A 57,671-nucleotide genomic window follows, 5' to 3' on the forward strand; every position below is an offset into this window, starting at 1 on the left:
GATCAATGTTGTTTCTACTTCTTTGGTGATGTCGGGAGATCCTTGGAATTTGGTCTCATTTATCGGAGGAACATTCAAAGAATCTAATATTTCTTCCCAGCTAATTACTTTTTTGTTGGAGACAACATAGAATGCGCGGATCGCATCTGTAAGTTTAGGCCTTCCGTTTTCCAGATTTAATCCGTAATTTAATCCGGAGATGATGGAAGGAAGTTTTACGGATAATTTTTCGTCCTTCTTCACTAACTCCGGAACGTGGCCTAGAATAATATCTCTGGCGTCGCTTCTGGAAAGATGTCGCGCATAATACATCTGCATCTTCAAAGATCTATTCAAGAAGATCTCCGGAGAAATTTCATCGATAAAGAGTGAATCTAATGAGATGAAATTATTAAAGAATTTGTTAAAATTTAAGACCACATTATAAACTAAGGGTCTCCAATGCCTCCAGCCTTGACTTTCTGCAAGTCTTAGGGCCTGTAATGTGGAGATGATCTGGTCTTCTTTTAATGCTTTAAATAATCTTTCGACGGATGGAGCGATCTTGGAATTTCTTCCTAAGAAGCCTACTTCCACTGTTCCAGTGTCTTTTGCAAATTTTGTAATATTCGCATTTCCACCGAAAAGGTTAGCTAGAAATCCTAAACCTGGTCCAGCGTCAGGTTGTTTCTTAACAGGCTTAGGCGCTGTTTTGGAAGAAGAGGAAGATTGAGATGCTTTTGAGGACTTGTCCTCTTCTTCCGGTCTTTTGCCTGATTCTTCTTTCTTCTTTTGTTCGAACTCTTCGTCGACTTTTTTCATCAAGTCGATACGAATGAATATATCATTCGATTTTTGTATGACTTCGTCTATCTTCTGTTGGTGTTCCGGAGAACGTGTCTTTCGATAGAGGTCTGCGAAGACCTTATGGGCGTCTGTGCGAGAAGTAGACAAACTTATTCCCTCTCGTTAAGCGGGTTCTCCACAATTTGCGCGTTTGCAGGTGCTCCGAAATTGAAGAGAGACGCAGGTAAACCGATACCGGTTTGGACTCCGGAAAAACTTACGGAGGTATATTCTCCAGTGGATCTGCTCTTCATTCTGAGAGAACGAGGAGTGTTATCCGGACCTAAAGTAACTACGATCTCTTCGTAAGTCCTAGTTGCGGATTTTAGTCGAAGTGAACCTCCCACTGGAGTCACTTCTTCGTATCCGGAGAGTAGGCCGGCCATTCCACCGGTCATACCTTTTACGTCTTGTTTTCCTACAATTCCTCTGGAAGGGGAATAAAACCAAAGATATCTTCCGTTGGAGGCAATAACCCTTCCGTCGGAAAATTTTACATGTATATGATTTGGTCTTTGATAAGAGAGAGTTCCGGTGAGTTCGTTATTAATCGTAATACTCGCCCGAAAACTAGAAATTTCGGCCATCTTTCCGATGACGCCGCTTAACCTTTCCTTGCCAGGATCGGATAAAATAGAAGTGCCGCAGACCAGTAGAGCTGCGGCACCCAAAAAGGATAATATACCCTTGGATGAAGCCATAATCGTTCCTACTATGGCTTCATTAGACGAAATTATCCAAGTACTTTTTTAAACTCGTCGGTCAGAGCCGGCACGACTTCGAAAAGATCTCCTACAACTCCGTAGGTTGCCACTTTGAAGATCGGAGCGTCTCCGTCCTTGTTAATCGCCACGATATACTTGGAAGAGCCCATTCCGGCCAAGTGCTGGATCGCTCCGGAAATTCCGCATGCGATATAGCAGTTCGGGGAAACGGTTTTACCAGTTTGACCCACTTGATGGCTATGAGAAATCCAACCTGCATCGACCGCTGCACGAGAAGCTCCTAAAGCTGCGCCTAAAACGTCCGCCAAACCTTGGAGAACAGGCCAGTTTTCAGGTCCTTTAATTCCGCGTCCGCCAGATACGATGATGGAAGCTTCTGCCAATTGAACTTTGTTCCCGCCGCTTAGATCGGAAGAAACGATTTTAACTTTCGCGTCTCCTGCGGATGGACTTGCAGCTTCAGCAGCTCCTGCTCCAGCTTTTTGTACTACTTCTTGAGAGTTTGGACGAACAGTGAAAATAGCGATTGGGCTGGTAACTTTGAAATTACCGTATGCTTTTCCGGAGTAGATTGGCTTCTTAGCTACTACTTTTCCGCCGTCTACAGAAAGACCTACTGCGTCCGCTACGATCCCTGCTCCTACTTTTACAGCTACTCTTGGAGAATAATCTTTTCCTTGAGAAGTGTGAGGAACTAGAACTACGGAAGGATTTTTATCCTTAATAACTCCGGCTACTAAATTCGCCCAAGTTTCCGCGTTGAAGTCTCCTGCATTTACAGTAACTATGCTGTCTGCTCCGACTGCTCCCAGGTCTCCTGCGAATTTTTCAACTCCGGATCCAATGAGAAGAGCGGTAACTTTTCCTCCGAGTGCGTCCGCAATTTTGCGGCCGGCGGAAGTGATTTCTCTGGAGATCTTCTTGAGTTCTCCGTCTTTGAGTTCGCCTACGATTAAAACGTTGCTCACGGGTGTTCTCCTTAGATAACCTTAGCTTCTTCGCGAAGAGCTTTTACTAATTGTTCAGCGTAACCTTTCGCATCAGCCGCTTCTAACTTGCGACCAGGAATACGAGGTGGAGGCGGCTCCAGGCCCACTACTTCAATCTTGCTTGCAGGATTTCCTAAATCTGCTGGCGTTTTGGTTTCGATAGGCTTCTTCTTAGCAGCCATCAAACCTTTCAAGTTAGGATAACGAGGTTCGTTTAATCCTTTTTGAGCAGTAATCGCTACAGGCAGGCTGGTTTCCACAACTTGGGTTCCACCTTCTACCTCTTTAGTAGCTTTTACGGAAGTTCCGCTGATCTCTAAACTAACTGCGAAAGAAATATGAGCGATTCCGAGTCCTTCTGCGACTTGGATCACTACTTGGGAACTATCGCTATCGATAGATTGGCGTCCGCCGATGATGATGTCTGCATTTTCAGCTTTCGCGAAATTTGCGATCAGTTCTGCGGTTAAGACGGTGTCGAAAGGAACGTAATTGTCCACTTTGATCTGAACGGCACGGTCCGCTCCCATTGCGTATGCTTGGCGTAAAGACTCTTGAACGCGATCTGGTCCTAGAGAGACTGCAATAACCTCTCCACCATTTTTCTCGCGCAATCTAAGTCCTTCTTCAATTGCGAATTCGTCGTACGGAGAGATAATCCATTTTATTCCGGCTTCATTGATGGACTTGTCCCCGACTTTGATATTCGTTTCGGTGTCAGGCACCTGTTTCACTAAAACGATGATCTTCATGAACTTTCGTTCTCCAAATAAATAGGGCTATAAACACGAAATTTCTGAAAAGCTTGAATGCAAACTACTTTTTTGCACGTATTCGGGAAATCTCGCCTATCGAAACAGAATGAGTGTTCTGCTCCAAAAATAGATCCAAAATAATCCTAAAATGATAACCAACACATTTGCGTCCGATTTAAGGAAGAAGGTTAGGCCCCAAAAAAAAGGTAAAAGGAAAAAGCTGATTAGGAATAAGAACCAGATCCAAGACTTTCCGCTAAAAGGGGTAGCGAACGAAGCCTCGATCTCTGCGCGGATCTCTTCTAAATTTACGGGAAATTTTCCTATATTGCGTATCCCGAGAACCAAAGCGAGAAGGCAAATTAAAGTTAATACGACAGAATACAGCATGTTTATCCTCGTTCAGGGAATTCTAGATAATTGCAGGGATTTAAGAACTGCTTGTTTGTCCTTTTTGGTATGGAACCTGATCTGCACATCGTCTGTTTCCGGGTTTTCCACAGAGAATTCGATGCTCATCTTCTGATCATCTCCAATGCCCGAGGATTCCGGAAAAATTACGGAAGAAGATTGGTTGGCAGTTACACTGAAAGTCGCTTGGGTTAAGGATTCTCCTTCGAATTCCACTCGAAACTTTCCTTTAGGATCTTTTGAAATATAATAATCGTAACCTTTTAATTCTTCATAAGCATTCAGTTGGTTCTTGCGTTCCGACCGTACTGTCTTTAGCATATAAGCAAATTGAGAAGGATCTAAAGAAACGGATCTCTTTGCGGGAGTAGAAGCCTTAGGACTTAGTCCTAATTTATAAACGTGTAAGAAGGTTCCTCTATATAGGAGTATATCCGGATAACGATTCACAGTATCCAAAGGATAATTTCCTTCTAGGTGGATCGTATCTACTTTTTCTATAGTAATAGGACCGCCTTCTAAATTAGCATCCTCGTCGATCAAATATACATTCCAACCTAATTCAATTAGTTGGCTTGCCTTTTCTAAAAAAGGACGGGTCTTGTGGATAAGATAAGTATCTCTTCCACTTAGATAACGAAGTGGGCTCGCAAGATCTTGTTTTTTAGTAAAATAAATCGCCTTCTCATTTGGAAGGGAAACTGAAAGTCTTTCGAATTCTTCCGAATAACCAGATAACATTCTTTCAAAGAATATTAATCTATCTCTATTATAAAGATGATATATATAGCCTGCGATGACCAAAGCAATCAGAGCGGATTTAATTGCCTGTTTTCTAATTGGTAAAGAATAAAGTCCAATGACTCCCATGATACATGCAAAAGGAATAGGAAATAATACCCAACGCCTGGAAGCCCAGAAATGATCCGGATAAATACTCGGATCGTAAAAATAAACAAAAGAGAGGAGAGAGCCTAATGACAAAAATACAAGAGAACCAGAAGATTTTTTCCGGAAGACTAATAGATCGTATCCTCCAATTCCGAGTAACACTAGGGACAAAGGAACATATAATAAAAAGAATAAGAATCCGTTCTTTCTAAAATATGCAAAATCATTAATGACTTCCGAATTACTCAGTGACGGGCGGATGGAATATCCAAATGTAATTAGCAAAAATAAAGAAAGAGCAAATAAGATCCTTAGGGTTTTCCTATTTCTTAAGATCAGATTCCTGGCTGTTTCGACTAATGCTTTCCCTATTTTCAAGTTGGCAAAAAACAAAAGGGTAAATAGAACTAAAGAAGAAGTAACGCAGAGTAAGGTAAGTTTAAGCAACTGATTACTTTTCCAAAGATCAACCATGTACGATTTTGAATTGATATATCCATACAGAACGCCTAAGATCGAGACTGTCGAATATCCAAACAAAAAATTAAATCCTTTCCAAAGGGACTTCTTTCGTAAGAATAATAAATAACCTACGAAGATCACGATTGCCGGAAAATAAATTAAACTGTCGATCCTATTGAAGCTACTTAATCCTAAGATGCCTCCTGCAAAGAACATCCACCCATTATTTTTCCGGAAAAAATAAAGAGCTAAATACGAGGAAAATAAGATCAGCATTTGCCCTAATGGTTCTGATAGGGTCGCCCTAACGTTCCAGAGTTGGGCAGGATTGAATGCGCAGAAAAGGACTGCGACCAACGCTCCCCAGGACCCTATCCATTTTTTCACGATCAGAAAGATGATGACTAAGGACAATACTCCGAAGATCGAATTTACTCGGAACATTGCATCCAATCCGAATAGATCCGCAGATAGGGCTAAATAAGTGGGAAAGAGTGGATAGAAGCGGGGAGAAAGAGAACCGATAGGAACCGACGGATCCTGGGGAGAATGATCGGAATGGATTGCAGGATAACCATAAATAATGTTATCCCCTAAAACCTGGGTCAGGTCCTGGTAGCGAAAATCATCAAAGTTCAGCCCGCCTGTTTTTTGGATCTTACTTCCAAAAACCACATACACTCCGTGGTCCCTATCTCCCTTGATATACTCGATTGGAAAAAGAGAATACATTGCTCCTGCACTCAAAAGTAACAAAGCCAGAATGATGTTAGTGACTAAACTTTTTGAACTGTCCCAACCTGAAAGTGGGTTCAATCTAATATCAATTTTGCGAAAGAATATATATCCAGCGAATGATCCGGAGATTAAAAGTTGGATTAAGACAACAGAAAGGATTTTGTAAGATTCAAAAGAAACTAAAAGAAGAGCAATGGACCCCACTACTAAAATGGAGAGGGTAAAAGCGACTAAGTTTCTGGATAATGGTTGTGGAAGTCCTTTTTTATGAAGAATGACCGATATAAAATAAGTATTTAGGATGATGCCTAAAAAAAATAAGAAATTTACCAAGGAAACCACTGCCTAATACGAAATAATATCTTATCCTCGATTTGTAAAGCTTGTATTTAAAGATCGAGATTTAGGTCTTCTTAAATATAGTTAAGCTCAGTAACTCGGTTGCAATTTACAGTGGGTCCAAAATACTTAAGTTGAAACTGAATAGGGCATTAGAATGAAGGGAATCCAAGAAAAAAAAATAGATCTATATAATCCAACGGATGATCATCTTTCCTTAAGGGAGAATGTAAACGCTTTTGCAAAAGAGAATTTGGATCTGCAAGCAAAGGATCATGATGACGAGGAATCCTTTAATAAGGATCTATTCCGTCGATTAGGAGCAGAATTAGGAATATTCGGAGTCACTGTTCCTCAAGAAGATGGGGGAATGGGATTAGACCCTGTTGCAAGTGTGATTATCCACGAAGAATTCTCCGCTTACGATCCTGGATTTACTCTATCATATTTAGCTCATGAAGTACTTTTCGTAAACAATTTCTATCATAGCGGTAATCCTTCCCAAAGAGCTAAATACATGCCTAAGGTTCTCTCCGGCGAATGGATCGGCGGAATGGGAATGACAGAACCAGGAGCAGGAACAGACGTTCTTGGAATGGCAACCGTCGCTACTCGCAAGGGCGATAAATTCGTGTTAAACGGTAGAAAGCAATTTATCACAAATGGGATCGTAGGTCAGGTCTTCTTAGTATATGCAAAAACTAGCAAAGACTCTCGTAGAACCACTTCGTTTATCGTAGAGAGTTCTTATCCCGGATTTAGTTTCGGCAAAAAAGAAGAGAAGATGGGAATGAGATCCTCTCCTACTACCCAGCTGATCTTCGAGAACATGGAAGTTCCTGCGGAAAATTTAATCGGTGCCGAAGATGGGGCCCTAACTCATATGATGAGAAATCTGGAGATTGAAAGAGTAACTCTCGCTGCTCAATCTTTAGGGATAGCTAAACGTTGTATAGATGTGATGTGCGAATATTCTATCCTGCATAGAGAAGCTTTTGATAAGAAGCTGATAGAATTCGGACAGATCCAAAGATTGCTCGCCGAGTCTTATGCGGATTATCAAGCTGCACGCGCATTGGTATATGACGTTGCTTCTAAGATCCATCCTGAAAATCGCAACTCGCTCGGAGCCGCTTCTGCAAAACTTGTATCTACTCAAATGGCGGAAAGAGTTTCTAGGAACGCAATCCAAGTGTTGGGTGGTTATGGATATTGTAGAGAATATCCTGTAGAAAGATTACATAGAGATGCGATCTTACTTTCTATCGGTGGCGGAACAAACGAAGCAATGCAAAAGAATATAGCTGCTGATTTGAAGAAGCTATACGCTACCTCAGGAATGTAGCCGAATATTTTCAGATTCTGTCCGGTCTTCATCTTCTTGAAAGAAGACCGGCTTTGTATCCTTACTCCAGTAAAGTTCTTCCCGTATAAGGGCCGTTTAATAAGTTCTGTATGCAAGGGTATTAGTACCCAGGGGATGCAGGATTTCATGAGAAAAAAAGGGCCTAGTATGGTCGTTTTACACAAAAATAAAAAGAATCTATTCTTAACGGCATTATTCATTTGCTCGGTTTTCTACCTTATAGATTGTTCCACCGGCCAAGGCCAAGGAGATCATTCCGTTTTTGGAAGAAAGGCTTCCTTAACTAGAGAAGGATTACAACTTTCAGCAATCGATACTCCTCCAGCAGATCGTCATCTTCATGCAGAACATTATCCTTCTTCTAACGAAAGGAGATTGGACCTGTTTAAATCCAGGGTAGTGGGTTTAGGCGGTGGATATATGGGAGTTGGAACAGATCAGAATCTAACTTTGATCGCTTGGGCAAGAAGCGAATTCGCTTATCTTTTCGATTTTGATCCGGTAACGGTTTCTATCAATCGTTTACATCTTCATTTTATAGAAATTTCCCCTACTTATCCGGAATACGAAAAACTTTGGGATCCTAAGAATAAGAACGATGTTCTTTCTATTATAGAAAAGAGATTTTCGAATGATCCGGAATATCAAGTAATTCTAAAGTCGTATCAAATCGCGCTCAGAAAAGGAGCAGTTCCTCAACGTTTAGGAGATTTGCATAAGATCTCTAAAGTATATCCTGAGTTTACTTCCTTTCATAATGATACAAAGGATTATGATTATTTAAGAAATCTGGTATTAGATGGAAAAATAATCGCGATCGACGGGAATTTATTGGGCGATAAGACCATAAATTCTATTTCTGAAAAGGCCAAAGAGTTGGAGATCCCGATCCGTATTTTATATACTTCTAATGCGGAAGAATATTTTAGATATCCGGAAGGAATGAGAAAGAATTTTCTGAATTTATACGGAGATTCTAAAAGTATCGTGATCCGTACGGTCACAAAAGGTGCTAAGGTATACGGATTTCCTGATGGAGAAATGTTTCCTGTAGCGTTCCCTTTCCATTATAATATCCAATCTTTGGATAACCTGAAGACTTGGCTGACAAAAGAAAATGTTCTATATACAACGATACTTCTTCGGAATCGTAAGCCGATTGAAAAAGGATTCTCTTTAATCGAAGCATTACCTCCGGAACCTAAAAAATGATCCGAAGCTGTATCTTTTGTTTAGGGATTGCGTTTTTTGCAGTTCCTTGTTCTTCTCAGAACGTTAAATCTGGATCTCCCACTGACGCAGTTAGAATTGTAGCAGTGGGAGATATCATGTCTCACCAAACTCAGATTGATACAGCTTATGATAAAGAATGTGATTGTTGGAAATTCGACGAGGTATTCCAAGAAGTATCTTCCATGATCTCTGAAGCAGATCTTGCAGTTGGAAATTTGGAAACTACTCTTCCTGGAGATCCAAAACATTATACCGGTTATCCTCAGTTCGGAGCCCCGGACTCTCTTGCTAAAGCGATCAAGGACATCGGCTTCGATGTACTTTCCACTGCTAATAACCATTCCTGTGATAAGGGCAAGTTGGGAGTTGTAAGGACTCTATCTGTATTAGATCAATTAGGTCTAAAACATTTAGGGACTTACAAGGATAAAGAAGAATATGAGAAAAATAGAATATTATTCGTTTCTGTGGGAAATCTGAATCTTGCATTTTTGGATTATACTTATGGAACCAATGGTTTGGAAATCCCTGCTGGAACAGTAATAAACCTGATAGATAAAGACCAGATCGCTTCCGATATAGCTCTGGCAAAAAAATCCAAACCGGATGCAATTATCGTAATGTATCATTACGGAACAGAATATCTGCACCAGCCGGATCCTTTCCAAGTGGAAATGGTAGACCATGCATTTTCTTCCGGAGCGGATATTGTGCTCGGAGGACATCCTCACACTCTCCAGAAGTTCGGCAAAAAAACGATAAAGGATAAATTCGGGATCTCAAAAGAGAGATTTTATATTTATTCTTTGGGTAATTTTATCTCCGGGCAGGATAGACGTTATGTGGATGGCGGGCTTATTCTAAAATTCTCCTTATCTAAGGAAAATGATAAATTAAATATTTTTGATATAGCTTACGAACCGGTTTGGGTTTATATAGACAGGTCAGGATCGAGGGCCCAGTTCAGATTATTGCCTGTTAAAAAATATTTAAACAATGATCAAGATAGAAAACTTCCTGAAACTTCTTACCAAAGAATGAAACAATTCTACAAAGACACTGTAGATCTACTCGGTCCTTAATTAGGATCGCTGGCCGACGGCTGAACTTAGGTCGGCGGGAAATCCCGGCGCCTTCTTCTTATCTTTTCTCTATTGCTTTATATAAAAAAGGTTTACTCATGAAGTATTTTCCTGTCTAAGATCTGAGGAAAGAAATGAATCTATTATTTACCGAATATACATTAGGAAAAAATAAGCTAAAAAACAGAGCGGTTATGGCTCCCATGACCCGATCCAGAGCGATCGGAAATATTCCGAACGATTTGATGGCGGAATATTATTCCCAAAGAGCAAGTGCCGGTCTATTGATTACGGAAGGCGTTTCTCTTTCTCCTAATGGCTTAGGATATGCAAGGATCCCTGGAATTTTTTCGGAAGAGCAAGTTCAAGGCTGGAAGAAGGTAACGGAAGAAGTGCATGCTAAACAAGGAAGAATATTCATGCAGCTCATGCATTCCGGAAGAGTAGGGAATTATCTTAATCTACCGAAAGGTGCGGAAGTGATAGGACCTTCTGCGATTGGACTGAAAGGAACTATATGGACTGATGCAGAAGGTATGCAGTCTTATTCTTCTCCGAGAGAAATGAATTCAAAAGACATCCAAGTTGCGATCCGTGAATATGTGAATGCTGCGGAGAATGCGATCAAAGCGGGATTCGATGGAGTAGAGCTTCATGGTGCCAACGGATATTTGATAGAACAATTTTTGCATCCAAGTGCAAACCATCGAAACGATGAATACGGCGGAGATTGGAAGAAAAGAAATAGATTCGCTGTGGAAGTTGCTACTGCAGTTGTGGACGCGATAGGTGCAGACAAAGTAGGGATCAGACTTTCTCCTTACGGCGTATTCAACGATTTAGAAATTCATAATGAAATAGAAGAACAATACAAGGATCTGGCTACGTCCTTAGGAAAACTAGGACTAGTTTACATCCATATCGTGGATCATTCTTCTATGGGAGCTCCAAAACCGACTGCTTCTGTGGTTGCTTTGATCAGAGAATCATATAAATCCCAAAATCCGAATGGAGCTTATATTCTTTCAGGGGGATATGATCCGGAACGTGCGGATTCCGATCTGAAAGAAAAGAATGCGGATTTGATCGCATTCGGACGTAACTTTCTTTCTAATCCGGATTTAGTCGACAGATTGGAGAAGGGGATCCCTCTTGCAGAGCCGGACGCTTCTACTTTCTATACTCCTGGTGAAAAAGGATATACTGATTATCCTGTGGCAACACTTTCTAAGGTTTAAAGAAATCTAAAACCCCGCCGTTTGTTAGAGCGGCGGGAACAGAAGAATGTTAACAGGCGTCTCCTGCACCTCTTAATAATAATTGCAAGGTACCGTTCTTCAATTCATACAAAGATTTAATGGAAGAGTCGTAGCCTATATCAGTAAATAATAATATAGGGACCGGATCTTCTTCTCTATAGATGACTCCGATCAAATGATAGGAACCACCGTAAAATCCCACTTCTTCCGTTAACTTTTCGGACTTTTCGTAAGAGATCAAAACCCTATCCGTTCCGAATTTGCGTCCAAGTAGATAGAGATATCTTCTTTCAGCGCCTTTTTTATGATACACGATCCTTCCGGACAGAAAGGTTTCCTTTTTACTATTTTTGAAAGAATATACTTCTTCCATAGTGGAATGAAGCCATTCCGTTTCAGGATATCCTCTTGCTTTCCAAGTGGTTTCCGCTAAGTTTTTAAAAAGAGTATAATCTGTATCCGTTTTGGATAACTCTTGAAGTGGAATGGATTGTAGTCCTAGATCAGGAGAATATACCAGCCAATCTTTTTTGGCTTTCACATCTCCTGCCGGTTTAACTTTTAAAGCTGGAAGCGATTGGCATCCATATGTAGTAGGCGAGGCCGCGGAAAAAGAGGGACCCTTGTCTCCTTCTAATAATGAAAAAGAAGGAAGAGAAGTATTCACACCACTTCTGAATTTATAATCGAATTCGTATTCGTCTTTTGCTTCTTGCCAACCTTTTTGACTGAAAAATGCAAGAGGAACAAAGGTTGGAAGATCTTTTGGATCATATCCGGACCAAACGAATCCAATCAATTTGTATTCGTCCAACGTGTCCGGAGGTGTGAGTCCTAAATATTTTCTGGAAACAAAACCTGTTCTACCATCTTCCGTTTTGATCTTGCTCCAATCGATTGGGCCTTTTGTTTCGTCAGGAAGGATTTTAACTTTGTTTCCCCTGTTTAATGTGAAGAGGATCTTTCCATTCTCAGGAGTTTCTCTAACGTTTAACACTCCGGATGTGATTAGAACATAATGATATGGATCTGAGGTCTGAGCGACCAAAGAAAGATACAATGGGGGTAGAAGTAAGAGTAATAAAATCCGGAATTTAAACGCCATTGCAGCCACAGCATCGTTTTAAGATCCGGGCTCGCAAGAGCTTTTTAATCTTGGATCAGTCTTTCTATCGTTTTCTCGGATAGCTGTTTCATCTGAATATCTTTGCCGGAAAGGTTCTCTATTGATTTCCGGAAATTTTCAGGGTTCTTAAGCATTCCGACGGAGAGCACATTCTCGGATTCCACTTCGTATTTGCGGATAGAATCCATCAGTTGGTCCTTTTTCACTTGGACCTGCTCTTTCAATTGGTTTAGATCCTGATTTGGATTTTCTACCAATTCTCTGAACAAAGGAGTTTCGCCGAAAAGAATATTGATTAGATCATCTTTAGGCGTGCTCTTAGCTTCGCTCAGTACTCCGAGTTTCATTTGTTCTTTAGAAAGTTGTTCTTGGAGATTTCCCAAGGTTTCTTGAACTTTCAAGTATCTAGTAGTTAAGCTACTAGAAAACTCGGTTTTGTCGGCTGCGTTTTGGGCTTCCGAGGGCACTCCCGTTTTTCCTGGAACGGAAGATCTCTTGTCGCGGAGAAGTTTCTCTGCTGATGAGACTAGATTCGTAAGTTGAACGTCCATGTTCTTTACCCTCCTTTCGGTGTAATCCTGGCGACCTCTGGAAAATCGGTAGATAAATCCGATTCTTCATTTTCCGAAGAGTTTATGTCGCATCTAAGCGGTTACTCCCTAGGCATATCTGTACTAAGTATCGGTCAAACTTTAGAGAACCAATGAATTTTTTTCAAAAAATTCAGTTTTTTCGGAAAAAAATCCGAATAGGTTATATTGGGTTATTTTACCCTTTTTCCGTTCTGTATCTCTTCGGTAGGATATAAAACCACTTCGTCTCCTTCTTGTAGACCTTCCGTTAAAAGGGAAGACTTTCCGCTTCTTGCTTCGATCTTCACGTTAGTCTTCTGCGCCTTACCTTTTACCACTTTGAAGACCGCCCAGTTTTCTCCTTCCCTGAACAGCGCGGCTGTTGGGAGGATTAGCACGTTATCTTTGCTAAAGGATACTATTTTGGCCTGGACCCGGAAAGAATCTCCCATCTGAGAAGGGGGAGCTATATCTATGATTGTCCTGACCCTTTGTTCTTCCACTCCTAAGGAGGAAATTTTAGTGAAGGCCGCAGGTTCTATCAGTTTGACTTTTCCTTGGAAAGGTTCTCCTCCCCATCCTTCAATCAAAACAGGATCTCCCGGATGAATATGGGTACTATCTTGGGTAAGCACGTCGCATACGATCTCAAGGGAAGAAGTATTACCGATGTCTAGGATAGGCGCCCCCATGGAGATAGGGCCTTCACTTTCTCTTTGTATGGACAGAATACTTCCTGAAATCGGGGACTTTACTTTTCTATCATAATCCCAGCGTACGATTGCAACGGTCTCTCCCTTATCTACTTTTTCTCCCACGTGTTTTTCTAATCTTTGCAGTACTCCATTTACAGGAGAGAAAAGGGTAAATTTTTCTTTTACTCTTGTTGTACCTTCTTCTTCCACGATTTGTCTGTAAGTTCCTTTCTCTACCTTTCCTATGTCCACTTGTAGCGGTTTGGGTCGTAAGATCCACCAGCCTAAAAGTAGTAGCAAAATTCCGGCAATAGAGAGGCGGGCGATCTTATTGGAATATAAGTTTAACAGAATTTCCTTAAGTTGCATTTTTTATTCTCTTACCTTTAATATGGAGATCAGATCCAATGATCTTATTTTGATGTATAGTATCCAGAAACTAAATACAGAGGTAGTCAGTACAGTAAAGACTGAAATTACGTACGTTTTTGGAGAAACGTATAAAGGGATCTTAAATCCTTCTGTTTCCACCGTGTTTAAGATCCCATATCCGGAAAAATAACCGAGCAAACATCCGAGAGGCAAGGACGCTAGAATTACAATAGTCAATTCTCCGGATAATATTATAAAAACTTCCGTTTTGGTAAAACCTAAGATCCTCAAACTACCCAATTCGAAGGCTCTTTCGGAAAGTGAGATCAAAGCGGTATTATAGACCACTCCTACGGAAATAATACATGCAAAAATCATTATGATCAATGAAGTCGTTAATGTGCTTCGCGACATTAGTTCATAAAATATTTTTAAGGTCCTTGCTCGCGTAGATACTCCCGAGATCTTCGGATAGGATTTTAATTCATTCAATAAGGCTTCTTCTTTGGAGGAGTCCGTCCAAAGTGCGGCAATATTTACCTGATCTCCTTCTCTTAATAATCTGTTTAAGGATTGGATCTCCTTGTAGGCTCCTTGTCCTAAGATTTCATTGATGATCCCGGTTACTTCTACTTCCGTTTTGATCCTTTGTCCTTCCAATACTTCCAGTTGTATTTTATCTCCTTTACGGATCCCGAACTTTTCCGCCAAACCGGAATTTAAGAGAATGCCATCCTCCGGAACCGGGACATTTTGCCCTTGTTCGTTAATCAATCTTCTAAGGGAGGAATTTTCGGGCATCCCTGTTAGAACGATCTCTTTACTTGAATTTCCATAACGGATACGGATCGGTACGGATCTATATCCTTCTGCCAATAGGACCCCTTCCTTATTCGTTAATTCCAAAATGGAATCTGACGAGATTGAATTTTGGAAATTTAATGTAACTGTGTCCCTTTGCAAATCTTCGAATTGTATTTTTAGGATCGAGTTCATCGTGTCTCTAGAGAACAAGCCGAGGACCATGATCATTACGGAAGAAGAAACTCCTAATACGAATAATAAGGTCCTTCCAGGTCTTCTGATCAGGTTTCGTATGGCGATCCTATAAATTACCGGAAGATCCTTCCAATATTCTTCTAGGAAACTTTTGGAGAAGTTTTCCGGAGAAGGAGGTCTCATCGCTTGGGCAGGCTGAAGAGAAGTTGCCTTACGGATCGACAACAAAGATCCGGCCATCCCTGAAACTATGCCGATCAATACTGCTTGGATCGCTAATCTAGGGTCGAATAGGAATTTTAGATTCGGAAATTTATAATAATCTCCGTATAGCCCTACCATTTTTGTTCCCAAGTAATATCCGAATATAATTCCCAAAAGAGAACCTATGATGCATATAAATAATATTATCTTTAAATAATGGAAGGCGATACTTCTATCTCCGTATCCGAGCGCCTTTAAAGTGGCGATCTGTTCTCTTTGTTTGGATATCATTCTGGAAGAGACTATATGAAGAAGGAAGGCTGCTACTCCCAAAAATACCATTGGAATGGAATATGCAGTCGTTTTTAATTGTTTGAATTCGTCTCGAAGAAAGGAGTGAGATGGAAGTTTGTCCCTATCGTAAGAGCCTAAGCCTCCGAATGAGGTCAATTTTAGATCCACTTCTTTGAGGACTGAGTTTTTTTCGGCATTAGGAGCAAAGTCGAATACGATATCGTTTACCGCCCCGTTCATGTCGAAGATCTCTTCTACACTTTCCTTTTTCATCCATAGGATCCCATAATGTTTGTCATCCGGTAGAAATCCGCCTGGGCGAAAAACGTACACGTATTCCGGGGAAAGTGCGATCCCTGAGACGGTCAGTATTTTTTTCTTTCCTTCTAAAACTGCAGTGAGTTTGGAACCGGGTTCCAATCGATTTGCCAAGGAGAATGCTTCACTGATCACAGTTTCGTCTTTTTCTCGAGGCAATCTTCCTTGTAATAATGCCAAACGGTTTAAACCTTCCGTTAAGGTGACTATTCTTCCTCCACTCGGAATTGATTCGGATTCAAAATCCAAAACTATATCTTCAATGATACTTCCTTCCGCATATGAAACTCCCGGTACTTTAGAAATATCTAAAATTATAGATTTGGGTGCTTTGTGGAGAGAAACGAATCCTTGGGAAAGCGAATATTCCGCGTAAAAATTATTTCTGGAAACCAGGAGGGAATCGTAGGCACTTAAGGAAGTTAGATACACCGCGATCCCGGATGCAATCACTAATGTGATAGTCAAAGCCTGGGACTTCCATGCTAATAATTCCCGAAGGGCTTTTTTGTCTAGGACCTTTACCAATGAAGACTCTCAGTAGAGGTTTTATGTAGATTCGGTTTATCCGATACTATCGATCCGTCCCTCATTTCTACGACTCTATCTGCGATGGAAGAGATGCTAACATTATGTGTGATTATGATTGTCGTCGTGCCTAACTCTTTGTTGATCTTAGAGATCGCATCCAATACGATCTTTCCTGTTTTGAAATCCAGGGCACCTGTAGGTTCGTCGCAGAGAAGTATTTCGGGTCGTTTGACTATGGCTCTTGCAATTGCGACCCTTTGTTGTTCCCCTCCGGAAAGTTGAGAAGGAAAATGATCTTTTCTATCCGTTAGGCCAACCAATTCCAACGCTTCAGAAGGAGACATTGGATTATCCGAGATATCCGTAACAAGTTTTACATTCTCTTCTGCAGTCAGGCTCGGGATCAAATTATAAAATTGGAATACGAATCCAACGTATTTTCTTCTGAACTCGGTAAGATCCTCATTTTGACCCACTTGTAAAGGCTTATTATTGAAAAGTATTTCTCCGGAACTAGGAGAATCCAATCCTCCTAATATGTTTAGGAGGGTGGATTTTCCGCTGCCGCTTGGGCCTAATAGAACTGAAAATTCGGACCTGAAAAATCGGACATTGATATCATTTAAAGCTGGAACCTTCACTTGGCCCATATCGTAAATTTTGCCTAGTTTTACGGTTTCAAAGACCGGATCTTTCGAATCGTTTTTTCCGGATTTTTTCATAAAGGGATCATTTATACCTAATGGTCTAAGTAAAATAAAATTTTCAGGGACAAGGTTGATCTATGTTAATATTTTTTAAAGTTTATATCTACGAGTAAAGTAGGATTGTCAGTCCTTTTTTCAGAAAGTAATTTATCCTTTTTTTAGAGATTTGAGACTATTCGATCCAAAAAAAATTAGATCAGAACTTGAAAACTTTGCAAAAACAAACTCGACCTTTCCACAGGAAGCGTTGACTAAACGCTACTATATCTTTAACATGCAATAAATTATTCACCGTCGAAAATCATTTCGGCGAACGAATAGGTTTCACGGAGTTTAGGAATGAAAAAGAAAAATGTATTTAGAGTGATCGCGATCGTTGCGTTTTATCTCAGTTTGTTGCCGGTAGGTTTATTTGCGGAAGAGGATGATCATTATATTCAACCGGACGATTATTTCGTTTCCAGGGAAGAATATAATGATCAAACTTATATCAACGTATATCTCGCCAAAGAAATGACTCCTGCTTCTGCCACCAAAACAAAAGGGGAAGGGGAATTTATGCAAGTCACGGACGGTAAAAAATATTGGACCAAAAACTTTTACATTACCCGAATCGCCACCGACAAAGACCTGAAGTTGGGAGTTAAAGTGATCATATTCGACAGAAGTAACGAAGACGGATACAGAGCCCCCGAATCAAAGGAAGAAGCTAGAACGGAGAATTGGTTCATGGCAAAGATCACGGATACTTCTGATTTGTTCAAAGGGATCGTAACCGTTTCCGGAGGATATAAGATCCTGAAGAACAACTTAAGAGTGATTATACCAAAAGCGACTGTTACGCCTAAAGGTGGAAAATAATATTCAAAAAACTGAATTTTCTTTTTATAAGAAAAGTTCCGAAAGCCTCCGGTTATAGGAGGCTTTTTTATTTCAGTTCAGACTTTTAACCTTTTGTAAATTACGTATAGTCCGGATAAAAAGAGTATCGGTGTGATCCAACTCGCGAGCCAGATTGGGATCACTTCGTTTTCTCCCAATGATTTGAAAGAAGGATCCATGACCATATAAAGAAGAGCTACTCCGATACTAACGCCAAGAGAAGAAACGATCGCCATTCTTTTAGTAAAAAATCCACTGGCACATCCTACCAAGGTCAATACCACGATCAGTAATGGTTCTGCAAATAACGTATGTTTTGCAATGTCGACGTCCCCGTAAGATAAACCTTTACGGATCCGGTTTTCTTTTTCTTCAGAAAGTTCGAAGAAGTTCATCTCTTCCACGGAACCTTTTAACTTTTTAAAATATTCGGGCTTTTCCGGAAGTTTGTATTCCTTCTCCGCAAATTTTTGCACGGAGACTACCTGTAGATCGTCGTCGAACTTGGTCTCTTCTACACCTTTTAAGATCCAAACTTCTTTTTGGTAATTGAACTTTGCTCTTTGAGCTACCAAAAGATAATCAGGAGTTTGTTCCTGTGTCAGGCAGATGTAATTGAATCCACCTTTGATCTCTTCTTCTTTGGTGTCGTAATAGTAGATATAATAAAAACCTTCTTGCCCCTTGAAATGTTTTTGGTAGACCACACCGACTAAAGTGTTTTGGTCTCCTTCTTTTAACATTTTATGTTCTTCATTTGCTCTTGCGTTTAACGGAGCTACAACTGTTTGTTTTAAGAAGAATGCTGCGAACCAAAGAACACAACTGAATGCTACGATCGGAGCTACAATTCTTCTGAAAGAGATCCCGGCGGCCATCATTGCCACCAATTCTTTGTTCGCAGAAAACTGTCCCACAGTGAAAGATACGGAAAATAGTATGGCGATGTTCAAGATATACTGGATGAGCATCTGAGGGAGGCGGAATAGAATGAAAAGCCAGCCGTGGATCTTTCCGCCTTTGGAGGAAGCCATGTCTCCTTTGATATCGCTGTAAGAAGACATGAGTGCCAGAAATCCTAAAGTGATTAAAGCCCCGATAAATATTTTTATGAATTCGGAGAATACGTACTTATCCAAGATCCTAGGAGGGAAAAATTCCTCCTTAATTCTATGGATCCATTCTTTGGGACGGATTTCTGGAAGACTGAATTGCATTCCGAATCCATCATCAAAAGGCCGAGCGATTCCTACGAACCATTTATTTGAGTTGACGATCTTGGCTCCCGAGGGAAGATTCCTCGGTTACAGGAGGAGATCATGAAAAAAAGCGCCATTACGCTCGCAATACTCGCCACTCTTATTTTTACCGTTTCGGTTTCTGCCGAAAAAAGCACGGAAGATCATATCAAGGCACTTTCCAGCGGATCCGATCAGGAAAAAATCGAAGCTTCCCTTTATTTGGGAGATAAAAAGGAAAAATCCGCGATTCCGGAATTGATCAACCTTCTGAACCGTTCCAATGATCCTAAAGTTGCCGTTCCTGCTGGGATTGCTTTGGGTCAAATCGGAGAAGCCGGTGATTCTACTATCGCTCTAAAAAACAAAGTGATCAGCTCTGATAACGGAGATATCGTTTACACTGCTCTTGTTTCGATCCTGAATATCGTGATCAAAAATGAGAAAGCGGAAGACGCTGCAAAAGAAGCTGTTGAATTTGCCGATAAAAACCGCAGATCAGATGAGTTTGTTTCCGATTTCTTAAACGTTCTCACTAAAAAGTTAAAGGGTTAATCCTTTTTCGGTGTTGAGTCCGGAGGAACTGAGTCGTTATTCTCGGAATATTCTTCTAAACGAAGTTAAGCGTAGCGGTCAGGAAAAACTCAAAAAATCCGTAGTAACGGTAATAGGAGCCGGGGGTCTTGGATCTCCGGCTTTGTTGTATTTAGGTGCAGCCGGAGTAGGAAATATCCGCATCATAGACTCCGATATAGTCGAAACCACCAATCTACAAAGACAAATCATATTCAAACATTCTGATATAGGAAGGTCCAAGTCGGAAGCTTCTTCAGAAAATCTTAGATCCCTAAATCCTTATATAAGTGTGGAAAGTATACAGGCTAGACTAAATAAGGAGAACGCCAAAGATCTACTAAGCGGATCCGATTTGGTCTTGGAAGGTTCCGATAATTTCGATACTAAGTTTCTTACGAATGATATTTGTGTAGGAGAGAAAATCCCTTTTGTCTCTGCGGGAGTTCTTCGGTTTGAAGGAATGGTGATGGGAGTTCGCCCTGGAAAGGACGCATGTTTTAGATGTGTCTATGAAAATCCTCCACCTTTGGAACATGTGCCTTCATGTGCGGATGCAGGAGTGATAGGCAGTATGGCAGGGATGATAGGAACCATCCAGGCCACAGAAAGTATTCAATTTTTATTAAATGATTTCGAAAGAGATGCAGGTTTGTTCGGTAGAATTTTACAAGTAGATTCCAAATCCATGGAATTCAGAACAATCTCTACAGTCAGACGTAAAGATTGCATCGTATGCGGCTCGCTTCACTGAGTTTCGTTCTAGATAAAACATTTCAGGGAAATTAAACGATTTTATTTGTTAAAGTCGTACGAGTAAGTTGCACCAATTTGTATTGTGGTTGCTTTTGTTTCTTTGAGTGCTCCTGGGCCTACAAGAGATTCGAAGAGTAATTTTCCTAGTACGTAATTTTGTGGGTCTGCTCCTGAACCCTCATTGCCTACGTTCAATGCGGTTGAGGAAATTGTATAAGTCCAGCTCAGACTATTTAAACCCATCCAAAAGCTGACTCCGTATTTCCAAGGATATAAAAATTTCAGATCGATGATCGCTCCCTTTGCGACCCATTTATTGTATACGTCTATGTCTTCCGCTTGGGTCTGAGCACTTGCAGGTGCGTAAGCATTCAGTTGTCGATCGTATGTTCCGTATCCTTTCATTTGAAGAATATGTAATCCTGTGCGAATCTCAAATTTTTCGAATTTTATATCGTATTGTACCCCATAGGAGAAACCTTTTAAACCTTCTGCAACAGAAGTGGGATCGGTTCCGAAATATTGATCAGTAAATAATGGAGCAACTCCCGCTCCGAACGCTAAAGAATTTGAATTCTCCGTCTTTGTCCAGAACTGATGGTATCCGATCACAGGACGGATATCGTATTTAGGATGTGGATATACAGAGTAGGAAAAGTTTCCATAAACATGTTTCATGGAAACATCATAGTTGCCATGGATTAATTTCGGGAATGTTCCGCTGGTCGGACCATCTATTCCGATAATATTTTGGGTCGCAGTAGATGCTACGGAACTTGCACCTAGTTCTCCCACGAATCTATTCCAAGAATATCTAACTTCGAAAGATTTGGCTTTGCCGCTTTTCGGTTTTGGTTCTATTGGGTATTCAAATTTACCACTATCTTGGCCTAAGCTACTTCCGATCGCGATCACATTATCATAAAAATTAGCACCTTGGAAATTGACGGTTCCTGATCCAGTTCCTAAGAAAATATCAATACGGTTTCGTTTTGCTTCTTCGATCTGTTTTTTTCTTTTTTCTGCCTTCTCGTCTAGGACGGCTTGTTTTTTGGAATCTTCTTCTTGTTGTTTTGTGATTTCTTCCGGCGTAGGTGTAGGAGGTCCAACGGGAGTTTTGTCTTTAGGTTCCGGAGTTTTTGCTTCTTTAAACGCAACTCGTTTGACATCTTGTTTTGAAATTTCTTTTGTGGAGCCGTCAGGTAGTTTGATTACAATCTTGAATGCTGTTTGGGAAATGATCTCTGCGGTAATCACTCTTCCATCTTTCATATAGATGACCTGATCGTTTGGATGGATGGAAGTCAGGGATAAGACCATACATCCGAAGAAGATTGCCGCTTTAATTTTATTTTTAAGTCTTCTCATTTCCTATCCAGGTCCCATTCAGTTTTGAATTCTAGGAAAGAATCCTTAGGAGGAAAACAAGATTCAAGCAATAAATTGACATGTCTTAGAACTAAGGAGACTTATCTTATAACAAATACTACACTAATAAGAAATATTTCGGTCCATAATTTTCCCGCAGATAGAAATAAAGGAGTAAGGAACCTTGCTATTTTTTGAGAAAGAAAAAAGTCTTTTTATTCCGTTTTAGATGAAGCTACGGATGGATTTTATTAGCTCGGATTCGTTTTCCAGAATGGTTTCTAATCTGAGATAAAACCAATTAGAAGAATTCTTATCAGTTCCGATAAGAGAAGAGATCTTCACTCCGTCTTTTTCTGTGCATACGATATAGTTTTTGTCAGGAGCTTTTTCAGAGATTTGAATTAGATCTTCTTTTGTATAAGAATAATGATCTGGATAGGATTTTGTTTTTAGCTCGGATGGGTTTTGGTCTTTTAAAGAAGAATAAAACGAACCCGGATTTCCTAAGCCTGCAAAGGCAAATACAGATTTTCCGGTTAATTCTTTTACAGAAATTTCGGATGATCCGAAGGAAAGTGGAACTAACTTCTGAGGGAAAAATCTAAATCTTAAAGTTTGAGAAGGTCTATATTTTTTGATCCATTTAGAAAGTGAATCTTCATATTCTTCTGAAAACTTGGAAGCAACCAAGAAATTTGCCCTGGATACTGAAGCATAAGATTCTCTTAATAAACCCATAGGAAGTACGAATTCTTTTTTAGAAAGTTTGGTACAATCCAATAAAACTAGGTCCAAATCTCTGTTTAAGGCATGGTGTTGGAATCCATCATCCAATAATGCAAATACCTTTTGATCATTCGCTAATTTGTTCTCAGATCTGAATTGTAGATAAGAATCGTATCGATTGCTTCCCACATACACTTCCGCAAAAGGAAGATTCTTTTTTAAAAGAAGAGGTTCGTCTCCAATTTCTGCGGGAGAAGAATTTTCACTGACTTTTCTGGTTCCTGCTCCGGAAGAACCATAACCTCTGCTTAAAATTACGATTGGGATATTCGGGAAATTAGAATGGAGTAATTTTGCTAGATGTAATGTGAAAGGTGTTTTGCCAGTTCCTCCTACACTGAAATTTCCTATGCTGATTGTAACGGATGAAGGAAGAGTTCTTTTTTTCTTAAAACTTCTGTCTAAAAAAAATAAGATCTTATAGATCTGACTGAGTATAAATAAGATCGGAAAAAATAGGATCTTTCCAAAAGAAATCATCTTCTTTTCTTAAACCGGAGATTCTGCGAATTGCATCTCGTATAATTTCTTATACTTTCCATCTAAGCGGATCAATTCCGAATGAGATCCTGATTCTACCACTTTTCCGCCTTCCATCGTAAAGATAGTATCGGCGATCTGAACTGTAGAAAGTCTGTGAGCGATGATGATAACAGTTCTGTTTTTATATAAGGATTCGAGCGCTTGTTGGACCACTCTTTCAGATTCGGTGTCCAATGCAGAAGTAGCCTCATCCAAGATCAGGATTTCAGGATTATTCAATAATGCTCTTGCGATGGAGATCCTTTGTCTTTGGCCTCCGGATAACATTACTCCTCTTTCACCCACTACTGTGTCGAAACCGTCTTCGAAAGATAAAATAAAGTCGGTTGCAAATGCGAGTTCTGAAACTTCTCTCATTCTTTCTTCTGTAACGTTTTCAGTTCCGTAGCAGATATTCTCTCTAATACTTCCGTTGAATAGGAATACTTGTTGGTTTACGATGGAGATCTTTTTTCTTAAAGATGCCAGATCCAAATTTCTGAGATCAGTTCCATCCCAAGTAATAGAACCTTCGCTAGGATCAATCAGTCTTGGAACAAGATCTACTAGCGTGGATTTTCCGGCACCGGAAGAACCGACTAACGCAACTGTGGAGCCTTTTTGTATGGAAAGATTCAGATCTGATAACGCGGAATTTTTCGCTCCTGGATAAGTATATCCTACTGAATCAAATTTTAATTCTTTAGAAAGTCTCTTTGGATAAATAGGGTTCGGAGGATTTTTTACATCCGTTTCGCTATCCAACATTTCGAAAACTCTGGTCCCTGCAGCCACTGCGCTTTGGATGGAGTTGGATAACATTCCCATCTGTTTGAAAGGCCTAGTTAAAAATACCAAAGTTAGGAAGAAGATCATAAAATGACCTAAGGTTAATTTTTGGAGTTCGATCAAGTAAGCGCCGAAAGCCAAAAATATCACCGCAACTATAGAGCTGGAAAGTTCCACCAAAGAAGGACCTATTTGATGATAGAAATGTCCTTTGAATGTTTTGTCGGAAAGATCGTTATTGATCTCCCAAAATCTTCCAGCTTCCGTTTTTTCCATGGAGAATGCGCGGATGACTCTGATACCAGAGATGACTTCTTGTAAATGACCGTTTAATGAAGATAATCTTTCTTGTTGGTTGCGAGTCGCTTTTCTAATCCTATCCGCGAAAGAAGTTACTGGGCCCATGATCAAAGGCACTACAACTAAAACTGCGATGAACATTTCCCAACTTAAGAAAAGAAGAATCAGCAAATGTGTGATGATATAGAAAAAATCTACGATAGCATCTTTCAGATCTGAGCTAATTATTTTTGCTAGAACTTCTACATCGTTAACGATGCGACTCATGAAGATCCCTGTCTTCTCTTGTACGAAATGATTGAGCGGAAGTTCTTGTGCCTTAGAATAAAGTTCTAATCGCAAATCTCGGACTGCTAGGTAACCACCCGAGTTGATACAGTACACTGCGCCCGTTAAAAATAAGAGTTTTGCTAGATAGATGGGAAAAATGAATAAACAAAAAAGTAAAATAAGTTGGTCTTTAGGAAGAGTGGTTAGATAAAAGTTAGTCTTGATTTTTATATCTGCGACTAGGGCTTCTATCTTTTGGATTGCTTCTAATTCTTTTCCTTCTTCCCGTTCTTTTATTGCGATACTTTCTTTTTTGGTGAGTGAAATTTGAAAGTCTGCTTTTCCGCCTTTTCCGATCGCGTTGAAAATCGGGATAACGCTAGTGAGAGAGGCTCCATTGAGTATGGATACAAAAAAGGATAGTACGATCCCGGTGATTAATCTGTATTTATACTTGAAGGAATACCCCAAGAGGCGTCTATAGACGTTCATAGGTCCGGAATGTTTTATCCTAGATTTCTAGACTCGGTCACTTCCCGATTTCAGGTCGGACCGAAACCGACTCTTACCTTTTCTCTGGCTTTCCTTCTTTTGTCCCTTCTTTTTTATGATTGTGGAAAAGTAGAGAGAAGTCCCGAAAAACTGGTATTTTCACTCCCTTCTGATCCAATCTCTTTAGATCCGATCCGATCGACTGACTTATCTTCCAGAATTGTTCTAAAATATATCTACCCAAGACTTTTTGAAATGAATGAAGAAGGTACAATTCTTCCTTCCTTAGTTAGATCATATAAGTTAGCAGCAAGACCTTCTTCCAAGATCAGAAGATTGATCTTGGAACTTCACTCTGATACTAAATCGAACGTAAACGCTCAAACAGTCTTGGGATCTTTGGAAAGATTGAGAAAAACTCCGGGGCCAAGAAGAAGTACATATTCTTTTTTAAAAGGTGGAAAGGTTCTCACAGGTTCAAGTTTGGAAATTTATTTCGAAGGTGGCCTTAGGGAAACTTTGGAAAAACTTTCATTGCCTCAAGCTTGGATCTATTGCGGGCCTCCTGAATCGGTATGCGGTGATTTTAAATTAGTAGAGTGGAAGAGAAATAATCATCTTAGATTGGTTGCAAATCATCCCAACGATTTGGGTTCAGAGATATTGTTCAGAGTTCTTCCGCAAGCAAGCACTGGATTGTATTTATATTTCAAAGACGAATTGGATCTGATGAAATTGCCTGTCTTTCTTCTCAAAAATTCATTGGTAAAAGAAGATCATATCTCTGTTCGAAAAGGAGGAGGCGTTCAATATATAGCGATCAATGCTAAGGATTTCTGCTTCGATAAGAACTTTAGAAAAGCATTAAATTATTCAGTAGATAAACGCACAATCATTCGGGTTTTATTAGAAGGAAAAGGAGAAGTATCAGTAGGTCCATTTCCAAAGTCCATTTCGGACACCTGGACTTCTTCCGAAGAAGTTTATCCTTACGATCTTGCAAAGGCAAAAGAATTACTTTCTAATTCTGTTTGTTATCCTAAAATTTTAGAAAGAGAATTAGAATTTAGGATGAGGGGAGACGAAGAGAATCAGGCAAACGGTGCTGCAATCGTTCAAAACCTGAAAGAATTAGGATTGAAGATTAGAATTCTCCCAATGGAAAAAGCTGCATTATATAAAGAGAATGGAGAAGGAAAGGGAGATCTAACATTGCTATTTTGGTATGCGGATCTTCCTGGGCCTTTTGCATTTTTGGATCCATTATTTGCAGGAGATAGATTTGGGAATGGAGGAAATCGGGCCTTCTACTCGAATCCAAAAATGGAAAAAATTTTTCAAGAAATTAGATCCACAGATAAAACGGATATAAATCCTCAGATTAAAGAAGCGTTTTCACTTTTATCTGAAGATGCTCCTTGGATCTTTTTGTGGTCCCCATATGAGTTGTATCTAGTAGGGGACCGATTACCAAAAGATCCTAATCGTCGTTCGGATCTTCCTTAGTTTCAGGAAGTTCTAATTCTACCGCGTCTTCTCCGGACAAAGCTTCTTCCGAGCCGTTAGTAGAAGTAGTTCCCTCTGTTTGGGTGACTGTAGGAGTAGTAGCACCTCCGCCAGGTTGATCTCCCACGTAATAGTACTGACCGTAAAGAGGATGTTTGCATTCTGCTTCGTTTGATAAGAGTCCGCCGGTCTCAGCGCAGATGTCCACTTTCACATAATCTCCGTTAAATGGAGTGATGAGACTATCGCCGAAGCCTAATGTTCTGGCGACATGAGAAACATATCGAAACCAAATGGAACCGCTTGTCCCAGAACCGGAACCAGGGAAAGGAGCGCCCAAATCATTTCCTACCCAGACAGCAGTGACTAAATTCGGATTCACACCTGCGAACCAAACGTCTCTCACACCTTTTCTGGAGCCCCAGCGTTTTTGTGCTTCTTTAGGAGATTGAACAGTTCCTGTCTTTCCGCCTAGTGGGAATTTTTCTCCTTCTTTCAATGCAATTTTGAGTGTACCTTCTTCCGATACGACTGCTTCTAATAAGTTTAATGTCATCGCGCAGGCGACAGGATCTAAAATTTGCTCTGCCTCTTTAGGATCAGGAAGAGTGTTCATATAAAGTTCGGAACCTTCAAAGTCGGTGATCCTAAGTATTTCCACAGGTTTTACTTTTTTACCGTTATTTGCGATTGTTGCATATACTGTTGCCAATTCTTTAGGAGATAATTCCCCCGAACCAAGCGCCAATGTAAGATTGTGTTGGAACCTTCTACTCAACTCGGAACTGTCCAAATCCAAAATTTTTCCGAGAGTATGGATGAAATCGCCTACACCAATCTCGTCCATGAACTTGACTGCGATTGTGTTTACGGATTGAGCGAATGCAGTTCGAGTCTGCATTGCGCCTCTATGGCCTTTATACCAGTTTTTAGGAGCATAACCTCTGATCTTAATCGGTTCATCCACAACGATAGAAGTCGGGGTGGCGATCCTTTTTTCGAATGCCATCAGATAGACAAGTCCTTTGATCACGGAACCAGGCTGTCTAACTGCGGAAACCGCTCGGTTTAGTCTGAATATATTAGAAATTTTGTAACTACCGACCATTGCCTCCACGTATCCATTTGTAGGATTAATGGAGATCAAGCTTCCGTTCATATTCTCGATGATCTTATTTTGTTTGGAAGCCTCTTCCGTCTTGCCCGCTTTTAAGTAGTTGGCCTTATCTTCGGAAAGTTTCTTGCGAACAGCTTCTATTCCTTCTCTGAGAGAACGTTCTGCTGCTTCTTGTTTATCATAATCTAATGTGGTATATACATTCATACCACGGCTTTCCAGATCTATCTCTGAAAAATTTTCGATTACGAATTGGCGTATCCCGAAATTAAAGTCAGAAGCCAGATTGATCGTAAAATCTTTATCGAATCCGTATTTTCCTATTTCGGAAGTGATGACTACTTTATCTTCTTCTTCCTTCGTTTCTTCTACTACATAGAAGGATCTGAATTTGCGGATATTCGCATCTACCTTCTTCTCAAAATCTCTTTCAATAGATTTGGGATTCGGATGTAGATTTTGGTTTTTAGCCATAACTGTCATCACCATCTTCTGTCTTTTGAGAGCTATCTTCGGATTTCTGACTGCATTATAGTTAGAAGGAGCCGGAATTGTTCCTACAAGCAAAGCCGCTTCTGCAGGAGTTAATTCGTATGCAGGTTTATTAAAATAATAACGAGAAGCTTCTTCTACTCCTGTGTTCCCTTCCCCTAAGAAAATACGATTTAGATACATTGCTAAGATCGTATTCTTATCGAACTTGCTCTCTAGATAGAATGTACAATAAAATTCGGTGAGTTTGTTAAATACGTTTCGAGCTCCCAGATCTAAAGTAAGTTTTGCCAACTGCTGGGTGAGAGTAGAGCCACCTTGCTTTTGGAAAGTAGTTACGTTGATAATAATTGCTCTAAGTAGAGCGGTAAAATTTACACCATTGTGTTCGTAAAAGTCCCTGTCCTCGGAACTGAGCAGAGCCCATATTATATTTCCATGATTTGCTAAATTGTCGGTCCGAATAGGCCTGAATTTTCTGCGGGAAAATTCCCCGATCAATTTTCCATTTTTGTCCAGGATGCGGATCGGTTTGATCTCATTTGGATCGTATGCATCTGAAACTTCTCTCTGGAAAGTTTCCAAATTGCGGGCAACTTCTTCCTGTTTGGTGAGCCATACAACATAAGATCCGCCGATCAGAAATGAAAGGATTACAATCCCGGAAATGACCGAGTATTTGAGGATGGATCTCCAGTTTGTTTTAGAATATTGGAGGAGTGCAGCTAAAATTCCAAGGATACGATCTTTGATGTTCATAAGGTCCGTCGGTAGGTTTTCCGCCATAAGTTAGGGAAAGAAAAGGACTTTTTTTACGGATTTTTGTCCGGATCTTGTTCTCTTATGTCGGCATGAAACATATCCGAAAGGTCAGGAGAACGGACAAATAAAGAACGATTCTGGTAGACAGTTCTGAAATTCTATGTCCAATAAAGTTTTGCTTTGGGTAACCGAAGAACTTAGGGATCATGGAAGACCTACCATACAAAAAAGAAATCTCTCTTCGCCATCATTCTCCCTTTCCTGCAAAGACTGAGATCTGGCCGAAGGTCAGACTATTATTCGGAAGGGAAGGAATTCCTACAGATCTATCTCATCTATATTTGAACGAACATGGAGAATCCTGGGCCAATTTGGGCTATTGGGAGAATACAAAGGAATATGGAACGGCATGTGCGAATTTAGCGGAACATTTGGGAACATTAGCCGGCTTGGATCAAAATTCCAAACTATTGGATCTGGGATTTGGATGCGGAGACCAATTTAGGATTTGGGAAAATACCTTCGGAGTAAATGTTTCGAATATATACGGGATCAATATCTCCAAGATACAGATCGAATTCGCGAAAAGACGTTATGAGGGTAAGGGCACTTCTCCAAATTTAATTTTAGGAAGTGTAGAGGGGTTGGCAAAATTCGAGGACAAGACCTTTGATGTAGTGCTCGCCTTAGACAGTTTGTATTTTATACCGAACCGAAGTAGATTGGTCGGTGAAGTTTATAGAATTTTAAAGCCGGGAGGAGTATTCGTATCTGCAGAGATACTATTCTCCGATCGGAAAATTTCATTTTGGGAAACTTTTAAAAGGAATTTGATCTCTAAAATGGCAAAAATGTCTTCCGATCTTAAAAAGGTGGAAGGTATCGTTTCCGAATATTCTGCCTTAGGATTTAACTTCGAAGTTTTAGAAAGAATAGATCCTTTTGTATTCCCAGGGTTTTCCCAATTTATATTAGAAAAAATTAAATCAGAAAAGAAGATCCCTAAAAGACTCGCAGGAAGATACGAAATGTTAGGAGAATATTTCGGCTCCGAAACGATCAAAAAACATTTCGAATATTGGATCTATAAGGTCAGAAAACCTGAGTAGTTTTAAGATCTAAGCGAACCTTCTACCCATCTTTTAACATCCAAAGAAGTGGAAACTCCCGCTTCTAAAAGCGGCATTCCATATCTAGCATAAGATCCGCAGAGCCATATTTTTTTACCAGGAAGCTCCTGTAATTCTTTCAGTTCCTCTAAGATCTTTCTGGAAGCAATGTCTATTACGGGTCTTTCGAATTTAGATCGACTGATAAAATCTTTTTCATTCGGTTCTATAAGTGGGTTCCAGGTTTGGAATACAGACTTACCTTTCATTGAAGGAAGGACTTTGTTCAATAAGATCGTAGCAGTTGCGGTGGAGCTATCTTGGGAAAGAGAAAAGCACATAGGCGCCCAATGTCGTTTTTGTTTGGGCATAAACTTTTCGTCGGAATGAACTACTACTTCCGAAGCTTCATATTTGAGTTTGGAAAGTAATGCTTTCTCTTTCGAATATTCTTCCGGAAGAATGGAGATAGCCTGGTTGGCAGGAGCTGCGACAACTACTCTGTCGAAAAGTTCTTCCCCGTTATCAAAGATCAGCTTTACTTTATCTTTTTCTAAAACGATTTTTTTAGGATCAGTGCTCAAACGAACGGAAGAAGCCCTTTTAGAAAGTTTTTCGGTAACATCTCTGGTGCCTTTTTCCGGGGTTAAAAATCTTAAGAATTTCAGACCACTGGAATGATAGCCGATAACCACTTCCGCGGGATAATTTTTAGCGCTTTCGGAAGTACAGGTATTGATTGTGGAAAACATAGGGATCAAATACAGATCTTCAAATTCTACAGAATAACCGAATCTGCTTAAAAATTGAGAGATAGTAAGTTGTTCTCCCTCTAAAGAAGAAAGTTCTCTTTCTGATTCTTCGTAAAAGCGAATCGCATCCGAAAAAATGCGCCTAGAGGTTTTATTGGAAAAGCAGACCCAATAAGGGATTGGAACAAAATTGCCTCCAATACCCAAAGTAGAAAAACCGAAATAAGTAGTGCCGTCTCCGTAATTTAAGGAAAACGAATAATCTACAGGTCTTACTTCGATCCCCGCTTCTTTGTATAGATCCAGAAGACAGGGATAATAATTACGTTTGAATGCTCTGAAGGGAACATCCACACGGATTGAATGTCCGTTGGAGAACAGATCGGTACCGTGAGCATCCATACCGACCAAAGGATGTTTTTCTATAAGAGAGACTTCATGTTCTTTGCCTAAGTACCAAGATGCGCTTAAGCCGGCGATTCCACTACCGATGACCGCTATTTTCATTCCGGATTAGAATCCTTTTTTAAAACAAAAATACAAGGTAAAACCTGAATTTAAGGAAGGAATGCTACAAAAAAGGAATCGAACGAATTTAATCTACGATCTGTAACACAACTCTTCTATTCTTTTGACGGTCGGAAGCGTTGTCGTTGGAAGAAATTGGTTGGCTGTCCCCAAAACCTTGTGTACGAACTCTCGCATTGTCAATTCCATGTCTGGAAATCAAATAATCTGCCACTGCTTTCGCTCTATTTTCGGAAAGTTCCAGGTTGCGCTCTCTTTTTCCTACGTTGTCCGTGTGACCTTCGACTGAGATTTTGAGTTTAGGATTCGATTTTAGAAAGTTCGCCAAACGATCCAACTCCGGTTCTGAATCCTTGGAGATCTCAAATCTATTAGTCTCAAAGAATAAATTGTTCAGAAGAATTTGCCGACCCACCGCCAAAGCAGGAAGTCGAAATTCCACATCTAATTTTGCGTCTTCTTGTTTAGATTCGGTAAGATCTATATTTCTAGAAACGGAAAGATGGCCAGGTTTCTCCGCATAAAAACCGTATTTTTCTCCATAAGGAAGAACTAAACTAAATGAACCGGTTTTGGAATCGCTTTTAGCGCTTCCTCTTTTTTCCAAACGTGTTAAGGATTCGTAATGTATTTCCGCACTCAAAGGATTTCCTTCTTCATCCAAAACTTTACCATTGATCACTACAACCGGGTTCGGGCGAAAATCGCGTGGAAGATACGCCATATAGAGTTGACCTTCTTTACTTACATAAGCCCAGTCGCTATTTACGGGAATAGAGAAGAAGTTTACACCTTTCAAATTAGCCGAGACCTCGACCGGTTTAGTCCAATTATCCCAACCTTCTCCGATTCTTTTGGTCACATATACGGAAAGGCCTTTATGACCGTCGCTGCAGAAATAAAGAGTCCTATCATCTCCTGCTAAAAACGGAGCTGTCTCTTCCGAAGAAGTGTTTACTACCTCACCTAAATTTTTACCGATCGCAAACGAACCATCCGATTTTTGTATGCTAACATACAGATCCAATTTACCGTAAGAATCAGGCTGTTGGACCGAATAGATCAGGATCCTTCCGGAAGAAGAAAGAGTAGAGCCTCCGAAAACGGAAGTATTATTTTTTAGATATATATTCGCAAAATCAGGGAAGTTAATCGCCTTGGGATAAGACCAACTTCCTTTTTCTTTATAACTTTTATATAATGGAACAGTCGCCTTATTTTGGAGTTGATTGAGTTTGCGAAGGTATTCGTAAGCAAGTTGTTCTTCCTTTAAGCGGAATTCCATTTCGTCTCTTGTGTTTCTTCTCAATTCTTCTTTTTTTTCTTGGAACTCAACTTGGATCTTATGAGTAGCCTCGTCATCGCCGAAAGAGCCGAAGACAAATAATTCGTTGTTACTAGGAAGAACTGCGATCACTGCAGAGTTTAGATCATTATTTAAAGGAGCGGACATCTCTTTCCCGTCTCTCCAAAAACCTTTATCGTCCTTCTCCGCAAACCAAATCCTTTGAGTGCCTGATTTACCTTTGCTAGAATACACAGTCCAGAAGATAGATTGCCCATCAGGAGTCACTGTTGGATTAAAAGCGAAGTAACCTCTGTTTACATAATTCGGAATTCTTTTCAAAGTCCAATCTGCAAGGCCTTTGGATTCGGAAAAAGGATAGGGCTCATAACGTATTGGGTCGCAATTTTCTCCTCTCATCTGGCAGAGAATACGAATGGTTTGGTTATGAAGTCTGGAAAGTTCAGGACTCAGATCGTTGGAAAGCACCTGGATGAACTCGTTGCCGGTGCCTAACATTCTACCGAATTGAAGAAGTTTACCTTCGACAATCCTTTCCTCCGCAAGAAGATCGGAAGAGAATAAAAGAAAGATAGAAGTAAGTAAAATAGAAAGAAGGCGGTTCATATTATATCTTTCGGAGAATAATATCCTACCCGGAAGAGGGGAAAAGAAAAAATTAAAATAAGGAAGAGATCAGGCGATCTTTGTGTCCTGAGACTTACTGTAATAGCGACCCGAATACTTAAAACTAAGCCGGATATAACTGAAATTTCAGGCGATGCTGAGATTCGCGGTCACTCCGGCTTGTAAACTTAATTGCAGCTGCAGGCGGAGCCTTTACCTCCGATAGATTGAGCATAATTATCAGCATCGGAAGAATAATCAAATTCTTTCAGAATACAAACATTAGAACCTCGAGCCGATTTCATTTGATCCAAGGTGCGGGAATCTGCTTCAATTTTACCGTCAGCGCAGAAGACACTATACTTAGTATTCGCTAGAACATTTGAAGAAGAAAGAGCTAAACCCAAAACCAAAACGCTTCCGCAGATCGCTATCCATAACTTGAACATAAAGAAACTCCAAAAACTTAGAAGGGGAGAATACCTTCTTCTGAAACCCTTTCAATAAATTTTTGATTAGAATAAGAGATAAATCGGCTCTGTAGGAGTTCCAATATCGTATTTACGCGCCGTGTTGGATCTCCTACAACAAATTCAATACTCAGTATGTAAAAGTATAAGCCCAGTAGATGAGAAGTAACTGCAGAGGAAGTCTCAAAAGTAATGCCCAAGTAGGAGGATCTTTTCTAGTCCTCGACTGAAAATGATACACATTGGCAGGAAATACTGCAATCAATAGAAGTACCACTCCCCAAGCCGCTAGCACCTTAGTTTGAGGAAAGAAAAGCCCGAGCCCCAAAGCGATCTCCGCGATACCGCTAAGTTGGACTAAAAGTTTATGATAAGGAATCCAAGGAGGCATGATCCTCATATAAAATTTAGGGATCACAAAATGAAGAATGCCGGCGATCGTATAGATGGTCGCCATGATCCAGAGACTGATCGATTTAGCGTCTAGGTTTTCCATGGAAAACCATACTAAGACAACTATGGTGACAAGGTCTGCCTTTTTTCTCTGTTTTTATTCCGAAACCTTCTCTGCCTGGAATGAGAAGACTTGTTAGCAATTTTTAGGAAGGTGAGATACTTTTCTCTAGTGACGAAGGGACGATTTCTCTCTCGATGATCCGTACGAGGGCCGGGAAATTTCAGCATAGGCCTTGCTCCTTGCCGTTAAATTTGCCAGTGATTATAGTAAAGGGAAAGAAAGTACAAGCGAAAAAAAGAATCTTCAAAAAAAATCCGAAACACCTTTACGCGTATCCGATCATGAAATGACTAATCTGTTAGTGCGGTTCCTGATGGAAAGGTCAAGGGATTGGAAGACCTAATTCTCTTTTGATCAGTTCGTAGACTTGGGCATGAGTAGAATGGTGGATCTTTTTGTTCTGGCAATTTTCTATTAAAAAGGCCTTCACTTTGGCTTTATCGTTAGGGTAACGGCCTGCAACATAGTTGACCTCATGTTCTTCTCCGCAATTGAATAGATCGTGATCTGAAGGCATATAATGTTCCTCGCAGTTTATTTAAAACGTCATGACTTTTGACCATTAAAATCGGGAGGTCAATTAGATTTTAAATCGAATCCGGTTGACTTTTGTTTATTTTTCAAAAAGGCATAACGTTATTGCGTGAGTAAAAAAATTAGAATTACGATCCTTATCGAGTGTATCTCATATTAATCCACCTGGCGGAAAACTTTAATTGCATTCGATCCGGTTCCTGCAGTGACATAGACGTAATTATAATATCCGTCGGAGATGGAAGTAGAGGAAATAAATCTGATATATAATGGGGACACAGTGCCTAAACCGTTTGTTCCTTGTTGGGTCCATCCTGCACTTGTCATTGTTCCCGATGTGCTAGGCACGTTTACACTATTTACTCTAAATATTTTGACACCGTTTGTAGGATCATCAAACCCTACATACAATACTCCTGATCCATTGTTCTGAAGAATACTGATCGCATTCGCGGTGCCCAATTCGGTTTCGGTTCCCGTTATGATCCGCACCCAGTCTCCCGGATCACATGTCGTTGCTCCGCCTGAGGTGGTCGGATCGCATTTCCAAAGTTCTCCTCTCAGATTTGTCTGGCAATCTTGTAGAGTATCCGTATTGGTACAAGTAGAGCCTGCCGCAACATTTCGAGCCATATAAAGATAACCATTGTATTCCAAAAGTTTAGTGATACCTTTTTTGCCGGGATTTACTTTCTCTAAGCCGGATGGTTGAGGAGGTAAAACTAAAGTTGTTCCGGAGAATGAAGTAGGCGTCGACAAAACGGAAGATGTAAATCCTGAAAAATCAGATGAATAACGGATTCCTCCATTATTTGCCACGTAAAGATTTCCATTGTATTTTATAATAGAGTCGATACCGACTACTTTCGATGTGTTCTTCAGGTTATCCGTCGAACCGCCTTTTCCCAAATTGCTTACCGATCTTATTCCCATATCGGTTCCGGTTCCTACTGAAACGATTCCGCCTGGTGCCGTTACGGTATGGTGTGTTAAGATAGGGGCCTGGGTTCCATGGGCGGATGAAAGTCCTAAATAGACATGATTATCCACTGCATAAACCGTCTGAATAGACTTAGTATTAGCTCCGCCTGTGGCACTGTATCCGAATTCAGTCCATGGGAGAATGATATCATTACTTTGAGTAAAATATCCTCTCGTTACCCCGTCCTTCAATACCCCTGAAAGAAGTATCTCGTAATTTACAGAACTGATCGTTAAGGTCGCGGAAGAAAATCCAACTACACCTCTTTCTCCATTCGGCCCCATGTTAGTACCACAGGTAGTGCCGGTTCCGTAACCGAAACTGTCCGTGCCTGAGCAGGTTCCGGAGGAGAAGGAAAATTTCGTTAGGACGGAATTTGAACCATTCGGATCGAATCGGAAGGCTGCATTATTTAAATCGTTCGTGCCGAGATATACCCGTCCTCCGAAGTTGAAGGCAAAGGAGAATACCGAGCCGTCGGTAAACGGATCTGAAAAAAAAGTTCCATCAGAGAAATTTAATATACTCGTTCCCATTCCGATGAACGAGGCCCGATCTGAAGGAGAAGCTTGGACTTGCCTTTCAATTGCTGTTAAGAGAGTATTCGCATCGAGAATACTTCCCCAACTGGTATCACTGAATCCGTCCGCGTCCACATTATTTGCCACCATCACCGAATATGCGGACCCGGTTTGAGCAGAACTATGAGTGATCGTTACCTCGTTTTGCAGACTTCCGCCTAATGTTGCCGAATTAATTGAACCTAAACTTGGAGAAAATTTGTACCGTTTTGCACACTCGGTGCTCGTAGTACATCCAGCCGTTCCTGTTGCGTCATTTCCGGCTACAGGGCTCCTGCTAAATGTTATCTTTATGGAATACAAGGAGATTGACTTTGCGCTGACAACTTTCAATCTTTCGTTCCCTTTAAACGTTAAGGAATTCGGGCTTCCCATCGAATTCGGGAAAGGTGATGCAATATCCGTCACGTTCGAGGAAACACCGACGACATAGTCAATATTGCAAAGACTAGTGGATAGATTAACTTGAATTGTGCTGCTGTTAATGACGGTGGTTGAACTTTTTACCGGGTCTGTGCAAGCGTCAGTTGTCGCCTCTTGTAGGGTAATATTGGAAAGAAGATTTGCTGCATTTGCCGACCCATCCATCAACATTGATTCCGAAAAGGAGATAGTAACTGAGTTCGGTGTGACGTTAACCACACTCAAAAGATAAGGACTGATCGTATCGGTAAAGAAAGATCCGGAGATCGTATTTACTGCCGGAATATTTATGCTTATATTCGGGGGCCCTGCAAGATCTGCAATCGTTCCTAATACTGAAATAGAATCTCCTGAAGCAACCGAACTTCCGGAACCGTTAAAGTATAAAGTCAATATTTTTCCGCTCGAATCCCAGGCTGAAGAGGACAAGCCTCCCCAAGAATGTGAGGAAGATAGAGAGAAGATACTGGAAATCGTTCCGGTGGTCGCAGAAGTCTTATTCGTGTCTTCAGAAAATGTTAAGACGAGAGTATCATCCGAATCCACTCCGAAAGCTGACGCAGAATTATCGGAGGCGACAGCAGTTAAAAGAACCGGAGGAGCTTTATCAATCGTAACGGAACTTAAATCCGCATACGAAGCGACTTCAACACTCGAAACGTTTCCTAAAAGTCGACCTGAGGCGAAATCATAAGCGACAGTTCTTAATTGTGTGCCGGTGACGGAAGAATCGTCAGTGAAAATTGTGATCACCGAATCGTTAGAAATACCTGGATCATCATTCGGAGAAGAAATACTGCCTGTGCCGCCGCTTGCAGAGTCCATTCTTACCGCTTGCGTTCCGCCGAAAGTCCAACGAGTCGCGTCGGTATCTGAGACGGAAGAATCATTCATGTTTTCGGAAAAAGTAATCTTAATCTGATCAATATTTCCGTTCTTGTTTGTGTCGAACAAGGTTACACTTACTATCGAAGGACCCGAGGTTACCGTGATCGGTCTTTGAACAGTGTTGCCCGAGTTATTTGCGGAATCGAAAATGGAGGTTGTTCCAGCAACTTTATCCGATGTATCGTCTCCTGAAATAAAGGCCACATTTCCTAGATAGATCGCATTGAATCCTGAATCCGATGCACATGCATCCGAGCCAATGGAAGCAAGATTTGTCACTCCTGACGCATTTCCGTTCGTATAAGTTAGGTCGGTAAGCGCTAAATCACCTGAGCCTGCGCATGCAGGCGAGTTTATATCACCATACGTCGCTTCGGAGAAGGTCACTGTTAAGTTTGTGCTACCTGCATTGGCCGAGGCTAATACGATTTTCGGTTTCGCTCTGTCGCTCTCGATCAAGGATCCGGAGAAGATACGTGCCACTGTTTTAGAGCCGTCCATAGAGGTTAATCCAGTAGTAACACTAGTTGTTAAGTCGGGTTTTGCACCGGTGTCAAATCCTGCCGATTCCGCAAATTTAAGATAGATAACCGAATCATTCGTGCTGTCCGGTTCCGGAGCTTCCACCCCGTGAGCTAAGACAGCATTAGAATATCCTGATATACTCCAAATGGATTGGGCATTTCCGGAGGAATTCAGAACATAACCTGGAAAACTCGAATCTAATACCGCTTCCGAGAATGTAAGTTTGTAATGATCTATTTTTCCGTTTGAATCCGCATCCATAGTCTCCGCAGAAATAATGCCTATTTCATCGTCAATAATTGAAAATAAGAAAGAGGTATTAGTTCCTAACGTAGCGTTGAGCGGATTCTGCAGACTTAAGGAGACAGTTTCATTTCCCTCGTAAGTCGTATCTTGGATTACCGCAATGGTAATCGTCTTAGAGATTTCTCCCGGATCAAATGTAACCGTTAACGGGGATCCAATGGATGTATAATCAGTTCCGGAGGTGGCTGTTCCGCCGGAATCTACGACTTCAACTTGTACGGATTGACCGGAAGCCGCAGATAGAGTAAGAGTAACGGTCCTATTGGTGTTGCTCTCGTCAGTAGAGTTGCCGGTAGTTCCTGAAAATTCTACCTGGGGTACATCATCGTTATCAAGGATCGTAACGGTCACACTTGTTGTGCTTCCTAATACGACTCCGCTTGGGTTCGACAGAGTGATACTGAAGTTTTCGGAAGGCTCATTCAAAGAATCATCATTTATGCTAAAACTTATATTAGCTGATGTGGATGGATTTGTGATCGTTACTGTTCCGGAGGCGAGTGTAAAATCGGTTCCGGACCCTGATGTAGTGCCGGCAGTCACTACATAATCAACCGTAATGGATCCGGGAACGGCACTGGACAAACCTACCGTTACGGATCCGGTCCCATCCGTCTCGTTTACCGAAATGCTGCTTTGGGTAAAACTGACTGTCGCGGACGAGGTATCGATTTGAATATTTTTATTGGACCCTAAAGAGCCGCTTGCTCCCGGATTAGCTAACGTAAGCGTCGCAGTATTTCCGACTAGGTCGGAAATATTTCCGGATGTTAAACTATTCGTACTTACATAGTCTAGGTCCCCTGATGAATCGCCGGAAGAGACGGTATACTCGAATGTTAAAGTGTTACTACCGCTTCCGGAAATGTAGGATGCGTTTCTATCTACCGTTCCTGTTTCCAATAAAAGAACAGGGATACCTGAAACGGATACAGGTTCGTCGAAAACCGCTTGGATAGAAATCACAGCTCCTATGCCGTAACTTCCGTTATTGCTACTTGATGTTATATTTGTTATTGAGGGAGAGGTAGTATCTATAGAAATACTTTTGGAATTACTTACCGAGCCTGATGTCCCTGGCGAAGGTAATGCGAGGTTTGCCGCATTACCTGCTGCGTCAACAATCGATCCTCCCGTACCTAAATGCAGAGAATTTACGGCAGAATAATCAAGTGCGGAAGTATTATCCGGTGAAGACACCGAAAAGTCGAAGAGTGCTGTTGTGCCCGATTGTAATGATGAGAAATTTGCCGACTTTCCTATATTTAGATCTATATATGGGATACCGGAAATAACGACCGACTCGGAAAAAGTAATGCTGATTTGGAGATTTGCTCCGGGACCGTATGTGTTATTTACGTTTGGACTTGTTGCTGAGGAAACTGTTGGCGGTGTCGAATCTATTCTTAAATCTTTATTTGCAGATAAAGAACCTGCCGCTCCGGGATTTGGAAGAGTGATGTCTAAGTTCTGACCTGTAGTCGATTGTATGAAAGATGTCCCGAGTTGGAGTGCATTTTGGTTAAGGAAATCTAACTCTGCAACATCTTCGCTGCTCCCTCCGACTATGTATCGGAACGTTAGGACCTTTGTCCCAGAGCCGCTTAGGAAAACCCCTTGAGATCCATTGTTTAACGAGAGGTAAGGACTTCCCCCACTGACAACCACAACCTCTTTAAATGTTACCGTAATATCGATAATTTTTCCTGTATTATAAGCTCCATTTGCTTTTGCAGAATTTACGTTTAAGCCTGTTGAGTTTGCTACCGTTGAATTTCCTTGTCCGGGGAAAAAAAGAAAGGAACCTGAACCTCCTTCCCCGCCTGTCGAAGTAAAGAAATAAGTAAATCCCGGCCAAGACACACAATTATTTAATAAAGAGAGGATCAGGATGAAACCTAATCTAAAGGAGATTTTTTTTAAGTTCATGCTTTATTATTAGGGATCAATAATCTTTTTTATCTATTAACACTGACGGATTTTAACCCGTTTGTAATACATTCGGATTAGAAATCGGCCAAACTAAACCGGAACTTAGATTATTGATAAATATTTGCTCTTGTGTTTCAGGAGCCTGGCTCTTTGGGGATAAGAGTTATATTAAAATTTTATTATATATGGATTTTTCGTGTCAGAAATCCATATATAGAAAGTATTGCAAGAGATTTGAAAAAGTTCTCCTATTTTACTTCGCTTCGTTTAGTTATGTTGCTTGATCTTGTTCTAAACGGATCGCTTGATTCTCCCCCTTCTAACTCCTCGCCATCTGCACTTTCAACTTAATCGCCTTCTTAGATTTCGGAGCCTTTTTCTTAGAAAGAGAAAGTTTCGAGTAAGTCATCTCCAAAGAATCGGTAACATCTTCCCAAGTACAGGAAGCTGCGATCTTTCTGGCAGCGAGCCCCAGTCGAGCTGCTAACTTTTTATTTTCAGCTAGAAGGCAGGATTGCTCTATAAATTCTTCTTCTTTTTCGAAACCGCAGAGTAGAGCTGATTTGCCGTGTTTGAGATGTTGGTTTGCGGCAGCGTAGTTGTAAGCTACGATTGGAAGTCCGGATGCCATTGCTTCTACGATCACGTTTCCGAAAGTTTCAGTGAGGCTTGGGAATAGGAATAGATCTCCCGTGGCATAATGTTCTGCCAGTTCCTTTCCTTTTCTCATTCCTCTGAATATAAAATCAGGATTTTCCTTTTGCAGTTTTTCTTTAGAAGGCCCGTCTCCCACTAAGATCAATTTTGCATTTGAAACTCTGGTTTGGAGTCTGCGGAATGTTCTTACTAATAGATCTAGATTTTTTTCCGGAGCTAATCTGCCCACGTATAGAACTCCAAGTTCGGAGGGTTTTAATCCCCATTCTATTTTTAATTTGGAATTTCTACGAGCTGGATGGAATAGATCCGAATCGATCCCTCTGGAAACAACTTGAACGTTAGTATATCCTTGCTCGGTCAGCTGTTCTCTGATCTGAGCGGTAGGGACCAAAGTCATCTGGGTCCTGTTATGAAGCCCTTTCAGGTAATTATGGACCAGTTTTCCTGCGAATCCGAACTTATAATATTTTGCGTATGCGTGGAAATTTGTCCTAAAATCGCTGATGATTGGAATTCCAACATGTCTGGCAGCTCTGACTGCCGACCAGCCGAGTGGGCCTTCGGTGACGACGTGTACAATATCAGGTTTTTCTAATTCGATTAATCTGCGTAATAGATACTTTTCCGGAAACCCGAATCTTAGGTCTTCGTATAATGGGATCTTTGCCCCTCTTACTAGAACTTCTCTGTAGTTGTTGCTCGCTGTTGCATAATCATTATGCCCTTGTTTTGGACGGACAAGAATGATCTCGTGACCTCTTTGTAAAAGATCGCCCAACATTCTATGAAGCGTCTTGGCGACTCCATTTATTTCAGGAGGAAATGTCTCGGTCACCACTAAAATTCGAAAGGGACCGGCTTTAGGATATGAACTGATATATGTCGATGGAAGCATCGACTTTCGATCATCTTAAATTCTTGTATCTACTCCATGAAGAGAGAATTACTTTTTCGTTACAGATATCGGGCCGGAGTACAGGCTATTGTTCTATTCCGGTAGCGAATGCTTTTCGTAAAAGCCTTCCGCAATATACGGATTCTGCATAAGCAAAGCCGGATGTGGAATATCTGGCGATTATTCCATAAGTAGTGACTGTCGGGTCTATCCAAGGATAAAATCCGAATTTCCCGGGACTGCTAAATGCAGAGTCATTTCCGGAAGAATCTTCTACCCAATGTCCGTATGAGTAATGTACATCTTCAAAAACAAAGGGAGAATATTTTGCTTGGGTAGGATGCGCAGAAGGTAATGTAGGCACAAGATCGGCGCCTAAGTAAGTTCGGATCGCTAAGTTAGAATTTAATATTCTTCTTAAGAACTGAGCATAAACGGAAGCAGAAGTCCTAACTCCTCCTGCAGGTTGGGGAACAGCATAGTCTATTCCAGGATTGGATCCCCCGAATAATGTGTTTCCGATCTCTGTTGCAAGTTGAGTGCGTGTGTAATTTGTAAGTGCGGGAGTTAAACCGCTTGGATTCAAAGCAGCATACGCTTGGAAATGAGCACCGTTATAATAAAAATAATTTAGATCACCCGAATTATAATAGTTATTCTTGTTTGTTCCATCTCTTCCTGGACCGTTCGTGAAACATGTACTTACTGTAAGAGCCAAGTTACATTTATTATCGTCCAGATTATCATAACCGGATCTCATTCTAAGATACGATTGTTCTATAGTTGTTGGAGGAGTTCCTAACTTCTCTAAAACATAAGCTCCCCAGATCCATTTAGAAGCGGAAGCAATCAAAAGAACCGTAGATCCACTCACAGAACCGTTTACGGAAGAATATCCATACGCTCCGTTTACATCTCCGATCTCCCAATAGAAAGCGCCTAGTTTAGTACAAGTAGAATTCTTGGTTGCAGTAGCTTCTACCGCATCTAACTGGGTTTGTTTGGTAGAATCCACGACAGTAAATTGTGCAGGAACCTGTATATTCGATAATGCTAATGTAGATAGTAGAGAAGAAAGTGGATCTTCGCTGGGAGGAGGGGGGCAGGCAAATAAAAGGGAAACGGGAAGAAGGTATAAATACTTTCGCATAAAACTCTCTGTTAATTCGACGCTGCTATTCTATAATAACAGCGGAGTTTAAGTGATTTTTCGCTTCGATCAATTTATTTTTTCTTTTTTGGTTTAGTTATAGCAGGAGGATTGCGCAGCTCATTCAATTTGTCGGTCAGCCATTTTTCGGATTCTACTTCCTTTCCGTCGGGGAATTTGATCTTATAAGGAGTTCCTGTGATAGAGGACTTACTTGCTAATCCCTTGATAAAATCTTCCGTGCTGCTTATCTTACTTTTGGCTGCATCATACTTTTTAAGTAAGTGAGCCTTTGCCTCATCCAGTTTATGTTCCGAACCGTTCCGTATAAAAACACAACCCTTGCAAGAATCTAAGGAAGAAACCAGTATTTTGATCTCGTCTTCCGGTTCTGATCCGAAAACAAAAGTGGAACTCAAAATTAAAAAAGAGAATAGAAGAATAGATGAGATTTTTTTCATAGATAGTCCGTAGGATTAAATTGGGTCCGCTTACATATGGCAACTAAGTATTCGAAATTCTATAATTTTATTAGGTTCCTTTTTTTCGTGACCGTAAAGGTCCACTTTGAGTATTATTCTTAAAAGGAAGACTTGGGTGAAAAAATTCGTTTTATTTTGTATATTCTTGTTTGGACTTACATCTCTTTATTCCCAAGAACAGACTAGTGCCGTTTCGGAAACGAAAGATAGATCTCGTTGGGATCTGGTATGGAGAAGTGCAGTTCTTCCAGGTTGGGGACTTCTACATGCAAAAGAATACAGAAAGGCAAGATTCACTATGGTGGTCACTTCTATCTTAGTTCTTTCTGAATTAAAAGGACACAAAGAAGAATTAGAAAGAAAGGAAGAATTTGAGAATTCCAAAAATCTGTTTCTTGTGTATTCTAATTTTTATCCTCAACCTGATCCTGGAATGATTACCTTTTTAGCAAATTATCAACATAGCAAACAAGATGATCTAGACGGAGTCCGAAGCAGGAATGATCTGAGATTAGCTCTTTTAGGAGCAAAATACATTTTCCAATTAGCTTACACCTATTGGAGAGGGATCGCGTGGGAAGGGGAAAATTCTGCCGGATTCGATTTGAATATTCGAACTTATTCTCAATCAGATGCAAGAGATCAAGCTAGAGATTCATTCGGCTTGGATTTAAAATACGGTTTTCATTTTTAGGAATTTCTATTTAGTATCAGGAGAAAATCTTTGCCATTGTTTTCCTTCTTTCCATACTTGAAATTCTCCGGGTAAAAATTGGGTCCAAATTTCATTTTGGGTCAAAGGACTGGTGGCTAAGACAGTAACTATATCTTTCGGATTGGTATGTTTACTAAAGTCGATGCTTAGATCTGCATCTATAAGTTTGGCTTCTCCAAACGGAGCATGTCTTGTGATATAAACTAGTTTTGTGGAACAATATGCGTATAAATATTTGGAATCCGAAATTAGAATATTCGAAACTCCCTTTTTTCCGAGCTTCGATAATAATTTGCGGATCTCTTGCGAGAGTTGTCCTTCGTTTTTAGGTCTTGTCTTAAACTTCTTCTTTAATTCAGAAAGTACCCAGCAAAAAGCGTACTCGCTATCGGTAGTCCCAACGGGCGCGAAATCTTTTAATGGTTCCTTCTTCACTCCTTTCAATTGTCCGTTATGAGCGAATGTCCAATAATAACCCCAGAGTTCCCGAACAAAAGGATGTGTATTCTTTAGGTCCACCTTACCGCGATTTGCTTTTCGGATATGAGAAATAACTAAATTACTTTTGATCGGAAATGTACGGACAAGTTCCGCCAACTGTGAATCTGCACTTGCCTGAGGATCTTGAAAGACCCTACAACCTTTGCCTTCATAAAATGCGATCCCCCATCCATCTTTATGCGGCCCGGTTTTTCCGCCTCTTTGGACAAGGCCAGTGAAACTAAAGCAAATATCTGTAGGAACATTGGCACTCATTCCCAAAAGTTCACACATTCCGAACCTCCTCCGTTATATTGGATTAATTGTCGCTAACGCGAATTCGATTTGTCCAGGACTTTTTCCTAAAAAGAAATGGCGGAACTCTTGCAGAATTCAAGCCAGAACCTCAATTTGATCGGGTGATTCTTCATATCGACACAGAAACCGGCTGGAGAGGAGGGGAAAGGCAACTTTTTCTTCTGGCAGAAGGTTTAAAAAAACACAAAATCCCTCAGCTCATACTTTGTAAACCGGGCTCCGCTTTAGAGACCCGCGCTAATGAGGTTGGACTTCCAACAGTTACTCTTCCTTTAAAAGGTGAATGGGACTTCGGTTCCGTAAAGGCTCTCCAAGAACTCATCGTTTCCAAAGGGATCAAACTCATTCATGCTCATACTGCAAAAGCACATTCTATTGCTTGGATGGCGAAAGCAAAACATCCTCAAGTGAAACTTGTAGTTTCTAGAAGAGTGGATTTTAGACTTAGAAAGAATTGGTTCAGCAAACGTAAATACGTTTCCGACAGAGTAGATCTTTACTTAAGCGTCTCTAATCGTATCCGTGAAATTCTAATTATGGATGGAATAGATCCTGCCAAAGTTGTGACCGTGTACAGTGGGATCGATCTAGGTGTTTCCAAAAAAGCGAGCGACACTTCTTATCTAAGAAAAGAATTCAATTTTTCTAAGGATGAACTGATCATAGGGAATATTGCCGCATTAGTCGATCATAAGGACCAAAAAACATTACTCAATGCTTTGTCCAAAGTAGAGACAGACAAAAAGTATAAGGTCCTTATCGTGGGAGAAGGCGAACTCCGGAAGGAACTGGAACGTATCGCATCCGAAAAAAAACTTTTAGATAAGGTGATCTTCACGGGATTCAGAACGGATATCTCCGAACTTCTTTCCTTATTCGATATTTTCACATTAACATCCAAAGAAGAAGGACTCGGGACTTCCGTTTTAGACGCGATGGCCTCCGGTTTGCCGATCGTAGCTACGAATGGTGGAGGTATCGCAGAAATGCTTACCGAAGGCAAGGGAGCATTCATTTCTCAAGTGGGAGATGCTGTCTCTCTTGCTTCTTCTTATAAAACTCTATTAGAAGATCCTAAAGTTCGAAAATCTATGGGAGCTTTTAATAAAGAATCCGTAAAAAGATTTTCCGTTAAAAATACCATCAAGAAGACCGAACTGGCATATTATAGTTTGTTGGGTGAAGAGATCTATTCCAGCTCGAAAGGGAAATCCGGGGAAGCAGCATGAAAAAATTACTCATTGTAGATGGTCACGCATTCGCATTCAGAGCGTATTATGCTTTTGCAGCTTCCAATTTGAAAAATTCCAAAACAGGGCAGCCAAGCGGTGCGGTGTTCGGATTTTTCAGAATGTTATTCAAATTATTCGAAGATTACGCTCCCACTCACGTTGCAATGACATTCGATCCTGGCGGCCCATTGGAAAGAGGGGCTACATTTGCAGAATATAAAGCGAATCGTAAACCTATGCCGGAAGATCTTCGCCCTCAGTTGAATGAGATCATGGAGACCTTAAAGGTTCTAGGTTTTAGGATACTTAAGATAGATAAACACGAGGCAGATGATATTATAGGTACTCTTGCCGAAAATTATAAATCTTCCGCAAAAGAGATACTGATCTTCTCCGGAGACAAGGACTTATATCAATTATTAGAAAAAAAGAATATTAAAATGCTTCGGGGGAAAAAGGGAGTCACTGAATTTGTGGAAATCGACTCTTCCTGGGTAAAAGAAGAACTAGGTGTCGATGTAAAACAGATCCCTGACTATATGGGGATCGTTGGAGATACTTCTGATAATATTCCTGGAGTTAAGGGAATCGGGGAGAAGGGAGCTACTAAACTGATCCAAGAATATAAAAACCTGGAAGGGATTTATAAAAATATAGAAAAGATCAAAAACCCCGGATTGAAGAACAAACTTATAGAGCATAAAGATAACGCATTCATGTCCAGGGCATTGGCTACTATCAAAAGAGATCTGGATCTGGGAATTAAGGATGACGATCTAAAACTTCCTGATTATGCGTCGGATGAAGGGATAAAATATCTCAAAAACCAAGGATACAATGTTTTATCTCGCGACCTAGCTAAATCTGTAGGAAAAGAACCGCCAAAAGACGAGCCGGAAGAAGGACCGGCAGGTTCTGCAAAAGCTTCTACGGCAAAAAAAGGGATTTATAAACGAGTAGAAAGCATTGAGGAATTAACCAAACTCGCAAGAGCATGGAAAAAATCTCCTATCCTTTCCGTGGACACGGAGACGACTTCTCAATACGCTTTTGATGCGGAACTTTTGGGAATCTCTTTGTGTAACCAGGAAGGGACAGGTTTTTATATTCCAGTTTCTCATACGCAAGAAGGCTTATTCACCAATAAGGACCAACTTCTTCCTTTGGATCAAGTCCGTGAAATATTAGGACCTATATTAGAAGATCCAAGTATACCTAAAGTAGGCCAGAACATTAAATATGATCTGATCGTTCTGCAAAATCACGGATTCGAATTAGTGAATATCGTTTTTGATACGATGATCGTGGCCTATATTCTGGCCCCGGAAAGCCGCAGATTTAATATGGACGATCTTGCAGAAGATCTTCTGAATTATAAAACGATCACTTATGCGGAGCTCGTAGGAACAGGTAAGAACAAAAAGAATCTTTGGGAAGTGGACCTGGATAAGGTGGCAGAATACGCTGCAGAAGATGCGGATATCACTTTAAGATTATATAATGTTCTTCGTAAGTCTCTTAAACAATCCGGCTTGGAGAGCGTATTTAAAGAAATAGATCTACCTTTGATCCCTGTTTTGACCCAAATGGAGAAGGCTGGGATTGCTGTAGACGCAAAATATTTTGCGGAACTCTCAAAAGACTTCCAAAGGGAAGTAAAAGATCTGGAAAAAGGGATCTATCGAGCAGCAGGAAAAGAATTCAATATTGCTTCTACCAAAGAGCTGCAAAAAATATTGTTCGATGAGTTGCAGCTTAGAGTAGTCAAGAAGACACAGACCGGTTATTCTACAGACCATGAAGTTTTGGAAGAATTGCTGGGAGAACATCCAATCATCGAAAAACTTTTGGATTATAGAAAATATACAAAGTTGATTTCCACTTATGTGGATACTCTTCCTAGTATGGCTTCTCCTAAAGACGGAAGAATTCACACCAGCTATAACATGACGATTGCCGCAACGGGAAGACTTTCGTCGACGGATCCAAACTTACAAAATATTCCGATCCGAGAAAAAGAAGGGAGATTGATCCGAAAAGGTTTTATTTCCGGTCATAAGGATTTTGAGGTCTTAAGTTTGGACTATTCCCAGATAGAACTCCGGATCATGGCGCATATTTCCAAAGATCCTGCCATGATGGATGCCTACAAAAAAGGGATCGATATCCATAAAAGGACAGCGGCCGCCATCTATGGAGTTTCGGAAGATAAGGTGACTCCTGAGATGAGGGACAAGGCAAAGGTAGTTAACTTTTCCGTAATATATGGGGTCACTCCTTACGGTCTTAGCCGTAATCTCAGGATCTCCAGAGAAGAGGCCAAAAGTTTTATAGATCGATATCTGACTCAGTATCCGGGTGTCCAAAAGTATATGGACGATACGATCGCCTTCTGCGAAGAGAAGGGTTATGTAGAGACCATGAAAGGTAGGAGGAGACCTGTTCCGGATATTACATCCACACATCGCCAGGCAAAAGAAGGGGCCAAAAGGGTAGCAATCAACACTCCTATCCAAGGTACCTGTGCAGACATGATCAAGATCGCGATGATCCAGATCCAAGACGAGATCGAAAAAAGAAAATGGAAGTCCAAACTTCTACTCCAAGTACATGACGAATTAGTATTCGAAGTGTATAGATCGGAGAAGGAAGAGTTCTTGAAAGTTTGTAAGAGACTGATGGAGAACGCGCTTCCCCTGGATGTTCCGATCAAGGTAGAAGGAAAATTCGGACAAAACTGGGATGAGGCTCATTAATTTTTAGTTGAGTCTTAAGGGAAACTGCCCTTAAAATTCGGCCGCTTAGGGAGAACTTAATGGAAAGCTCTTATTCCAGAAAAAAGTTCCTGAAACTTTTGGCGTTATCCGCTGCGGGTATAGGTCTTTCGGAGAATTTGACTTCTCCGTTATTCTCTCAAACGTCCGGAGCCTCTAAAATGTTAAAACGTAAGATCCCAAAGACTGGAGAAGAAATTCCTGCAATCGGTTTAGGTACTTGGCAAACTTTAGATGTGGACCCGGATCCTTCTTCTTTAGCTCCTTTAAAAGAAGTTTTGTCGGAGTTCCTACATATCGGCGGAGGTGTAGTTGATTCTTCTCCTATGTATGGTCGTTCCGAGGAGATTTTCGGGACTTTATCCAAAAACTTTTCAGACGCGGAAAGAAAAAAATTTTTCTTAGCCACCAAAGTTTGGATCCGAGGAGAAGCGGCCGGAAAATCACAGATCGAATCTTCTTTCAAAAAAATGAATGCGGATAAGATTGATCTATTCCAAATCCATAATTTACTAGATACACAAACTCATCTCAAAACATTGAAAGGCTTACGAGAAAAAGGTAGGATCCAATACATTGGCCTAACTCATTTTACTACTTCCGCTTTCGCAGAGATGGAACGTATCTCCGAAAAAGAAAAGCCGGACTTCTTGCAGATACCTTATTCTATCCAAACAAGAGAAGCAGAAAATAGAATTTTACCTTTTGCCCAAGAACACGGGATCGCAGTACTGATCAATCGTCCCTTCGAAGAGGGTGGGCTTTTTAGAAATACAAAAGGTAAAATATTGCCTGAATATTTTAAAGAATGGGATTGCTTTTCCTTTGCTCAGGCATTCTTAAAATATATTCTTTCTCATCCGGCAGTGACATGTGCAATCCCTGCAACTTCTAAGTTATCTCATCTCAAAGATAATATGGGTGCCGGGCTTGGTAGATTTCCGGAAGGCAAAGAAAGAAAAGTTTTTCTATCCAACCTTCTGGATGCGATGGACTGAAATTTCCTGCGCTATATCGATTTTGCACTTCCCATTCCGAAAGTAGGAGGTACAATATTGCCTCTTTGGGAGGAATCTATGTCGGAGCCGCTTTGGAGAACACACCCTTTGGCCTGGAAGGCATCGGGAGCTTTCTTTGAATGGAAAAAAAGGAAACTATTCTATCGGACAGGCGGAGAAGGAGAAGCGCTTCTTCTCTTACATGGATTTCCCACTTCTTCCTGGGATTGGAAAGATGTATGGGAAACTCTTACTCATCAGTACAAAGTTTTGACCTTAGATTATTTAGGCTTTGGCTTTTCCGAAAAACCTAAAGACGGACATTATTCTATTTTTGAATATGCGGATCAGGCCGAGTATTTCCTACAAGAACAAGGAATCAAAAAAGTGCATATTCTCGCCCACGATCTGGGAGATACAGTCGCACAAGAATTGGTCGCAAGATTTAGGGAGAAGTTATCCGGCCAAAGGATCGGTGGTCCGGACTTAGAGTCAGTATTCTTCCTAAATGGTGGGATCTTTCCGGAGACTCATAGACCAAGAGCAGTCCAGAAATTATTAAACGGACCTTTGGGATTTTTATTCTCTCGTTTGGTGAACAAAACCTCCTTTCAAAAAAGTTTTTCAGAAGTATTCGGACCGAATACTAAGCCGAACCGAGAGGAGTTAGATGGCTTTTGGGAATGTGTAAACAATGGAGGAGGAAAAGCGATCTATCATAAATTGATAAGATACATGAGAGAAAGAAAAATTTTCAGAGATAGATGGGTGGGAGCCGTACTCGATTGCCCGATCCCGTACGCGTTGGCAGATGGTTTGGAAGATCCTGTGAGCGGAAGACATGTGGTGGATCGATTGAGAGAGATGAGACCTGATGCGAAAGTGTACGAACTTCCAGGAATAGGACATTACCCTCAGACAGAAGCTGCTAACCAGGTTTTGAAAGCGTATTCAAACTTCAGATCTATACTTTGATATTTCTCAGTTAGTTTGGTGACCGGATTTATTTCCTTGAAAAAAGGAAGAAACCTGCCAGACTGTAAAGAAAGCGAAAGAATAGATGGGTAAGGTTGCATACAATAATCCGCGTTTTTTCGATTTTGTATACGATGACTTTTTATGTGCAGCCGTAGACTCTCATGTCGCACAATCCGGAGTTCTATTCCACTCTTTGACTAAGGAAAGTGTTTGGGAACTTTTTGAGATCACGGGAGTTCTCGCAGAACTCAAAAAAAGAGGATATGATTCTTTCCAACTAGATCTTTCCGGAAGCGACGATACTTACCAAAAACTCATTCTCACTTTTCAGAACGAAATTTTAGTACATCTACGTTTGAGTATCCAAGAATATCGGATACGCCTTAACGATTACTTTTTCAAAGAAAAATATCTGGTTGTGAATTGGCTCCAGACACGTCATCCGAAACAGGAAGGAAGAGATTCGACACGTTTGTATCCTGGCCAAGATGTGCCAGGACTTGGAATTTTTCCTGAGATGTCTGACTTAATCGGATTTTTGATCATATCACTTCGCTTAAATGGAGCAGTGATCCGTCCGGAATATTTTCACGATGCAGTACTCTTCTCCCGTAAATTCCACTTTTTAGAAGCGGACTCTAAGGCGCTTTATCAGGCTTTGAGGACAACCTTCCCGAAACATTCTATCCGAGCCATCTCAACGTTATTACAACATGGAAAAATCGTAGATGCAAAACGAGGAGTGATCGAATGGAAACCTATAGAGATGATTTTCTTTTTGGAAAAATCTTTGAACTTCTTCGTATTCAATCGTAAGTTTGAGAAGAAGGTTTCCAAGATACTCTCCACATATAAACTTTCTCTGGTAGAAGGTGCAGAGGCAGAGTTGGGGCTAAATACTTAGCACTATTTTGAACGAGTGTTACGCGATTATTTTTCGAAAGAAAACTGTTTTGTTCTCCCGTCTTATCCATTTATAATATAGGTTTGGCCATTATTCTTAATATCCGGAGGGTCCTCGGATGGAGAAAAGAAAACAGGTGAGGGTAGTCCCCTTCCCTAAACAACCAGTTCAACTCCAATTGATGGGAAACGGTTTTTTAGATATTCTCATCGCCCAGGATGTTAGCGAAGGAGGGATTGCGGTTCGTGTTCCTCATAAATTTGATGGATGCGATATTCATTCTAGCGTGGAAATTGTGGTTTCTCTCCCCGGATACAAACCATTTAAAGCATTAGGCAAGATCAAACACTTGAGCGCCTCCAAGGAAGCACAGGGCCTTTTCGGGCTCCAATTCACCCAAATCGACGTAAAAGGTAAGGGATTTCTCCTCGATTATGTCAAAAAACTGACCTCTCTCCGCAGAATGGCAGGATAATCGGCCAGGCCAGTCATCGGAATTTCTTTCCAGCGTAATCCGACTGTAACCATTTAGGGTGATAGATAGAAGCATCCTAACAAGGAAAAGAAGGACGACAATGGGATCAGGAACAGTCCAAAAAAAGCAAAAAGTAGAACGTAAGCTTGAAGTAAGGATCGCAGAGAACCAACTCGAGATCGAAAGAACTCTAGCTCTTCGTTATGACGTGTTCAATCTAGAGTTGGGAGAAGGTCTACCCCAATCCGCAGCTACTCGTAAAGACAGAGACGAATACGATTTATTTTGCGACCATCTTATCGTAGTGGATAAGAACAGAGATGATATGATCGTCGGAACTTATCGTATCCTACGAAGAAGTGTCGCAAAGGCAAATCTAGGATTTTATTCCGACAATGAATTCGATATTACTAAAATTTACGAATTAGAAAGAGAACCTGCAGAGATCGGACGCAGTTGCGTTCATCCTGAATACAGAGACGGATCAGTAATTTCTCTTCTTTGGGGCGGGCTTGCCCAATACATGAAGAAGAACAATATCGGATATCTTTTCGGTTGTGGTTCCGTTCATAGCACTGATGCTCAATCTGCAAACGACGTTTACGCGTTTTTGAAAGATAAACAAGCTCTTGCTGGAGAAGCTTTCGATGTAAAACCTCTTCCAGGATTCGAGATGGAAGGTTTCGATCAAAACTATTCTCCTGAAGATATAAAAGAAGTTTCTAAAAGGATCCCTGCATTGATTAAGGGGTATATTAGAGCCGGATCAACGATCTGCGGAATTCCAGCATTGGACGCAGTTTTCAAGACTACCGACTTCTTCATTATATTCGATATCAAGGACATCGAAGCAAGATACAGCAAACATTACTTAGAGTAGAATTAAAGACTCTGAGTTTTTGTAAGGGCGGGTCTCAACGAGGCCCGTTTTTGTTTTTAGCCCTTTCCCGCACCTAAATATGGGCCGATACACCTTGACCATTTGGGCTTCCCCTTTTTTTCTATACTAAATTCATTCTAAATAAGCGAAAACCCAGTTTGGGTGCCTCATGAATCAAATCGATTTCCAACATCCCTCTTTTAAGGATCAGATCCGGTTTTATATACTGGTATTTCTGTCCTTTACGTTCATGAGTGTCGGGTATTATTTAGGGATTTCTTCCTATATTTTAGGCTGGTTCGCATTTTGTATCTCCGCGTTTTCTGTGGCCGGCAACGACGCTGTTCAAACCGTAGGGACCTTTATTGAAAGTAAAAAGTCAGTGCATTGGTTTCCAAAACTTGCGGCCTTAGGTGGACTTCTTGCTTTGGTGTTCGGATACGCTTGGTGGTCAGGAAGCGGAGAAGTTCATTTTCACAGGCTGGATAATTTTACACCTCCTGCAGAATATAATTTTCTACAATTGATTGCGCCTATCGTTCTAGTAGTAATCACTCGGATGAAATCTCCGATCTCTACTACTTTTTTGATCTTAGGATTATTCGGCGGACAGAATATAGAGAAGATGCTGACCAAATCCTTTTTAGGATACATGATCGCATTTATCACTGCATTGGTTGTCTGGGGAATTCTAGTAAAAATTGATCCGAAAGAATATTATGACGATCATATGCCCGATCCAAGGACCGAAAGAAAATGGGCGATCTTACAATGGTTTTCCACTTTATTTTTATGGGCTGCTTGGCTTGCTCAAGACGCTGCAAATATAGTTGTATATCTTCCTAGACAATTGAATTGGATGGAACTTGCAGGAGCAGTCTCCATTCTAATAGGTGCTCTTGGTATCATCTTGTATACCAACGGTGGAACTATCCAAGAGATCGTTACGGAAAAGTCCGACATCCAATGGTCCAAGGCAGCCACTATTGTCGACTTGGTATATGCAAGTATTCTAATATTGTTCCAAAAGATCAGTAATATGCCGATGTCCACTACTTGGGTATTCCTCGGGATGTTAGCAGGAAGGGAAATTATGTTAAATTTCCTTACCTACAGGGATGCTCCTTATTTGGAAACATTCCGCAAAGTAGGTAAGGATGTACTTCTTGCATCTATAGGAATTGCAGTAAGTATTTTTATCTTCTTACTTGCTTCTCAGTTTTATCCCGAGAAGACTTCTTTTATCCCTAAGTTCCTAAAGTAATCTTAAGGTTCTATACAGCATTTTCTATTCTATAGATGCATGCTTTTGAAATTGCCGTGCTATCGATTAGATATGCCCTACAATCTTTTGACCAACGATCGAATTGGTTGTTTTGTTTTAGTTTGATCAAAGCTTTCTCATACAGCATACTGCATAGATATCTCGAAGTAATGATCATTAGATTTTCTGCGACCCTTTCTTTCGCTTGATCGTCTTCGATTGATTTAAATTTTGCAATTGCATCTTCGAATATCTGGGATTGTTCATTTAGGAATTTAGAAGGTGATTCTATTTCCGATTTAATCGATTCCAGATATTTTTTGAAATTTCCTTCTCCACTCATTCCTGCTACGATTGCGCCGACTGCAATTCTAACGTGGATCTGACTTGTTCCTTCGTAGATCGTATTAATCCTAGAGTCCCTAAATATTCTAGCTACATCATAATCTTCAGTGTAGCCGGCTCCACCATGGATTTGAATGGCAAGGCCAGCACATTTATGCCCTTCTTCTGAACAATAATACTTAGAGATAGGTGTAAGTACTGTAGCAAGATTTCCCCATTTTTTTACTCTTTCGTCTTTTCGGATCTCTCTATCTTCTTTATGCGCCTTTTCTAAACGGATCTGGTGGTGTTGGTACATGTCTACCACACGCGCCGTTTCAAATGTGAGGAGTCTCATCGCGTTAACTTCTCGTTGGATTTTATGAAGCATTTCTGCAACTGCAGGAATCTCACCGATCGATTTTCCGAACTGTTGTCTTTCTTCCGCATACTTTTTAGATTCAAAATATGCTCCGGCTGCACTTCCCGGACCACAAGCGGCACTTCCGAGTCTCATAAAATTTGTCATGCCTGTAGTGTATCGAGTGAGACCGAGCCCTTCTTGCCCTAAGAGTTCACCATAACTATTTTCATATACGATCTCGCAGGTAGGTGATGCATGAATTCCCATTTTTGTTTCAATTCCTGCAACCGTTACGTCTTCACTTTTTACCAGGAATACCGATAGGCCTCGAGCTCCTCCGTTCCCTGTTCGAGCGAGAGTCAATAAACTAGATGGATAAGGACCGAGTCCACAACCTTGGGATATAAAACGTTTCGTTCCATTCAAACGGTAATGTCCGTCTTCCATCTTTACTGCGGTTGTTCTGACGTTATTTAGATCGGATCCGAAATCCGGTTCGGTAAGAGACATTGCAAAAAGAGTTTCGCCGGTCGCCGCTTTTGCTGCGAAATTTTCTATCTGCTCTTCTGTTCCGTATCTAGAGACGATCTGTGCTAGATTCAGTAGAGCGACTGTCATACAAAAAGATACATCAGCTCTAGCCATGATCATTCCGTAAAATGCGCTCATGGTTCCCGGCAGTCCGAGTCCTCCTGCTTCTCTCGAGATGGAGAAGGGCATGAGCCCTGTGTCCCGGAATTTTTCGTATATCGATGTAGTTTCGTCCGGGAAGATTACCTTTCCATTTTCGTAACGTAGGTGCTTCTTATCCATGATGCTAGAAAGTTGAGAAACATCTTTTCCGAAAAATTCGCCCAAGGATTCAAGGCTCGATCTGTACAATTCTACAGCTTCTTCGACACTAGAAGGAGCCATTTCGTATCTTGGGTTATTTGTTTTCTTATAAAGTTCGTGTTCGAAAAATTCTTCGCCTTCCGTTGATTTTACGATTGAAGCCCAATCAATCAAATGTTCGAAAAACAGTTTTAAATCTTCATCATCTGTAAAATAATTATTAGCTATCATATATTCCCTTGTTATCTATGTGGTTGCCGCGACTTTGTTTTCTTTTCCAATACTGTAAGCAGCATTCAATCCTTCCAGAAACGCTCTCTCTGCATCAATTCCTTTGGAGTCCTTTGCTCCTCCGATAACGAATATTTGCTTTTGAGGATATAAAGATTTATAAGTTTCATAGAGAGAACTTTCTTTTTCCTGTCCCACACAAAGGATGAGTGAATCGCAAGGATAAAGAACTTCTTCTCCATTCTTCATTATTATCTTTAGGCCGTCTTTAGTGATTTCCTTGTAGTTGAGTCCCTGAAAGAATTCTACTCCGGATGCTTCTAATTCCTGTTTGAGAGCCCAAAAAGTAGTAGGTCCCAAGCCGGCACCATGTTTTCCGCTTCTTCTAAAAATCGCAACTTCTCTTTCCGATTCGTGAGGTTGGATAACAGCGTTCGTATACGAATCGATATTATATTTTTTTGAATAAGATTCTATATTTGGATCGTGTTCTTCGGTCAGTTTATGAGCCACATCAACGCCGATCCCGCCTCCGCCGATCACAGCCACTTTTTTTCCTGCTTTGAATTTACCGGTTAGATACTCTGTGTAATTTCCGACCGGAAGATTATGAATACCAGGTAGTGTAAATTCTCTTGGTTTAACACCGGTTGCAAATATGATCGCATCCGGATTTAATTCTTCAAGTAGCTTTAGATCACAATTTGTATTTAAACGAATATCAACACCGAGTGCAGGAAGTTCGTTTCTAAAATAACGGATCGTCTCTTTGAATTCGGATTTGCCTGGAATATTAGAAGCAAGCTGGAATTGTCCTCCTAATTGATCCGCTTTTTCTAACAAGATAACTTCGTGACCAAAAGAAGCGCTTGCCCTTGCTGCTTCCAGGCCTCCCGGCCCAGATCCGATCACCACAACTTTTTGCGGTTTCACTGTAGGATCTTTTTTGTATTCCAACTCATTGACAGCTTGTGGATTGACTAGGCAGGAAACCGATTTATCTATGAAAGCATGATCCAAACAGGATTGGTTGCATGCGATACAAGTGTTGATCCGATCTGACATACCTGTCTGGATCTTTTTTACGATAAACGGATCTGCGAGAAATGGCCTCGCCATAGAAATTATATCTGCTTGGTTGTTATCAAAAATTCTTTGTACAGTCATCGGATCGTTTACTCTGTTGGATGCGATGATAGGAATACCAGGCGTTTTTTCTTTGATCCGTCCTGCAATGTTTGCCCAGGCACCTCTTGGAACTAATTGGCTGATAGTTGGGATCCTTGATTCATGCCATCCGATCCCAATATTTAAAGCGGATACACCTTCCTGCTTTAGTGTTTGAGCAAGAATACATACTTCTTCAAAAGTAGGATTTCCCGGAATGAGATCAATTCCAGACATTCTGAAAATTATAGGAAAACCTTCCGGTAAATTTTTTACAACTGCACGTAGAACTTCGACGGCCATGTTCATTCGTCTTTTGGAATCTCCTCCAAAATGAT

Annotated in this window: 46 protein-coding genes (2 of these 46 cut by a window edge); 18 read left to right on the forward strand and 28 right to left on the reverse strand. The window is 40.7% G+C overall.

Annotated features, from left to right (window positions below; all coding sequences use genetic code 11):
* The 6 genes from CH352_RS16735 to CH352_RS16760 form a co-directional block, all read right to left on the reverse strand.
* On the reverse strand, positions 1-933 hold the 5' portion of the coding sequence (locus tag CH352_RS16735) for a hypothetical protein (RefSeq protein WP_100705184.1). 897 nt of this gene lie to the left of the window's left edge; the window shows 933 of its 1,830 coding nt (coding positions 1-933); its start codon is at positions 931-933; its stop codon lies beyond the left edge, outside the window.
* A 2-nt stretch (positions 934-935) separates the two neighbouring features.
* Positions 936-1,526 (reverse strand): LolA family protein, encoded by a 591-nt coding sequence (locus tag CH352_RS16740; RefSeq protein WP_100705185.1) that lies wholly within the window; start codon positions 1,524-1,526, stop codon positions 936-938.
* Between the two features lie 32 nt (positions 1,527-1,558).
* Positions 1,559-2,518: an electron transfer flavoprotein subunit alpha/FixB family protein gene (locus CH352_RS16745; RefSeq protein WP_100705186.1), complete on the reverse strand. Its 960-nt coding sequence runs from the start codon at positions 2,516-2,518 to the stop codon at positions 1,559-1,561.
* Between the two features lie 11 nt (positions 2,519-2,529).
* On the reverse strand, positions 2,530-3,291 hold the full coding sequence (locus CH352_RS16750) for an electron transfer flavoprotein subunit beta/FixA family protein (RefSeq protein WP_020769329.1): 762 nt from the start codon (positions 3,289-3,291) through the stop codon (positions 2,530-2,532).
* Positions 3,292-3,387: 96 nt separating this feature from the next.
* Entirely contained in the window at positions 3,388-3,684 is a 297-nt protein-coding gene (locus CH352_RS16755; protein ID WP_100705187.1) for an LIC10362 family protein, read from the reverse strand.
* 12 nt (positions 3,685-3,696) lie between these two features.
* Complete coding sequence (locus CH352_RS16760; RefSeq protein WP_100705188.1) at positions 3,697-6,138, reverse strand: glycosyltransferase family 39 protein; 2,442 nt, start codon at positions 6,136-6,138, stop codon at positions 3,697-3,699.
* Positions 6,139-6,292: 154 nt separating this feature from the next.
* Between CH352_RS16760 and CH352_RS16765 the strand changes: the two genes are divergently transcribed.
* The 4 genes from CH352_RS16765 (at position 6,293) to CH352_RS16780 (ending at position 11,054) form a co-directional block, all read left to right on the forward strand.
* On the forward strand, positions 6,293-7,480 hold the full coding sequence (locus tag CH352_RS16765; protein WP_100705189.1) for an acyl-CoA dehydrogenase family protein: 1,188 nt from the start codon (positions 6,293-6,295) through the stop codon (positions 7,478-7,480).
* A 147-nt stretch (positions 7,481-7,627) separates the two neighbouring features.
* A complete protein-coding gene (locus CH352_RS16770) occupies positions 7,628-8,713 on the forward strand; it encodes an LIC_10091 family lipoprotein (RefSeq protein ID WP_100705190.1) in 1,086 nt (361 codons plus the stop codon).
* On the forward strand, positions 8,710-9,816 hold the full coding sequence (locus tag CH352_RS16775) for a CapA family protein (RefSeq protein ID WP_100705191.1): 1,107 nt from the start codon (positions 8,710-8,712) through the stop codon (positions 9,814-9,816). Before CH352_RS16770 ends, CH352_RS16775 begins: the two co-directional genes overlap by 4 nt.
* Before the next feature lie 134 nt (positions 9,817-9,950).
* Positions 9,951-11,054 carry an alkene reductase gene (locus tag CH352_RS16780; RefSeq protein ID WP_100705192.1) on the forward strand — a complete coding sequence of 368 codons (1,104 nt, stop codon included), beginning with the start codon at positions 9,951-9,953 and terminating at the stop codon, positions 11,052-11,054.
* A gap of 49 nt (positions 11,055-11,103) precedes the next feature.
* Here CH352_RS16780 and CH352_RS16785 read toward each other — a convergent pair whose 3' ends face one another.
* From CH352_RS16785 to CH352_RS16805, 5 genes are all read right to left on the reverse strand, one after another.
* Positions 11,104-12,189 (reverse strand): SH3 domain-containing protein, encoded by a 1,086-nt coding sequence (locus CH352_RS16785; RefSeq protein WP_100705193.1) that lies wholly within the window; start codon positions 12,187-12,189, stop codon positions 11,104-11,106.
* Positions 12,190-12,224: 35 nt separating this feature from the next.
* Complete coding sequence (locus tag CH352_RS16790) at positions 12,225-12,752, reverse strand: LIC10415 family protein (RefSeq protein WP_100705194.1); 528 nt, start codon at positions 12,750-12,752, stop codon at positions 12,225-12,227.
* A 212-nt stretch (positions 12,753-12,964) separates the two neighbouring features.
* Positions 12,965-13,837 carry an efflux RND transporter periplasmic adaptor subunit gene (locus CH352_RS16795; protein ID WP_100705195.1) on the reverse strand — a complete coding sequence of 291 codons (873 nt, stop codon included), beginning with the start codon at positions 13,835-13,837 and terminating at the stop codon, positions 12,965-12,967.
* 3 nt (positions 13,838-13,840) lie between these two features.
* Positions 13,841-16,183 (reverse strand): ABC transporter permease, encoded by a 2,343-nt coding sequence (locus tag CH352_RS16800; protein ID WP_100733520.1) that lies wholly within the window; start codon positions 16,181-16,183, stop codon positions 13,841-13,843.
* Positions 16,177-16,908: an ABC transporter ATP-binding protein gene (locus CH352_RS16805; RefSeq protein ID WP_100705197.1), complete on the reverse strand. Its 732-nt coding sequence runs from the start codon at positions 16,906-16,908 to the stop codon at positions 16,177-16,179. The genes CH352_RS16800 and CH352_RS16805 overlap by 7 nt, the downstream gene beginning before the upstream one ends.
* Positions 16,909-17,232: 324 nt before the next feature.
* On the opposite strand from CH352_RS16805, the gene CH352_RS16810 reads away from it, so the two are divergent.
* A complete protein-coding gene (locus CH352_RS16810; RefSeq protein ID WP_100705198.1) occupies positions 17,233-17,754 on the forward strand; it encodes a hypothetical protein in 522 nt (173 codons plus the stop codon).
* 77 nt (positions 17,755-17,831) lie between these two features.
* Here the strand turns inward: CH352_RS16810 and CH352_RS16815 are convergent, their stop codons facing one another.
* Positions 17,832-18,992, reverse strand: coding sequence for an LptF/LptG family permease (locus CH352_RS16815; RefSeq protein ID WP_100705199.1), 1,161 nt, complete (start codon positions 18,990-18,992; stop codon positions 17,832-17,834).
* Positions 18,993-19,094: 102 nt separating this feature from the next.
* Between CH352_RS16815 and CH352_RS16820 the strand changes: the two genes are divergently transcribed.
* Together CH352_RS16820 and CH352_RS16825 are read left to right on the forward strand one after the other, a co-directional pair.
* Positions 19,095-19,568 carry a HEAT repeat domain-containing protein gene (locus tag CH352_RS16820; RefSeq protein ID WP_100705200.1) on the forward strand — a complete coding sequence of 158 codons (474 nt, stop codon included), beginning with the start codon at positions 19,095-19,097 and terminating at the stop codon, positions 19,566-19,568.
* Between the two features lie 10 nt (positions 19,569-19,578).
* On the forward strand, positions 19,579-20,340 hold the full coding sequence (locus CH352_RS16825) for a HesA/MoeB/ThiF family protein (RefSeq protein WP_100705201.1): 762 nt from the start codon (positions 19,579-19,581) through the stop codon (positions 20,338-20,340).
* A gap of 41 nt (positions 20,341-20,381) precedes the next feature.
* Here CH352_RS16825 and CH352_RS16830 read toward each other — a convergent pair whose 3' ends face one another.
* From CH352_RS16830 to CH352_RS16840, 3 genes are all read right to left on the reverse strand, one after another.
* The gene (locus tag CH352_RS16830; protein ID WP_100705202.1) at positions 20,382-21,710 is read right to left on the reverse strand and encodes an LA_0442/LA_0875 N-terminal domain-containing protein; all 1,329 of its coding nucleotides are present in this window, start codon (positions 21,708-21,710) and stop codon (positions 20,382-20,384) included.
* 225 nt (positions 21,711-21,935) lie between these two features.
* Positions 21,936-22,979: a tetraacyldisaccharide 4'-kinase gene (gene lpxK / locus CH352_RS16835; protein WP_100705203.1), complete on the reverse strand. Its 1,044-nt coding sequence runs from the start codon at positions 22,977-22,979 to the stop codon at positions 21,936-21,938.
* A 9-nt stretch (positions 22,980-22,988) separates the two neighbouring features.
* A complete protein-coding gene (locus CH352_RS16840) occupies positions 22,989-24,872 on the reverse strand; it encodes an ABC transporter ATP-binding protein (RefSeq protein ID WP_165780134.1) in 1,884 nt (627 codons plus the stop codon).
* 9 nt (positions 24,873-24,881) lie between these two features.
* Between CH352_RS16840 and CH352_RS16845 the strand changes: the two genes are divergently transcribed.
* On the forward strand, positions 24,882-26,378 hold the full coding sequence (locus tag CH352_RS16845) for an ABC transporter substrate-binding protein (protein ID WP_100705204.1): 1,497 nt from the start codon (positions 24,882-24,884) through the stop codon (positions 26,376-26,378).
* Here the strand turns inward: CH352_RS16845 and CH352_RS16850 are convergent.
* A complete protein-coding gene (locus CH352_RS16850) occupies positions 26,353-28,746 on the reverse strand; it encodes a transglycosylase domain-containing protein (protein WP_100705205.1) in 2,394 nt (797 codons plus the stop codon). The genes CH352_RS16845 and CH352_RS16850 overlap by 26 nt on opposite strands.
* A 209-nt stretch (positions 28,747-28,955) precedes the next feature.
* Here CH352_RS16850 and CH352_RS16855 point away from each other — a divergent pair, with 209 nt between their 5' ends.
* Positions 28,956-29,858 (forward strand): class I SAM-dependent methyltransferase, encoded by a 903-nt coding sequence (locus tag CH352_RS16855; RefSeq protein ID WP_100705206.1) that lies wholly within the window; start codon positions 28,956-28,958, stop codon positions 29,856-29,858.
* A gap of 2 nt (positions 29,859-29,860) precedes the next feature.
* On the opposite strand, the gene CH352_RS16860 is transcribed toward CH352_RS16855, so the two are convergent.
* From CH352_RS16860 to CH352_RS16900, 9 genes are all read right to left on the reverse strand, one after another.
* Positions 29,861-31,117, reverse strand: a complete 1,257-nt coding sequence (locus CH352_RS16860; protein WP_100705207.1) for an NAD(P)-binding protein — start codon at positions 31,115-31,117, stop codon at positions 29,861-29,863.
* 88 nt (positions 31,118-31,205) lie between these two features.
* On the reverse strand, positions 31,206-33,050 hold the full coding sequence (locus CH352_RS16865) for an OmpA family protein (RefSeq protein WP_100705208.1): 1,845 nt from the start codon (positions 33,048-33,050) through the stop codon (positions 31,206-31,208).
* A gap of 188 nt (positions 33,051-33,238) precedes the next feature.
* The gene (locus CH352_RS16870; RefSeq protein WP_100705209.1) at positions 33,239-33,499 is read right to left on the reverse strand and encodes a hypothetical protein; all 261 of its coding nucleotides are present in this window, start codon (positions 33,497-33,499) and stop codon (positions 33,239-33,241) included.
* 151 nt (positions 33,500-33,650) lie between these two features.
* Entirely contained in the window at positions 33,651-34,016 is a 366-nt protein-coding gene (locus CH352_RS16875) for a DoxX family protein (protein ID WP_100705210.1), read from the reverse strand.
* 343 nt (positions 34,017-34,359) lie between these two features.
* Positions 34,360-34,554 (reverse strand): hypothetical protein, encoded by a 195-nt coding sequence (locus tag CH352_RS16880; RefSeq protein WP_100705211.1) that lies wholly within the window; start codon positions 34,552-34,554, stop codon positions 34,360-34,362.
* A gap of 173 nt (positions 34,555-34,727) precedes the next feature.
* On the reverse strand, positions 34,728-40,205 hold the full coding sequence (locus CH352_RS16885) for a beta strand repeat-containing protein (protein WP_100705212.1): 5,478 nt from the start codon (positions 40,203-40,205) through the stop codon (positions 34,728-34,730).
* 322 nt (positions 40,206-40,527) lie between these two features.
* On the reverse strand, positions 40,528-41,763 hold the full coding sequence (locus tag CH352_RS16890; protein WP_100705213.1) for a glycosyltransferase family 4 protein: 1,236 nt from the start codon (positions 41,761-41,763) through the stop codon (positions 40,528-40,530).
* Positions 41,764-41,848: 85 nt separating this feature from the next.
* Positions 41,849-42,913 carry a hypothetical protein gene (locus CH352_RS16895; protein WP_100705214.1) on the reverse strand — a complete coding sequence of 355 codons (1,065 nt, stop codon included), beginning with the start codon at positions 42,911-42,913 and terminating at the stop codon, positions 41,849-41,851.
* Between the two features lie 74 nt (positions 42,914-42,987).
* Positions 42,988-43,374, reverse strand: coding sequence for a YfeK family protein (locus CH352_RS16900; protein ID WP_100705215.1), 387 nt, complete (start codon positions 43,372-43,374; stop codon positions 42,988-42,990).
* Between the two features lie 136 nt (positions 43,375-43,510).
* Between CH352_RS16900 and CH352_RS16905 the strand changes: the two genes are divergently transcribed.
* The gene (locus CH352_RS16905; protein WP_100705216.1) at positions 43,511-44,089 is read left to right on the forward strand and encodes a hypothetical protein; all 579 of its coding nucleotides are present in this window, start codon (positions 43,511-43,513) and stop codon (positions 44,087-44,089) included.
* 6 nt (positions 44,090-44,095) lie between these two features.
* Here the strand turns inward: CH352_RS16905 and CH352_RS16910 are convergent, their stop codons facing one another.
* Positions 44,096-44,884, reverse strand: coding sequence for a class II glutamine amidotransferase (locus CH352_RS16910; protein WP_100705217.1), 789 nt, complete (start codon positions 44,882-44,884; stop codon positions 44,096-44,098).
* Positions 44,885-45,009: 125 nt separating this feature from the next.
* Here CH352_RS16910 and CH352_RS16915 point away from each other — a divergent pair, with 125 nt between their 5' ends.
* The 8 genes from CH352_RS16915 to CH352_RS16950 all read left to right on the forward strand — a co-directional run bounded on the left by CH352_RS16915 (position 45,010) and on the right by CH352_RS16950 (position 54,413).
* Positions 45,010-46,137, forward strand: a complete 1,128-nt coding sequence (locus CH352_RS16915) for a glycosyltransferase (RefSeq protein WP_165780135.1) — start codon at positions 45,010-45,012, stop codon at positions 46,135-46,137.
* The gene (polA, locus tag CH352_RS16920; RefSeq protein ID WP_100705219.1) at positions 46,134-48,896 is read left to right on the forward strand and encodes a DNA polymerase I; all 2,763 of its coding nucleotides are present in this window, start codon (positions 46,134-46,136) and stop codon (positions 48,894-48,896) included. The genes CH352_RS16915 and polA overlap by 4 nt, the downstream gene beginning before the upstream one ends.
* Before the next feature lie 59 nt (positions 48,897-48,955).
* Complete coding sequence (locus tag CH352_RS16925; protein WP_100705220.1) at positions 48,956-49,912, forward strand: aldo/keto reductase; 957 nt, start codon at positions 48,956-48,958, stop codon at positions 49,910-49,912.
* 78 nt (positions 49,913-49,990) lie between these two features.
* Complete coding sequence (locus CH352_RS16930) at positions 49,991-50,887, forward strand: alpha/beta fold hydrolase (RefSeq protein ID WP_100705303.1); 897 nt, start codon at positions 49,991-49,993, stop codon at positions 50,885-50,887.
* Between the two features lie 85 nt (positions 50,888-50,972).
* Positions 50,973-51,794 (forward strand): histone deacetylase, encoded by an 822-nt coding sequence (locus CH352_RS16935; protein WP_100705221.1) that lies wholly within the window; start codon positions 50,973-50,975, stop codon positions 51,792-51,794.
* A 118-nt stretch (positions 51,795-51,912) separates the two neighbouring features.
* Positions 51,913-52,269 carry a PilZ domain-containing protein gene (locus tag CH352_RS16940; protein WP_100705222.1) on the forward strand — a complete coding sequence of 119 codons (357 nt, stop codon included), beginning with the start codon at positions 51,913-51,915 and terminating at the stop codon, positions 52,267-52,269.
* A gap of 100 nt (positions 52,270-52,369) precedes the next feature.
* Positions 52,370-53,149 (forward strand): GNAT family N-acetyltransferase, encoded by a 780-nt coding sequence (locus CH352_RS16945; protein WP_100705223.1) that lies wholly within the window; start codon positions 52,370-52,372, stop codon positions 53,147-53,149.
* 169 nt (positions 53,150-53,318) lie between these two features.
* Entirely contained in the window at positions 53,319-54,413 is a 1,095-nt protein-coding gene (locus CH352_RS16950; protein WP_100705224.1) for a hypothetical protein, read from the forward strand.
* Positions 54,414-54,423: 10 nt separating this feature from the next.
* Here CH352_RS16950 and CH352_RS16955 read toward each other — a convergent pair whose 3' ends face one another.
* Positions 54,424-56,166 (reverse strand): acyl-CoA dehydrogenase family protein, encoded by a 1,743-nt coding sequence (locus CH352_RS16955; RefSeq protein WP_100705225.1) that lies wholly within the window; start codon positions 56,164-56,166, stop codon positions 54,424-54,426.
* A gap of 15 nt (positions 56,167-56,181) precedes the next feature.
* A protein-coding gene (locus CH352_RS16960) for an oxidoreductase (protein ID WP_100705226.1) crosses the window boundary here: on the reverse strand, positions 56,182-57,671 show its 3' portion. Its footprint extends 535 nt past the window's final position; 1,490 of the gene's 2,025 nt are visible here — the last part of the coding sequence; its start codon lies off the right edge, out of view; its stop codon occupies positions 56,182-56,184.

The sequence above is a fragment of the Leptospira hartskeerlii genome (genome assembly GCF_002811475.1).
GTDB lineage: Bacteria > Spirochaetota > Leptospiria > Leptospirales > Leptospiraceae > Leptospira_B > Leptospira_B hartskeerlii.

What these genes read in the sequence shown, in the direction of transcription:
- CH352_RS16740 (WP_100705185.1), bottom strand. Translation starts at nt 1,526, where the DNA reads ATGGCTTCATCCAAGGGTATATTATCCTTTTTGGGTGCCGCAGCTCTA.
- CH352_RS16750 (WP_020769329.1), bottom strand. Translation starts at nt 3,291, where the DNA reads ATGAAGATCATCGTTTTAGTGAAACAGGTGCCTGACACCGAAACGAAT.
- CH352_RS16755 (WP_100705187.1), bottom strand. Translation starts at nt 3,684, where the DNA reads ATGCTGTATTCTGTCGTATTAACTTTAATTTGCCTTCTCGCTTTGGTT.
- CH352_RS16765 (WP_100705189.1), top strand. Translation starts at nt 6,293, where the DNA reads ATGAAGGGAATCCAAGAAAAAAAAATAGATCTATATAATCCAACGGAT.
- CH352_RS16770 (WP_100705190.1), top strand. Translation starts at nt 7,628, where the DNA reads ATGAGAAAAAAAGGGCCTAGTATGGTCGTTTTACACAAAAATAAAAAG.
- CH352_RS16775 (WP_100705191.1), top strand. Translation starts at nt 8,710, where the DNA reads ATGATCCGAAGCTGTATCTTTTGTTTAGGGATTGCGTTTTTTGCAGTT.
- CH352_RS16780 (WP_100705192.1), top strand. Translation starts at nt 9,951, where the DNA reads ATGAATCTATTATTTACCGAATATACATTAGGAAAAAATAAGCTAAAA.
- CH352_RS16790 (WP_100705194.1), bottom strand. Translation starts at nt 12,752, where the DNA reads ATGGACGTTCAACTTACGAATCTAGTCTCATCAGCAGAGAAACTTCTC.
- CH352_RS16795 (WP_100705195.1), bottom strand. Translation starts at nt 13,837, where the DNA reads ATGCAACTTAAGGAAATTCTGTTAAACTTATATTCCAATAAGATCGCC.
- CH352_RS16805 (WP_100705197.1), bottom strand. Translation starts at nt 16,908, where the DNA reads ATGAAAAAATCCGGAAAAAACGATTCGAAAGATCCGGTCTTTGAAACC.
- CH352_RS16810 (WP_100705198.1), top strand. Translation starts at nt 17,233, where the DNA reads ATGAAAAAGAAAAATGTATTTAGAGTGATCGCGATCGTTGCGTTTTAT.
- CH352_RS16815 (WP_100705199.1), bottom strand. Translation starts at nt 18,992, where the DNA reads ATGCAATTCAGTCTTCCAGAAATCCGTCCCAAAGAATGGATCCATAGA.
- CH352_RS16820 (WP_100705200.1), top strand. Translation starts at nt 19,095, where the DNA reads ATGAAAAAAAGCGCCATTACGCTCGCAATACTCGCCACTCTTATTTTT.
- CH352_RS16830 (WP_100705202.1), bottom strand. Translation starts at nt 21,710, where the DNA reads ATGAGAAGACTTAAAAATAAAATTAAAGCGGCAATCTTCTTCGGATGT.
- lpxK (WP_100705203.1), bottom strand. Translation starts at nt 22,979, where the DNA reads ATGATTTCTTTTGGAAAGATCCTATTTTTTCCGATCTTATTTATACTC.
- CH352_RS16840 (WP_165780134.1), bottom strand. Translation starts at nt 24,872, where the DNA reads ATGAACGTCTATAGACGCCTCTTGGGGTATTCCTTCAAGTATAAATAC.
- CH352_RS16845 (WP_100705204.1), top strand. Translation starts at nt 24,882, where the DNA reads ATGTTTTATCCTAGATTTCTAGACTCGGTCACTTCCCGATTTCAGGTC.
- CH352_RS16850 (WP_100705205.1), bottom strand. Translation starts at nt 28,746, where the DNA reads ATGAACATCAAAGATCGTATCCTTGGAATTTTAGCTGCACTCCTCCAA.
- CH352_RS16855 (WP_100705206.1), top strand. Translation starts at nt 28,956, where the DNA reads ATGGAAGACCTACCATACAAAAAAGAAATCTCTCTTCGCCATCATTCT.
- CH352_RS16860 (WP_100705207.1), bottom strand. Translation starts at nt 31,117, where the DNA reads ATGAAAATAGCGGTCATCGGTAGTGGAATCGCCGGCTTAAGCGCATCT.
- CH352_RS16865 (WP_100705208.1), bottom strand. Translation starts at nt 33,050, where the DNA reads ATGAACCGCCTTCTTTCTATTTTACTTACTTCTATCTTTCTTTTATTC.
- CH352_RS16870 (WP_100705209.1), bottom strand. Translation starts at nt 33,499, where the DNA reads ATGTTCAAGTTATGGATAGCGATCTGCGGAAGCGTTTTGGTTTTGGGT.
- CH352_RS16875 (WP_100705210.1), bottom strand. Translation starts at nt 34,016, where the DNA reads ATGGAAAACCTAGACGCTAAATCGATCAGTCTCTGGATCATGGCGACC.
- CH352_RS16880 (WP_100705211.1), bottom strand. Translation starts at nt 34,554, where the DNA reads ATGCCTTCAGATCACGATCTATTCAATTGCGGAGAAGAACATGAGGTC.
- CH352_RS16885 (WP_100705212.1), bottom strand. Translation starts at nt 40,205, where the DNA reads ATGAACTTAAAAAAAATCTCCTTTAGATTAGGTTTCATCCTGATCCTC.
- CH352_RS16890 (WP_100705213.1), bottom strand. Translation starts at nt 41,763, where the DNA reads ATGCTTCCATCGACATATATCAGTTCATATCCTAAAGCCGGTCCCTTT.
- CH352_RS16895 (WP_100705214.1), bottom strand. Translation starts at nt 42,913, where the DNA reads ATGCGAAAGTATTTATACCTTCTTCCCGTTTCCCTTTTATTTGCCTGC.
- CH352_RS16900 (WP_100705215.1), bottom strand. Translation starts at nt 43,374, where the DNA reads ATGAAAAAAATCTCATCTATTCTTCTATTCTCTTTTTTAATTTTGAGT.
- CH352_RS16910 (WP_100705217.1), bottom strand. Translation starts at nt 44,884, where the DNA reads ATGTGTGAACTTTTGGGAATGAGTGCCAATGTTCCTACAGATATTTGC.
- polA (WP_100705219.1), top strand. Translation starts at nt 46,134, where the DNA reads ATGAAAAAATTACTCATTGTAGATGGTCACGCATTCGCATTCAGAGCG.
- CH352_RS16925 (WP_100705220.1), top strand. Translation starts at nt 48,956, where the DNA reads ATGGAAAGCTCTTATTCCAGAAAAAAGTTCCTGAAACTTTTGGCGTTA.
- CH352_RS16930 (WP_100705303.1), top strand. Translation starts at nt 49,991, where the DNA reads ATGTCGGAGCCGCTTTGGAGAACACACCCTTTGGCCTGGAAGGCATCG.
- CH352_RS16935 (WP_100705221.1), top strand. Translation starts at nt 50,973, where the DNA reads ATGGGTAAGGTTGCATACAATAATCCGCGTTTTTTCGATTTTGTATAC.
- CH352_RS16940 (WP_100705222.1), top strand. Translation starts at nt 51,913, where the DNA reads ATGGAGAAAAGAAAACAGGTGAGGGTAGTCCCCTTCCCTAAACAACCA.
- CH352_RS16945 (WP_100705223.1), top strand. Translation starts at nt 52,370, where the DNA reads ATGGGATCAGGAACAGTCCAAAAAAAGCAAAAAGTAGAACGTAAGCTT.
- CH352_RS16950 (WP_100705224.1), top strand. Translation starts at nt 53,319, where the DNA reads ATGAATCAAATCGATTTCCAACATCCCTCTTTTAAGGATCAGATCCGG.
- CH352_RS16955 (WP_100705225.1), bottom strand. Translation starts at nt 56,166, where the DNA reads ATGATAGCTAATAATTATTTTACAGATGATGAAGATTTAAAACTGTTT.